Source organism: Robertmurraya sp. DFI.2.37, from assembly GCF_029211245.1.
GTDB classification, from domain to species: Bacteria; Bacillota; Bacilli; order Bacillales; family Cytobacillaceae; genus Robertmurraya; species Robertmurraya methanolica_A.
On record NZ_JARGEJ010000033.1, the window covers coordinates 1 to 50,042 of the forward strand.

At 40.1% G+C, this 50,042-nt stretch carries 47 protein-coding genes, 1 pseudogene and 1 riboswitch; of the genes and pseudogenes, 42 read left to right on the plus strand and 6 right to left on the minus strand.

The window, feature by feature from the left end:
* From PZE06_RS16390 to purD, 15 genes are all read left to right on the plus strand, one after another.
* Nucleotides 1-87 (plus strand): IS3 family transposase (locus tag PZE06_RS16390; protein WP_275791656.1); only part of this gene is annotated, 87 nt, incomplete at its 5' end.
* Between the two features lie 378 nt (nucleotides 88-465).
* Complete coding sequence (locus PZE06_RS16395; RefSeq protein WP_095309158.1) at nucleotides 466-1,008, plus strand: DUF2179 domain-containing protein; 543 nt, start codon at nucleotides 466-468, stop codon at nucleotides 1,006-1,008.
* Nucleotides 1,005-1,205, plus strand: coding sequence for an NETI motif-containing protein (locus PZE06_RS16400; protein ID WP_150948725.1), 201 nt, complete (start codon nucleotides 1,005-1,007; stop codon nucleotides 1,203-1,205). Before PZE06_RS16395 ends, PZE06_RS16400 begins: the two co-directional genes overlap by 4 nt.
* A 98-nt stretch (nucleotides 1,206-1,303) precedes the next feature.
* Nucleotides 1,304-1,404, plus strand: a riboswitch (purine riboswitch).
* Nucleotides 1,405-1,596: 192 nt separating this feature from the next.
* Entirely contained in the window at nucleotides 1,597-2,085 is a 489-nt protein-coding gene (gene purE / locus PZE06_RS16405) for a 5-(carboxyamino)imidazole ribonucleotide mutase (protein ID WP_150948724.1), read from the plus strand.
* Entirely contained in the window at nucleotides 2,069-3,223 is a 1,155-nt protein-coding gene (gene purK / locus PZE06_RS16410) for a 5-(carboxyamino)imidazole ribonucleotide synthase (RefSeq protein WP_150948722.1), read from the plus strand. Before purE ends, purK begins: the two co-directional genes overlap by 17 nt.
* Before the next feature lie 4 nt (nucleotides 3,224-3,227).
* Nucleotides 3,228-4,520, plus strand: coding sequence for an adenylosuccinate lyase (gene purB, locus PZE06_RS16415; RefSeq protein WP_150948719.1), 1,293 nt, complete (start codon nucleotides 3,228-3,230; stop codon nucleotides 4,518-4,520).
* 150 nt (nucleotides 4,521-4,670) lie between these two features.
* Entirely contained in the window at nucleotides 4,671-5,390 is a 720-nt protein-coding gene (purC, locus tag PZE06_RS16420) for a phosphoribosylaminoimidazolesuccinocarboxamide synthase (protein WP_150948717.1), read from the plus strand.
* A complete protein-coding gene (purS, locus tag PZE06_RS16425) occupies nucleotides 5,383-5,637 on the plus strand; it encodes a phosphoribosylformylglycinamidine synthase subunit PurS (RefSeq protein WP_095309146.1) in 255 nt (84 codons plus the stop codon). Before purC ends, purS begins: the two co-directional genes overlap by 8 nt.
* On the plus strand, nucleotides 5,634-6,311 hold the full coding sequence (purQ, locus tag PZE06_RS16430) for a phosphoribosylformylglycinamidine synthase subunit PurQ (RefSeq protein ID WP_150948714.1): 678 nt from the start codon (nucleotides 5,634-5,636) through the stop codon (nucleotides 6,309-6,311). The genes purS and purQ overlap by 4 nt, the downstream gene beginning before the upstream one ends.
* 89 nt (nucleotides 6,312-6,400) lie before the next feature.
* Nucleotides 6,401-8,620, plus strand: coding sequence for a phosphoribosylformylglycinamidine synthase subunit PurL (gene purL / locus PZE06_RS16435; protein WP_150948711.1), 2,220 nt, complete (start codon nucleotides 6,401-6,403; stop codon nucleotides 8,618-8,620).
* Nucleotides 8,605-10,017, plus strand: coding sequence for an amidophosphoribosyltransferase (gene purF, locus PZE06_RS16440; protein WP_150948708.1), 1,413 nt, complete (start codon nucleotides 8,605-8,607; stop codon nucleotides 10,015-10,017). Before purL ends, purF begins: the two co-directional genes overlap by 16 nt.
* A 355-nt stretch (nucleotides 10,018-10,372) precedes the next feature.
* Nucleotides 10,373-11,401: a phosphoribosylformylglycinamidine cyclo-ligase gene (gene purM / locus PZE06_RS16445; RefSeq protein ID WP_150948705.1), complete on the plus strand. Its 1,029-nt coding sequence runs from the start codon at nucleotides 10,373-10,375 to the stop codon at nucleotides 11,399-11,401.
* Between the two features lie 11 nt (nucleotides 11,402-11,412).
* Nucleotides 11,413-11,997, plus strand: coding sequence for a phosphoribosylglycinamide formyltransferase (gene purN / locus PZE06_RS16450; RefSeq protein WP_275791702.1), 585 nt, complete (start codon nucleotides 11,413-11,415; stop codon nucleotides 11,995-11,997).
* A 186-nt stretch (nucleotides 11,998-12,183) separates the two neighbouring features.
* Complete coding sequence (gene purH / locus PZE06_RS16455) at nucleotides 12,184-13,719, plus strand: bifunctional phosphoribosylaminoimidazolecarboxamide formyltransferase/IMP cyclohydrolase (protein WP_150948700.1); 1,536 nt, start codon at nucleotides 12,184-12,186, stop codon at nucleotides 13,717-13,719.
* A gap of 105 nt (nucleotides 13,720-13,824) precedes the next feature.
* The gene (gene purD / locus PZE06_RS16460) at nucleotides 13,825-15,090 is read left to right on the plus strand and encodes a phosphoribosylamine--glycine ligase (protein WP_150948697.1); all 1,266 of its coding nucleotides are present in this window, start codon (nucleotides 13,825-13,827) and stop codon (nucleotides 15,088-15,090) included.
* On the opposite strand, the gene PZE06_RS30120 is transcribed toward purD, so the two are convergent.
* Together PZE06_RS30120 and PZE06_RS16465 are read right to left on the minus strand one after the other, a co-directional pair.
* Nucleotides 15,068-15,181: an EYxxD motif small membrane protein gene (locus PZE06_RS30120; protein ID WP_369011853.1), complete on the minus strand. Its 114-nt coding sequence runs from the start codon at nucleotides 15,179-15,181 to the stop codon at nucleotides 15,068-15,070. The genes purD and PZE06_RS30120 overlap by 23 nt on opposite strands.
* A 79-nt stretch (nucleotides 15,182-15,260) precedes the next feature.
* Nucleotides 15,261-15,536: a YgaP family membrane protein gene (locus PZE06_RS16465; protein ID WP_150948694.1), complete on the minus strand. Its 276-nt coding sequence runs from the start codon at nucleotides 15,534-15,536 to the stop codon at nucleotides 15,261-15,263.
* A 360-nt stretch (nucleotides 15,537-15,896) separates the two neighbouring features.
* On the opposite strand from PZE06_RS16465, the gene PZE06_RS16470 reads away from it, so the two are divergent.
* The 12 genes from PZE06_RS16470 to pruA all read left to right on the plus strand — a co-directional run bounded on the left by PZE06_RS16470 (nucleotide 15,897) and on the right by pruA (nucleotide 30,862).
* A complete protein-coding gene (locus PZE06_RS16470; RefSeq protein WP_191963257.1) occupies nucleotides 15,897-17,639 on the plus strand; it encodes an adenine deaminase C-terminal domain-containing protein in 1,743 nt (580 codons plus the stop codon).
* 40 nt (nucleotides 17,640-17,679) lie between these two features.
* The gene (locus PZE06_RS16475) at nucleotides 17,680-18,720 is read left to right on the plus strand and encodes a DUF3048 domain-containing protein (protein ID WP_150948691.1); all 1,041 of its coding nucleotides are present in this window, start codon (nucleotides 17,680-17,682) and stop codon (nucleotides 18,718-18,720) included.
* A 46-nt stretch (nucleotides 18,721-18,766) separates the two neighbouring features.
* Complete coding sequence (locus PZE06_RS16480; protein ID WP_095309129.1) at nucleotides 18,767-19,063, plus strand: YerC/YecD family TrpR-related protein; 297 nt, start codon at nucleotides 18,767-18,769, stop codon at nucleotides 19,061-19,063.
* Between the two features lie 418 nt (nucleotides 19,064-19,481).
* Nucleotides 19,482-20,159: a heptaprenylglyceryl phosphate synthase gene (gene pcrB / locus PZE06_RS16485; protein WP_150948689.1), complete on the plus strand. Its 678-nt coding sequence runs from the start codon at nucleotides 19,482-19,484 to the stop codon at nucleotides 20,157-20,159.
* Between the two features lie 65 nt (nucleotides 20,160-20,224).
* Nucleotides 20,225-22,432: a DNA helicase PcrA gene (pcrA, locus tag PZE06_RS16490; protein WP_150948686.1), complete on the plus strand. Its 2,208-nt coding sequence runs from the start codon at nucleotides 20,225-20,227 to the stop codon at nucleotides 22,430-22,432.
* Nucleotides 22,433-22,449: 17 nt separating this feature from the next.
* Complete coding sequence (gene ligA, locus PZE06_RS16495) at nucleotides 22,450-24,459, plus strand: NAD-dependent DNA ligase LigA (protein WP_150948683.1); 2,010 nt, start codon at nucleotides 22,450-22,452, stop codon at nucleotides 24,457-24,459.
* A gap of 51 nt (nucleotides 24,460-24,510) precedes the next feature.
* Nucleotides 24,511-25,677 carry a CamS family sex pheromone protein gene (locus PZE06_RS16500; RefSeq protein ID WP_150948680.1) on the plus strand — a complete coding sequence of 389 codons (1,167 nt, stop codon included), beginning with the start codon at nucleotides 24,511-24,513 and terminating at the stop codon, nucleotides 25,675-25,677.
* Between the two features lie 113 nt (nucleotides 25,678-25,790).
* A complete protein-coding gene (locus PZE06_RS16505; protein ID WP_150948677.1) occupies nucleotides 25,791-26,003 on the plus strand; it encodes a hypothetical protein in 213 nt (70 codons plus the stop codon).
* An 88-nt stretch (nucleotides 26,004-26,091) separates the two neighbouring features.
* The gene (locus tag PZE06_RS16510) at nucleotides 26,092-26,571 is read left to right on the plus strand and encodes an 8-oxo-dGTP diphosphatase (RefSeq protein WP_150948675.1); all 480 of its coding nucleotides are present in this window, start codon (nucleotides 26,092-26,094) and stop codon (nucleotides 26,569-26,571) included.
* Nucleotides 26,572-27,062: 491 nt separating this feature from the next.
* Nucleotides 27,063-27,359 carry a hypothetical protein gene (locus PZE06_RS16515; RefSeq protein WP_150948672.1) on the plus strand — a complete coding sequence of 99 codons (297 nt, stop codon included), beginning with the start codon at nucleotides 27,063-27,065 and terminating at the stop codon, nucleotides 27,357-27,359.
* Nucleotides 27,360-27,441: 82 nt separating this feature from the next.
* Nucleotides 27,442-29,079, plus strand: a complete 1,638-nt coding sequence (katX, locus tag PZE06_RS16520; RefSeq protein WP_150948669.1) for a catalase KatX — start codon at nucleotides 27,442-27,444, stop codon at nucleotides 29,077-29,079.
* Between the two features lie 235 nt (nucleotides 29,080-29,314).
* Entirely contained in the window at nucleotides 29,315-30,862 is a 1,548-nt protein-coding gene (pruA, locus tag PZE06_RS16525; RefSeq protein ID WP_150948666.1) for an L-glutamate gamma-semialdehyde dehydrogenase, read from the plus strand.
* Between the two features lie 252 nt (nucleotides 30,863-31,114).
* Here the strand turns inward: pruA and putP are convergent, their stop codons facing one another.
* Nucleotides 31,115-32,584, minus strand: a complete 1,470-nt coding sequence (putP, locus tag PZE06_RS16530; protein ID WP_150948664.1) for a sodium/proline symporter PutP — start codon at nucleotides 32,582-32,584, stop codon at nucleotides 31,115-31,117.
* Between the two features lie 404 nt (nucleotides 32,585-32,988).
* On the minus strand, nucleotides 32,989-33,945 hold the full coding sequence (locus PZE06_RS16535; RefSeq protein WP_150948661.1) for a calcium/sodium antiporter: 957 nt from the start codon (nucleotides 33,943-33,945) through the stop codon (nucleotides 32,989-32,991).
* A gap of 243 nt (nucleotides 33,946-34,188) precedes the next feature.
* Here PZE06_RS16535 and aceA point away from each other — a divergent pair, with 243 nt between their 5' ends.
* From aceA to PZE06_RS16550, 3 genes are all read left to right on the plus strand, one after another.
* Entirely contained in the window at nucleotides 34,189-35,478 is a 1,290-nt protein-coding gene (aceA, locus tag PZE06_RS16540) for an isocitrate lyase (protein WP_150948658.1), read from the plus strand.
* Nucleotides 35,479-35,805: 327 nt separating this feature from the next.
* A complete protein-coding gene (locus PZE06_RS16545; RefSeq protein WP_225310711.1) occupies nucleotides 35,806-35,964 on the plus strand; it encodes a hypothetical protein in 159 nt (52 codons plus the stop codon).
* A gap of 807 nt (nucleotides 35,965-36,771) precedes the next feature.
* Nucleotides 36,772-37,209, plus strand: a complete 438-nt coding sequence (locus PZE06_RS16550; protein ID WP_150948655.1) for a YueI family protein — start codon at nucleotides 36,772-36,774, stop codon at nucleotides 37,207-37,209.
* Nucleotides 37,210-37,553: 344 nt separating this feature from the next.
* Here PZE06_RS16550 and PZE06_RS16555 read toward each other — a convergent pair.
* A pseudogene (locus tag PZE06_RS16555) lies at nucleotides 37,554-37,969 on the minus strand (MerR family transcriptional regulator).
* Nucleotides 37,970-38,170: 201 nt separating this feature from the next.
* On the opposite strand from PZE06_RS16555, the gene PZE06_RS16560 reads away from it, so the two are divergent.
* The 6 genes from PZE06_RS16560 to PZE06_RS16585 all read left to right on the plus strand — a co-directional run bounded on the left by PZE06_RS16560 (nucleotide 38,171) and on the right by PZE06_RS16585 (nucleotide 43,673).
* A complete protein-coding gene (locus PZE06_RS16560) occupies nucleotides 38,171-39,211 on the plus strand; it encodes an NAD(P)-dependent alcohol dehydrogenase (RefSeq protein WP_150948652.1) in 1,041 nt (346 codons plus the stop codon).
* Nucleotides 39,212-39,447: 236 nt separating this feature from the next.
* Nucleotides 39,448-39,738: an Asp-tRNA(Asn)/Glu-tRNA(Gln) amidotransferase subunit GatC gene (gatC, locus tag PZE06_RS16565; protein WP_150948649.1), complete on the plus strand. Its 291-nt coding sequence runs from the start codon at nucleotides 39,448-39,450 to the stop codon at nucleotides 39,736-39,738.
* 14 nt (nucleotides 39,739-39,752) lie between these two features.
* Nucleotides 39,753-41,210 carry an Asp-tRNA(Asn)/Glu-tRNA(Gln) amidotransferase subunit GatA gene (gene gatA, locus PZE06_RS16570; RefSeq protein WP_150948646.1) on the plus strand — a complete coding sequence of 486 codons (1,458 nt, stop codon included), beginning with the start codon at nucleotides 39,753-39,755 and terminating at the stop codon, nucleotides 41,208-41,210.
* A gap of 13 nt (nucleotides 41,211-41,223) precedes the next feature.
* Nucleotides 41,224-42,651: an Asp-tRNA(Asn)/Glu-tRNA(Gln) amidotransferase subunit GatB gene (gatB, locus tag PZE06_RS16575; RefSeq protein WP_150948644.1), complete on the plus strand. Its 1,428-nt coding sequence runs from the start codon at nucleotides 41,224-41,226 to the stop codon at nucleotides 42,649-42,651.
* Between the two features lie 66 nt (nucleotides 42,652-42,717).
* Nucleotides 42,718-43,278, plus strand: a complete 561-nt coding sequence (locus tag PZE06_RS16580; RefSeq protein WP_150948641.1) for a thioredoxin family protein — start codon at nucleotides 42,718-42,720, stop codon at nucleotides 43,276-43,278.
* A gap of 152 nt (nucleotides 43,279-43,430) precedes the next feature.
* On the plus strand, nucleotides 43,431-43,673 hold the full coding sequence (locus tag PZE06_RS16585; protein WP_150948638.1) for a hypothetical protein: 243 nt from the start codon (nucleotides 43,431-43,433) through the stop codon (nucleotides 43,671-43,673).
* Between the two features lie 153 nt (nucleotides 43,674-43,826).
* Here PZE06_RS16585 and plsY read toward each other — a convergent pair whose 3' ends face one another.
* The gene (gene plsY, locus PZE06_RS16590) at nucleotides 43,827-44,432 is read right to left on the minus strand and encodes a glycerol-3-phosphate 1-O-acyltransferase PlsY (protein ID WP_150948635.1); all 606 of its coding nucleotides are present in this window, start codon (nucleotides 44,430-44,432) and stop codon (nucleotides 43,827-43,829) included.
* A gap of 262 nt (nucleotides 44,433-44,694) precedes the next feature.
* Here plsY and PZE06_RS16595 point away from each other — a divergent pair, with 262 nt between their 5' ends.
* The 6 genes from PZE06_RS16595 (at nucleotide 44,695) to PZE06_RS16620 (ending at nucleotide 49,853) form a co-directional block, all read left to right on the plus strand.
* Entirely contained in the window at nucleotides 44,695-45,285 is a 591-nt protein-coding gene (locus PZE06_RS16595; RefSeq protein ID WP_150948632.1) for an RNA polymerase sigma factor, read from the plus strand.
* A complete protein-coding gene (locus PZE06_RS16600) occupies nucleotides 45,282-45,731 on the plus strand; it encodes an anti-sigma factor family protein (protein ID WP_150948627.1) in 450 nt (149 codons plus the stop codon). Before PZE06_RS16595 ends, PZE06_RS16600 begins: the two co-directional genes overlap by 4 nt.
* Nucleotides 45,731-46,813, plus strand: coding sequence for a hypothetical protein (locus PZE06_RS16605; RefSeq protein WP_150948623.1), 1,083 nt, complete (start codon nucleotides 45,731-45,733; stop codon nucleotides 46,811-46,813). The genes PZE06_RS16600 and PZE06_RS16605 overlap by 1 nt, the downstream gene beginning before the upstream one ends.
* Nucleotides 46,810-47,748, plus strand: a complete 939-nt coding sequence (locus PZE06_RS16610; protein ID WP_150948620.1) for a LiaF transmembrane domain-containing protein — start codon at nucleotides 46,810-46,812, stop codon at nucleotides 47,746-47,748. The genes PZE06_RS16605 and PZE06_RS16610 overlap by 4 nt, the downstream gene beginning before the upstream one ends.
* Nucleotides 47,749-47,911: 163 nt before the next feature.
* The gene (locus PZE06_RS16615; protein WP_095309070.1) at nucleotides 47,912-48,826 is read left to right on the plus strand and encodes a diacylglycerol kinase; all 915 of its coding nucleotides are present in this window, start codon (nucleotides 47,912-47,914) and stop codon (nucleotides 48,824-48,826) included.
* Between the two features lie 463 nt (nucleotides 48,827-49,289).
* Nucleotides 49,290-49,853: a tyrosine-type recombinase/integrase gene (locus PZE06_RS16620; protein ID WP_095309068.1), complete on the plus strand. Its 564-nt coding sequence runs from the start codon at nucleotides 49,290-49,292 to the stop codon at nucleotides 49,851-49,853.
* Nucleotides 49,854-50,042: the final 189 nt, after the last annotated feature.

Below are 50,042 nucleotides of genomic sequence, written 5' to 3' on the forward strand. Positions count from 1 at the left end.
ATGGTTTACTATAACAACTATCGATATCAGTGGGACTTAAAAAAGATGACCCCTATTCAATATAGGAATCATCTTCTAGTTGCTTAATCTCTTTTTTTATTGTGTCCTTGACATAGGTGCCAGTTTAGAATGGGTACTCTTTTTTGATCTAAATGTCCGTAAGATTTCGCAATCATAGGTTTTTTCCAAACCGAGAGGGAAAAGATAAAAGCAAATTGAGAAAAGTTTAGCGCAGTATACTTTAAATCGGTGCAAATTCAAAGCAACTGCGTTCAAGTATGTGAAATGTGTGCAATCGTTTAGTCGAGAGCAGTTGGATTTTATCGACAAGACGAGGGGATCAGGCTCAAAGCAATAGGACACAAGTACTCATCTAACAGAAGTAGCTGAAATAGAGTGCAATTAGGTTTCATTTTTAGTAAAATGAGGCATACACGATTTTGCTTTTATTAGGGGGACATTTCCGTGTTACAAAATGGATTGGTAATGGTGCTCATTATCCTTGTCATTAATATTGTCTATGTTTCCTTTTTTACGATTAGAATGATTTTGACGTTAAAGGGACAAAGGTATTTAGCTGCTTTTATAAGTATGATTGAGGTTGTTATTTATGTTATTGGACTTGGCTTAGTACTTGATAATTTGAACCAGATTCAGAACCTGATTGCGTATGCAGTTGGTTACGGGATTGGTGTGATTGTAGGAATGAAAATTGAGGAGAAGCTTGCGTTGGGCTATATTACCGTCAATGTAATTACGAAGGAATATGATCGGGACTTACCGAGACTTCTTCGGGAAAAAGGCTATGGTGTAACGAGCTGGGCTGCGAATGGCCTTGAGGGGGATCGGATGGCGTTGCAAATTTTAACGCCAAGAAAATATGAATTAAAGCTCTATGCAACCATTAAAGAGCTTGACCCGAAAGCATTTATTATCGCGTATGAACCGAAAACGATCTACGGTGGATTTTGGGTTAAATCGGTTAAGAAGGGAAGATTGTTTTCATGAGCAGATTGAAACAAAGATTTGAAGTGCAAGAAAATGAGACGATTGATCAATGTCTGGACCGCATCCAAAAGGCTGGCTACATTCCTGTACGAAGAGAAGAAAAACCAATATTTCAGGAGAAAAAGCAAGGTTCCACGGTGGTCTATGAGCCTATAGGAAGACAAATTATTTTTGAGGCAAAGAGGATAGAGGGTTAAAACACGAACATTAATAGAAGAATATTTTATTATTGTTCGATTATTAGTTGACACACACCGTTAATGTTGTTACTATGGTAGTGCAAATGGAATAATCGATAAAAAAATACAATTTACCTCATATATAATGGGAATATGGCCCATAAGTTTCTACCCGACAACCTTAAATTGTTGGACTATGAGGAAAGTGAATGACGGGATAAAAATTGATCTTTTATTGAAGGGCATAAGCGGACATGGGTGGAGTGGCTGTGCTAACGCAGCCTTAGATGATGTCCTTTTATTTTCTGTGCTTCAATAAATGAACAATGTGCCCGGACAGATTGCTTTCCTTCATAGGATTAAGCAGTTTGTTCCGGGCTTTTATTATGGTTAAAAATGGAGGAGAAAAATGAGCGTGCAGGTTGCAGTAATTATGGGGAGTACATCGGATTGGGAAACAATGAAGCATGCGTGTGATATGTTAGATAAGCTCGAGATTTCCTACGAAAAAAAGGTAGTATCCGCACACAGGACTCCAGACCTTATGTTTCAATATGCAGAGGAAGCAAGAGGACGGGGCTTTAACGTAATTATTGCAGGTGCAGGAGGGGCAGCCCATCTTCCAGGTATGGTGGCTGCTAAAACGACTCTTCCTGTAATCGGTGTGCCAATTCAATCAAAAGCATTAAATGGACTGGATTCCTTATTATCGATCGTACAAATGCCGGGTGGTGTCCCAGTAGCGACAGTTGCTATCGGCAAGGCAGGAGCAACGAACGCTGGATTGCTTGCAGCGCAAATACTTGGTGCGACTGACTCGGCAGTAGCAGAACGACTTGACAAAATGCGTGAAGCAACGAGAGAGGCTGTAATGGAAAGTAGTGATAAGCTTGTTTAAAACCATTTTACCTGGACAAACGATTGGAATTATCGGTGGAGGGCAGCTTGGGAGAATGATGGCTATTGCTGCGAAAGAAAAAGGCTACTTCGTTGCTGTACTAGACCCGACAGATCATTCCCCTTGTGGGCAAATTGCCGATATTGAAATTGTTGGACAATATCATGATTTACAGGCGATTCAAAGGTTGGCTGAAGTTAGCGATGTCATTACGTATGAATTCGAAAATATCGATGCAGCAGCACTTAATTGGCTTTGTGAAAATGCTTATGTGCCACAAGGCAAAGAAGTGCTTGAAATTACCCAAAATAGAGCGAAAGAAAAAGCAGCGATCCAAAAAGCTGGTGCAACAGTGGCTCCTTACAGGGTAATTAATGACATGAATGACATTTATGCTTATATCGATGAAATCGGCTATCCTTGTGTACTAAAAACAGCAACGGGTGGTTACGATGGTAAAGGACAGCTTGTCATTCGTTCAAGAGATGACATTGAAAAAGGAGCACCGCTAGTTGAATCTGGATTATGTGTTCTAGAGCAGTGGATTTCTTTTGAAAAAGAAATCTCCGTTATTGTGGTACGCAACCCAAAAGGGGAGACTTCCGTTTTTCCGGTGGGAGAGAATATTCATAAGGATAATATTTTGCATGAAACAATCGTGCCAGCAAGAATGGCAGAGGATGCGAAGGAAAGAGCAATCTCACTTGCAATAGAGCTTGCCAGAACATTAAATTTAGTCGGTACATTAGCGGTGGAGATGTTTTTAACGGCAGAAGGCGAAATCTATATAAATGAATTGGCGCCTCGGCCGCATAATTCAGGTCATTACTCGATAGAGGCTTGTGAAACATCTCAATTTGAACAGCATATTCGTGCGGTTTGCAATCTACCGCTCGGAAGTACCGAATTATTAAAGCCTGTCGTTATGGTGAATATTCTTGGTGAACATCAAGAACCAATCATTGAAAAAATAAGCGATTACCCAAACTGGAAAATTCACTTATATGGAAAAAAAGAAGCGAAAGTAAAAAGAAAAATGGGGCATGTGACCATTTTAAAACATTCAATAGAGGACGCCCTATCTGAAATTGACAGCAGTGGAATTTGGGAACAGGCGAAGGAAAGAATCGGAGGATAAAGTCATGATTGATCGTTATACAAGACCCGAAATGGGCGCTATTTGGACAGAGGAAAATCGTTTTAAAGCTTGGTTAGAAGTAGAGATCTTAGCATGTGAAGCATGGGTGGAGCTTGGAGAAATTCCAAAGGAAGATGTTCAAAAAATCCGTGAGAAGGCATCGTTTGATATTAACCGCATTAAAGAGATTGAAGAAGAGACACGACATGATGTTGTCGCATTTACTCGTGCTGTATCCGAAACACTTGGTGAGGAAAGAAAATGGGTTCACTATGGACTAACTTCAACGGATGTTGTTGACACGGCTTTATCCTATTTAATAAAACAAGCGAATGCCATTTTGCTAAAGGATATAGAAGGTTTTGTTGAAATCTTAAAAAACAAAGCACAGGAACATAAATATACAGTGATGATGGGACGTACTCACGGAGTTCATGCGGAGCCAACAACATTTGGACTGAAGCTAGCCCTTTGGTATGAAGAAATGAAGCGTAACCTAGAACGCTTTAAGCAAGCTGCTGAGGGGGTTGAATACGGAAAAATATCTGGGGCAGTTGGAACATATGCCAATATTGACCCATTTGTTGAGAAATATGTATGTGAGAAGCTTGGAATTAAACCAGCGCCCATTTCTACGCAAACATTGCAACGTGATCGCCATGCTCACTATATGTCAACAATAGCATTAATCGCTACATCAATCGAAAAAATGGCAGTCGAAATAAGAGGTCTGCAAAAGAGTGAAACCCGAGAGGTAGAAGAATTTTTTGCAAAAGGTCAAAAAGGCTCTTCTGCTATGCCGCATAAACGCAACCCGATCGGTTCTGAAAATATGACTGGACTTGCCCGTGTCATCCGTGGACATATGTTGACTGCATATGAAAATGTCCCGCTTTGGCATGAACGTGATATTTCACATTCTTCAGCAGAGCGAATTATTTTACCAGATGCCACGATTGCTTTGAATTACATGTTAAATCGTTTTGGCAATATCGTGAAAAATTTAACAGTCTTCCCAGAAAACATGAAGCGTAATATGGATCGTACACTTGGTCTTATTTACTCTCAACGTGTCCTACTCGCCTTAATTGATAAAGGCCTACCACGTGAAGAAGCGTATGATACGGTGCAACCAAGAGCAATGGAAGCGTGGGAAAAGCAAGTTCCGTTTAAGAACTTAATTGAAGGAGATGAAATTATAAAAGCAAAGCTTTCGCCAGCAGAAATTGATGATTGTTTTGATTATAATTACCACTTAAAGCATGTCGATACAATCTTTGAGCGTTTAGGACTATAGAAGGATTCATTTTTAAATGAGCGCCTATCGCCTTTCAAACTTCTGATACTGGTTTTACATCCTACGATAAGTCAAAGTTTCTTCAATCGAAAAGTTTGTAAGACGATGACCAAGGCACTTCCACTTTTAGTATAGGAGGCTCTCCTCATCATGGAAAAAAGAGCATTGTTATATGAAGGAAAAGCAAAGAGAGTATATCAAACGGATGATGAAAATCTCGTATGGTTGGAGTACAAGGATTCTGCGACAGCTTTTAATGGTGAAAAGAAGGAACAGATTACGGGTAAAGGAAAATTAAATAACGAGATTACAAGTTTAATATTTTCAAAGTTGAAAAAAGAGGGAATTGCCACTCATTTTGTTAAGAAGCTTTCCGAAACGGAACAGCTTGTAAAGAAGGTAACGATTATTCCTCTTGAAGTTGTCATACGCAATGTGGCAGCAGGCAGCTTTTCTAAAAGACTGGGGATTAATGAAGGAAACCCTCTCTCAAAACCCCTCGTTGAATTTTACTATAAAGATGATGCTCTTGGAGATCCGCTCATTACGGATGACCATATCGAAGAATTACAATTGGCGACGAAGGACGAAGTAGCCCTTTTAAAAGAAAAAGCACAGCAGGTCAATGAAGTGTTATCGAGGTTGTTTCTTGAATTAAATATTCGCCTCATCGACTTTAAGCTGGAATTCGGAAAGGATGCCGAAGGGAACATCGTCCTTGCTGATGAAATTTCACCAGATACCTGTCGCCTATGGGATAGCAACACGAATGAGAAGCTGGATAAAGATGTATTTCGCCGTAATTTAGGAAGCTTAACAGATGCTTATGAAAACATTCTTGCGAGACTGGGAGGTCCATCACATGTATAAAGTAAAGGTTTATGTAACATTAAGAGAAAGTGTACTTGATCCACAAGGGGCTGCGGTAAAGCACTCATTACAGTCATTAAGCTATAACGAAGTATCAGACGTTCGAATTGGAAAATACATGGAGTTAACGGTTGAAAAATCAGAACGCAACGTTGAAGATGTCGTAAAGGAAGTGTGTGAGCGCCTCCTAGCAAACCCTGTGATTGAAGACTATCGCTATGAAATCGAGGAGTGTGTAGCCCAATGAAGTTTGCTGTCATCGTGTTCCCAGGCTCCAACTGTGATGTAGATATGTATCACGCAATTAAAGATGAACTTAGGGAAGAAGTCGAGTATGTTTGGCATGATGCAGATCATTTAGATGAATATGATGGAATCCTTTTACCCGGCGGATTTTCCTATGGAGATTACTTACGCACAGGAGCGATTGCTCGTTTCAGCAGAGTGATGCAAGAGGTTGTGAAAGCAGCCAATGCAGGAAAACCTGTCCTTGGTGTTTGTAATGGCTTTCAGATCCTCCTCGAAAGCGGGCTGTTACCAGGTGCGATGAGACGGAACGAAAGCTTGAGATTTATTTGTAGACCAACAAATTTAAAGGTAGAAAATAACGAGACTATCTTTACTTCTGAGTATAAAAAAGGTGAAATCATTACCGTTCCGATCGCCCATGGTGAAGGGAACTACTATTGTGATGAGGAGACTTTACAAAAATTGAAGGACAATCGTCAAATTGTCTTTACGTATAAAAACAATCCAAACGGATCCTTAGAGGACATCGCTGGAATCATCAATGAAAAGGGAAATGTACTTGGCATGATGCCCCATCCTGAAAGAGCAGTTGATGAATTATTAGGAGGAGCAGATGGCCTGAAACTATTCCGCTCGATTGTGAAAACTTTTCGAAATGCTGTTGTCGTATAAAATCATCCGGTGGCAGTAGGCTAAAGATTCCTGCGCATAAGCTGGTAAAACAAAGCAGTCATCTATCGTGAAATTATGGAGGGAAGCACATGTCGATCATGCTTGAACCAAGTCCACAACAAATAAAAGTAGAAAAAATTTATCGAGAAATGGGTTTAACTGACGAGGAATTCGCAAATGTAGAAAAAATCCTTGGAAGAACTCCTAATTATACAGAAACTGGCCTTTTTTCCGTTATGTGGTCAGAACATTGTAGCTACAAAAATTCAAAGCCAGTATTAAGAAAGTTTCCAACAAAAGGGGAGCGAGTCCTTCAAGGTCCTGGAGAAGGGGCTGGAATTGTTGATATTGGCGATGATCAAGCGGTCGTTTTTAAAATCGAAAGCCACAATCATCCATCTGCAATAGAGCCTTACCAAGGAGCGGCAACAGGTGTCGGTGGAATTATTCGTGATGTTTTTTCCATGGGGGCAAGACCGATTGCTCTATTGAACTCTTTACGTTTTGGAGAGTTAGATGCTTCTTCTCGTGTTCGTTACCTTTTTAAAGAAGTGGTTGCTGGTATAGCTGGCTATGGAAACTGTATTGGTATTCCAACGGTTGGTGGAGAGGTTCAATTTGACCCTTGTTATGAAGGGAACCCTCTTGTCAATGCGATGTGTGTGGGGTTAATTGACCATAAGGATATTAAAAAAGGTCAGGCCCATGGAATCGGCAATACGGTCATGTATGTCGGTGCTAAGACAGGTCGTGATGGGATTCACGGGGCAACCTTCGCATCGGAAGAATTAACAGAGGACTCAGATGAAAAACGTCCAGCAGTTCAGGTTGGAGACCCGTTCATGGAGAAGCTTCTCATCGAGGCTTGCCTTGAATTAATTCAATCAGATGCCCTTGTTGGGATTCAAGACATGGGAGCAGCGGGACTAACAAGTTCTTCTGCGGAAATGGCGAGTAAGGCTGGTTCAGGAATTGAAATGAATCTTGATCTTGTTCCGCAACGAGAAACAGGAATGACGGCTTACGAAATGATGCTATCTGAATCACAAGAGCGTATGCTTATTGTCGTGAAAAAGGGCCGTGAGCAAGAAATCGTTGATTTATTTTCAAAATATGATTTAGAATGTGTCGCAATTGGTCAAGTTACCGACGATAAAATGCTTCGTCTCGTACACAATGGAGAAGTAGTTGCAAATGTACCTGCTGATGCACTAGCTGAGGATGCGCCAGTATATCATAAGCCATCACGTGAGCCCGAATATTTCCGTGAGTTCCAAGCGATGGACAATGATGTTCCAACTGTGGACGATTACAATGAAGCGCTTGTTAATCTTTTGCAACAAGCAACCATTGCGAGCAAAGAGTGGGTTTATGACCAATATGACTATATGGTACGTACCAATACGGTAGTAGCACCAGGATCAGATGCGGCGATTGTCCGAATTCGTGGAACAGAAAAAGCATTGGCGATGACGACGGATTGCAATTCAAGATATCTTTATTTAGACCCCGAAACAGGTGGGAAAATTGCTGTTGCTGAAGCAGCAAGAAATATCGTCGCTTCTGGTGGAGAGCCGTTAGCGATTACAGATTGCCTGAACTTCGGGAATCCAGAAAAACCAGAAATTTTCTGGCAATTTGAGAAAGCTGTAGACGGGATGAGTGCTGCTTGTACGAAGCTAAATGCACCAGTCATTGGCGGTAACGTCTCCCTTTATAATGAAACGAATGGCACTGCAGTATACCCAACACCTGTTGTTGGAATGGTCGGCCTTGTGGAAAACCTTGCACATGTTACGACGCAGAACTTTAAAAGCGCAGGAGACCTTATTTATCTAGTTGGGGAAACAAAACCTGAGTTTGGCGGAAGTGAGTTACAAAAACTCACATATGGACGAATTTTTGGCAAGGCTCCTGAAATCGACCTTGATGTGGAGGAACAAAACCAAAAGAGTGTTCTCACTGCAATCCGTGCGGGAGTTGTAGCATCCGCTCATGATATTGCAGAAGGCGGACTTGCTGTTGCATTAGCAGAAGGATTAATGGGAACGGCTGAGCTTGGTGCAAAAGTGACGGTAAATGGGGATGTAACTTCTGCGCTTTTCAGTGAATCACAATCACGTTTCCTACTATCTGTGAAAAAAGAAAATAAAGCCCAATTTGAAAGCTTAGTAAAGGCGCAATTAATTGGTGAAACGACAAATACATCTAACCTTCAAATCTATGCTGATGATAGGCTTGTTCTTGATCAGAAAGTGGTAGATTTGGAGTCTGCTTGGAAAGGGGCTATCCCATGCTTGCTGAAATAAGGGGATTAAATGAGGAGTGTGGCATCTTTGGTGTATGGGGACATCCTGATGCGGCTCAAATCACTTATTACGGTTTACACACCCTGCAACATCGTGGGCAGGAAGGAACCGGAATGGTTGTCACAGACGGTCAAAAGCTTAAAGGGGTCAAAGGAGAAGGGCTTGTCGCGGAAATTTTCACTGCGGAGGCTATCGAGCAATTAACGGGAACTGGTGCAATTGGTCATGTTCGCTATGCTACTGCTGGGGGCGGTGGCTATGAGAACGTGCAGCCTCTCCTTTTCCACTCGCAGTCTGGAAGTCTGGCACTTGCCCATAATGGAAATTTGGTTAATGCGACAGCGTTAAGACGACAGCTTGAAGGGCAGGGAAGCATTTTTCAAACAAGCTCTGATACAGAGGTGCTTGCCCATTTAATTAGACGTGGCGGTAACGCACCGCTGGTAGAGCAGGTGCAAAATGCATTGACCATGCTGAAAGGGGCTTATGCTTTCTTAATTATGACAGAAACGCAGCTGATGATTGCTCTTGATCCGAATGGCATGCGTCCGCTCTCGATCGGCCGTTTAGGAGATGCATATGTAGTTGCATCCGAAACATGTGCCCTGGACGTAGTTGGCGCAAGCTTTGTTCGTGATGTCGAGGCAGGGGAATTGGTCATCATTGATGACACAGGAATCCACTCTGAAAGATACGCAATGCCTGCTAATCAAGCGATGTGTTCGATGGAATATGTTTATTTTTCCCGTCCAGATAGTGATATTCAAGGGATCAATGTTCATACAGCCCGTAAAAATTTAGGGAAAAAACTAGCGCTTGAGGCTCCAATTGAGGCAGATGTTGTTACAGGTGTTCCTGATTCAAGTATTTCTGCTGCAATCGGTTATGCTGAAGAGTCAGGGATTCCTTATGAGATGGGCTTGATTAAAAATAAATATGTCGGGCGGACATTTATTCAGCCTTCGCAGTCTTTGCGTGAGCAAGGGGTAAAGATGAAGCTCTCGGCTGTTCGCGGTGTAGTGGAAGGAAAAAGGGTAATCATGGTCGACGATTCGATTGTTAGAGGAACGACGAGTCGTAGAATTGTGACGATGCTGAAGGAAGCAGGTGCAACAGAAGTCCATGTTGTCATCAGTTCACCACCGATTAAAAACCCATGCTTTTATGGGATTGATACCTCGTCTAAAGAAGAGTTGATGGCGGCTAGTCATTCTGTTGAAGAAATGCGGGAAATCATCGGTGCAGATACGCTAACCTTTTTAAGTGTAGAAGGTTTATTAGAAGGGATTGGCAAGGTGAGCGCGGACGAAAATTGTGGGCAATGCCTCGCTTGCTTTACAGGCAAATATCCTACGGAGATTTATCCAAGTACAGCGAGAATGTATGAAAAGGTTTAAGTTAAAGTTTTTGAATTTGATTGTATATTAACTTTGTCTACTTTGACTAGCGGCACTAGATGCCGCTTTTCTATTCATCGGGATTGAGTTTTTCTAGGTTTCGGTTTTGGCAATAAAGATGGCACGATTTTTCACTTCTTTTTGCTACGTGCTAAGGGGTTTAGAGGCTGTTGCTTAACAATGGTTATTGTTATATGTCGATGTTGACTTTGTCTCATTTTTTAACCTCATTTGAAAAGCCTGTGAGACGAAGGTTTCCCGTGTTTGAACAGTCATTTTGCTTAACAAAGCCAACCCATTTAAAACGATCATATTTACGCAAATATGTCCGAAAAAATCATTAGGAGGTCTTAACATGGCCAATGCTTATAGGCAAGCAGGTGTTGATATAGAGGCCGGCTATGAGGCAGTCACAAGAATGAAGAAGCATGTGAACCGTACGATTCGCCCAGGAGTTATGGGAGGACTTGGCGGTTTTGGTGGAATGTTTGATTTATCTTCCTTAAATTTGAAAGAACCGGTTCTTGTATCAGGTACTGATGGTGTGGGCACAAAACTGATGCTCGCTTTTCTCATGGATAAGCACGATACGATCGGCATTGATGCAGTTGCTATGTGTGTCAATGATATTGTCGTTCAAGGGGCAGAGCCACTTTACTTTTTAGATTATATTGCTTGCGGAAAGGCTGCACCGGAGAAGATTGAAGCGATAGTTAAAGGGATTGCGGATGGCTGTGAGCAGGCAGGCTGTGCCCTTGTTGGGGGAGAGACTGCTGAAATGCCAGGAATGTATAGTGAGGACGAATATGACTTAGCTGGCTTTTCAGTTGGCGCTTGTGAGAAAAAGAATATAATTACCGGTGAGAATATTAAGCAAGGTGATGTTTTAATCGGTTTAGCTTCAAATGGAATCCATAGCAATGGTTACTCACTTGTTCGAAAAATTTTCCTAGAACAAGCGGGAATGTCACTAGAAGATGAGGTAGAGGATCTGGGCTGCACGCTTGGTGAGGAGCTCCTTCGACCAACAAGAATTTATGTGAAGCCCCTTTTAGAAGCGATGAAGAAATTTGAAATAAAAGGAGTTTCTCATATTACAGGTGGGGGATTTATCGAAAATATCCCGCGCATGCTACCGGATGGATTTGGAGCTGAACTTTTAGAAAGCAATTGGACTGTGCCAGCCATTTTTTTATTAATGGAAAAGCTCGGTAAAATAGAACGTCAAGAAATGTACAACATCTTTAATATGGGGACGGGAATGGTAATGGCAGTTAACAAAGACGATGCCAATGCAGTGATTCAATTGTTTACAGAACTCGGAGAAAAAGCATATGTAATGGGTGTTGTGACAGAGCAAGCAGGGGTATCGATTAAGGAATAGCGGAGGTTACCATGAAAAAGATTTCCATTTTTGTTTCCGGTAGCGGAAGCAATTTTCAAGCCATTGTTGAGGCTGTTAAAAAAGGTGAGCTCGAAGCTGATATTGCTTTGCTTGTTTGTGATAAGTTAGGGGCTTATGCGCTAGAACGAGCAAAGAATGAAGAAATTCCTTCTTTTGTTTTTAATGCGAAAGGGTATGACAGCAAGGAAGCGTATGAACTTGAGATTTTAAAAAATTTACAAAAGCATGAAGTGGACTTCATCGTGCTTGCAGGATACATGCGTTTGATTGGAAAGACCCTTTTGGATCAGTTTGAAGGAAGGATCATTAATATTCATCCATCCCTTCTTCCTGCTTTTCCAGGTAAGGATGCAATTGGTCAAGCATTAAGGGCGAAGGTAAAGGTGAGTGGTGTGACGGTTCATTTTGTTGATGCTGGAATGGATACAGGGCCGATAATTGCCCAAAAGGCGATCGAAATTAGTGAACAAGAAACAAAGGAAAGTCTTCAAACGAAGATTCATAAAGTGGAGCATGAGTTATACCCTAAAGTCATTCAACAACTGATTAAAAAAGGTATTACCACGAAAAAGTGACACTCTTTCGATTTATAGAGGAACGATCAGCATTTTTTTAGCAGTGTTGATTTTTGGTTTATTTTCTCTCAGATTCCATGATGCGATAGAAAAAACTATCGCTTCATGGAATCAGAGGACCTTTTTAGCATACACTAGCTTTTTATAAAACAAGCAGAAAATTTCAATAACTAGGAGGATTTTGTGATGAAGAAGAGAGCGCTCATAAGTGTATCGGATAAAGCAGGAATTACAGATTTTGCCAAGCGATTGCATGAATTGGATTTTGAAATAATTAGTACTGGTGGGACGAAAAAGGCTATTGCAGATGCTGGTATTCCTGTTATGAGTGTTAGTGAGGTGACAGGCTTCCCAGAAATTCTTGAAGGACGGGTTAAAACACTAAATCCAATGATTCACGGTGGATTGTTGGCAAAGTTCTCAGAGGCGAGTCATCAAGAACAGCTCTCCGAGCATCAAATCCAACCTATTCATGTTGTATGTGTGAATTTATATCCGTTTCAACAAACAATTGCTAAGCCAGATGTAACGGTTGAAGCGGCAATTGAAAACATTGATATTGGGGGACCAACGATGCTGCGAGCATCCGCAAAAAATCATGAATATGTTACGGTCGTCGTGGACCCCTCTGATTACTCAACTGTAATTGAGGAGTTAAAAGCTTGTGGCGAAGTCCAAAACGAAACTCGCCGGAAGCTGGCTGCCAAGGTGTTTAGACATACGGCCGCTTACGATGCAATGATCGCTGAATACATGACAGAGCTTGTTCAGGAAGAAACACCTGAAAGCCTAACTGTGACATATGAATTGAAACAATCATTACGTTATGGAGAAAATCCACATCAAAAGGCTGCCTTTTATCGCAAACCTTTGGGCTCTGTGTTTTCGGTTGCCAATGCAACTCAATTACATGGTAAAGAGCTTTCTTACAATAATATTAATGATGCTGATGCCGCTTTACAGATCGTCAAAGAATTTACTGAACCAGCTGCAGTTGCGGTAAAACATATGAATCCTTGTGGTGTCGGGACAGGGAGCGATATCTTTTCTGCCTTTACAAAAGCATTCGCAGCAGATCCTGTGTCCATTTTTGGAGGAATCATCGCATTAAACCGTGAAGTGGATAAGGTGACAGCAGAAAAACTCCATGAAATCTTTTTAGAGATCATCATTGCTCCATCTTTCTCGGATGAAGCTATTGAAATTTTAACAAGTAAGAGAAACTTGCGTCTTTTAACGATTCCATTTGATAAAAAGGCGAAAGATGAAGTGAAATTGACTTCCATAGAAGGCGGATTACTTGTCCAAGAACAGGATCGGTTTGGTTTAAAGGATGCAACAGTAACCGTTCCTACGAAACGCAAACCAACCGATGAGGAAATGAAGGCATTGGAACTCGGTTGGAAAATTGTTAAGCATGTAAAATCAAATGCGATTGTGGTAAATAATCGCGATATGACATTAGGGATTGGCGCAGGACAGATGAACCGAGTTGGTGCAGCAAAAATTGCACTTGAGCAAGCAGGTGCAAAAGCTGATGGAGCGGTCCTTGCTTCAGATGCCTTTTTCCCGATGGATGATACAGTTGAAGCGGCAGCAAAAGCCGGAATTAAAGCAATTATTCAGCCTGGTGGCTCCGTCCGTGATGAGGATTCAATCAAAAAGGCAGATGAGTTTGGAATTGCTATGGTCTTTACGGGCGTTAGACATTTTAAACATTAATGAAGCATTTTTAAACAAGGGACTAGAGCGGCGGCAAAACGAAGCTTTTGCCTACATCATACTCACGATAAGATCAGGAGTAAATAAAAAGCGGAGGTTGACGGAATGAAGGTGTTGGTTATTGGCCGTGGTGGCCGTGAACATGCGATTTGCCAAAAGGTGAGCGAAAGCCCGCAAGTTGAAAAAGTATTTGCTGCACCAGGAAATGATGGAATGGTGGACATAGCTGAGCTTGTGGATATCGCTGAAACTGAACTAGAAAAGCTCGTTCAATTTGCTAAATCAGAAGAAATCGGCCTTTCGATCATTGGCCCTGAAGTCCCCTTGCTGGCAGGGCTTGCTGATAAATTCCGGGAAGCAGGGCTTACGGTATTTGGACCAAATCAGAAGGCTGCTGAAATCGAAGGAAGTAAATCCTTTGCTAAAGACTTAATGAAAAAGTATGCTATTCCAACAGCAGAATACGAAGTTTTTAGCGACTATGAAACTGCTCGACAATATGTCGAAGAGAAAGGCGCCCCAATTGTGATTAAAGCTGATGGACTTGCTGCAGGCAAGGGTGTAACAGTAGCTATGACGCTTGAAGAGGCCCTTGATAGCTTAAAAGAAATGCTTCAAGATTCAAAGTTTGGTGAGGCTTCTTCCACTGTCGTTGTAGAGGAGTTTCTTGCTGGAGAAGAATTTTCACTTATGGCTTTTGTTAACGGAGAAAATGTTGTTCCACTAGAGATCGCTCAAGATCACAAAAGGGCGTTTGAAGGCGATAAAGGACCAAACACAGGAGGAATGGGAGCATATTCACCTGTGCCGCAAATTGGTGAGGAGGATATTCGCTTAGCTGTAGAAACGATTGTTAAACCAGCGGCAAAAGCACTTGTCCAAGAAGAACGCAGCTTCTGTGGGATCTTATATGCTGGATTGATTCAAACGGAAAAAGGGCCAAAAGTGATTGAATTTAACGCAAGATTTGGTGATCCTGAAACGCAGGTTGTCCTCCCGCGCATGCAATCTGATTTAGTTCAAGTCATGCTGGACCTGATCAATGGTAAAACACCAAAAATTGAATGGGATCCTCAATCGATGATCGGTGTGGTTGTTGCTTCAAAAGGGTACCCAGAAGCTTATAGAAAGGGTGCAGAGCTAGAGGGGTTAGATAAGATTGATGGATTTGTGTTCCACGCTGGAACGGAAAAAGGTGAATCAGGCTCATTCTTGACAAATGGTGGCCGTGTTTTACTTGTAGGGGCTAAATCAAATACATTAGTAGAAGCGCAGAAGTTAGTGTATCAAGAGCTAACGAAGCTTAACTGTGAAGGTGTTTTTTACCGCAACGATATCGGTCATAAAGCTATCGCACATGTTTCCCTTTAGATTTCTTAATAAAGGCATAACATAAAGCGACAATGCTACCAATTAAAATAACTATTAAGAAAGACATGTCGGTAATGTATTCCCAAAACATAAGATCAGTACAACTCCTTTATTTATGCTTTTATTTTCATCGGTGCTTTCCCCCTAGTGAGGAAAGCACCGTAAAATTTTTAAGATGGATTAGAAGGGACGATCGTTTCTTGTAAGGAATCTTCTTCGTTTTGCTTTTGGGGATTTTTTTTCATGCCCTCTTCAATGAGTGACGTGACAGGACAATAACGGACAATTCCTTCGCCAACTTTCATAGCTCCAAGGATAGCTGTTATTAAGAATGCATTCTTCCAAGGTTTTTTAACCATTTTCGCGGTGCTCCAAGCTAAAATCGTTAGTCCGCAAGTTATACGGATCAGAGCATTGACAATTCCGATATTTTGTTTAATTTGCATAATCATGTCTCCTTCACAATTTCTTAACATAATTTTTTAAGTCTTTAATGTGTTAAACAACAAAATATGGTAGTATATATAAAAATGATGGAAAGTTTAGTAACTTGCTTTCATATCATTTTATGATCGGGTAATTCAAGTGAATTGATTTCATCATGTACCATCGCTAATTAAAAAACGAACCATATCACGTTTAAACATCATTTATATCCGTGTTTATTCCTTAAAATAATGTAAAAGTCAAATGAACGTTCGTTTTTTAACTTGAAGTGTGCAATGATGAAATGGACTAAAGTGAAAGAATATAAATAATAAGCCAATGTATATACATCATTGAAATTTCAAAGGGGAGGGAACATTGTGCTAGAACAAAGATATCGTTGGAAAAATAAACATATTCGTGAACATGTTTCAGTTATTGATGGAAAACTATCACCGACCATATTATTGCAAAATGCTCGTTATTTAAACCAAGTGTTGCGCAAGTGGATCACAGCAAATATTTGGATTTACGAGGATCGCATTGTGTATGTAGGTGAAAAATTGCCTGAAAATACAGGTAACTGTGAGATTATTGATTGCAAAGGACAGCTTCTTGTTCCGGGTTATATTGAACCTCATGCTCACCCATTTCATTTATATAATCCCCATTCGTTGGCTCGTTATGCATCCCAGTTTGGAACAACTACCTTAATTAATGACAATATGGCGCTTGTTTTGCAGTTAGACAAAAAGAAAGCGTTTTCTTTAATGAGGGAACTCCGTAACATTCCAACAACGATGTATTGGTGGTGCCGTTTCGATTCACAAACAGAGATTTTGGATGAAGTGGACACTTTTTCCCATGCAAATGTAAAGTCATGGTTAGAGCATGACGCCGTTTTACAAGGGGGAGAGTTAACAGGGTGGCCTAAGCTTGTAGATGGCGATGACTTAATGCTTCATTGGATTCAAGAAACGAAAAGGATGAGAAAGAAAATCGAGGGACATTTTCCAGGTGCATCGGAAAAAACATTAGCGAAAATGACGTTATTTGGTGCTGATTGTGATCATGAGGCAATCTCAGGTAAAGAGGTCTACGATCGACTGATGCAAGGTTATATGGTCTCGTTGAGACATTCATCGATTCGACCTGATTTGCCGGTTCTTCTCGACGAAATCCATGAGCTAGGAATTGAACATTATGATCATTTTATTTTCAATACAGATGGCTCTTCGGCATCCTTTTATGAACAAGGGATTATCGACAATATGATTCGAATCGCTATTGAAAAAGGGGTTCCGGTCATTGACGCTTATAATATGGCAACCATTAACGTAGCCCGCTATTATAACCTCGAATACCTCCATGGAAATATTGCAACGGGTAGAGTTGCCAATATTAATTTTCTCAGTGATGAGAAAAACCCGACACCAGTTTCTGTGCTGGCAAAAGGAAAATGGGTGAAACGAGATGGAAGGAATGTCGATGTATATGAGGAGGTAAATTGGGAAACACATGGACTTGAACCATTAAAAATTGATTGGGGTTTAACGAATGACGATATGCAATTCTCGATGCCTTTTGGAATTCAAATGGAGAGTTCGGTTATTACAAAGCCCTATTCGATTTCAATCGATGTGAATCATGAGGAGCTTCCAAATACACATGATGAATGTTTCTTCATGTTAATTGATAAAGAAGGAAATTGGAGAACGAATACAGTGCTGAAAGGATTTGCCAACAATCTTCCAGGGCTGGCAAGCTCTTTCACTAATACTGGCGATATTGTTTTAATTGGAAAGAATAAAAATGAGATGATGAGAGCTTTTAGACGTCTAAAAGAAATTGGTGGCGGCATTGTTTTTAGTGAGAATGAGGAAATCGTTCTTGAAATACCGCTTCCTTTAAATGGAGTTATGTCGGATAAGAAGGTTGAAGAGTTGATTAATGATGAGAAAAAACTATCTGCTTATTTAGTAGAGAGAGGTTATCGATTCAATGATCCGGTTTATTCTCTCTTGTTTTTTACCTCAACGCATCTGCCTTATATTCGTGTAACTCAGCAAGGAATGTATGACGTCATGAACAAAATGGTACTCTTTCCAACGATAATGCGTTAAAATATAAAAGAGTATATGTGCAGGATGTAAGGGGTGCAGAATGAAAAGTAAATGGATCTTTACTACGGCAACAGTATTCTTCTTACTAGCTGGCTGTAGTGGAAATGAAGAAGTGGTACAAGAACATCAAGAAAAGCCCATAAATGAACAAGTTAATAAAGATGAGTTTGCTTATCAATATCCTTTAACAGGAGTAGGTGTGAAAGAAGAGTCCACAAGCCGTGCATACGGTGTCATGATCAATAACGATCCTAAGGCAAGACCGCAATCAGGCTTGCATAAAGCAGATCTTGTTTATGAATTATTGGCAGAGGGAAATGTTACGCGTTTTCTAGCCATTTTCCAAAGCGAGGAAGCTGAGCGGATCGGACCTGTGAGAAGCGCACGCGACTACTATATTGATTTAGCGAAAGGGTATGATGCCTTATACGTTGCTCATGGCTATAGTCCGGAAGCAAGGGCAATGTTAAGCAGTGGCTATATCGATAATATCAATGGAATGCAGCATGATGGTACTTTATTTAAAAGAGATAGCAGTCGAGTTGCTCCCCATAATTCATACATTACGACTGAGGATATTTTAAAAGGTGCAGATGATGCTGGCTATAATATGGAGCAAGCACCTTCCTCATTGTCCTTTTTATCTGAGGATGAAGTAGAGGCGTTAAATGGAACGAAAGCCCATTCTGTTCAAGTGTCTTATTTTTCAAGTGATTTATTTAAAGTGACTTATGAGTATGACGAGAAGACGAAAAAGTATGAGCGCTATAGCAATGGTGAATTAACAGCAGATTTAGATTCCAGAGAACCTGTTTTGTTAGACAATATATTGGTTATCGAAGCAGACCATAAGATCATTGACGACTATGGACGACGCGAGATTGATTTAGCATCGGGCGGTAAAGCGTACTTGCTGCAAAGAGGGCAATGGCGTGAATTGGAATGGAGAAATGTCGCTGGACGCATTCTTCCCTATGATGAAAATGGGAGAGAGGTTGGATTTGTTCCAGGGAAAACGTGGATTAATGTTGTTCCATCTGACAAAGGAATTGAGAATGTAGTTGTTTTTACGGAAGAATAAGTGAACGTTTCATTTAGAAGAGAAAACAGCTTAAAGGGGTAAATATATGCAAATTGAAAAACTTAGAGGAAAAGAACTGGATCAATTATTCAAAGCTGTCTTATCGCTGAAAGATTTAGAAGAATGCTATCGCTTTTTTGATGATCTTTGCACAGTCAATGAAATTCAGTCCTTAGCACAGCGCCTTGAGGTGGCAAGGATGCTTCGTGAAGGGAAAACCTATCACAAAATTGAAACTGAAACGGGTGCGAGCACAGCGACAATTTCTCGCGTAAAACGTTGCTTGAATTACGGTAATGACGCCTATGAACTAGCTCTTGAACGGATAAAAGAAGAAGAGTAACCAGATGAGAAGCCGAGGTGAAATGTAGAGAACCTCGGTTTTTTGTTTGCTGTTTTTTCTAATTAGCTTGTATAGTCGGACAAGGTGCGATGTGAACGACAATACCCGTGCAACGGTACAAGAAAGCTTGGTAATGAACGTTTTATGTCACCCGCTGATTGAGGCTCTGCACAATCGATAGAAAAAAGAGGAAGAAACGGTCGCTCAAAAAATGTATCACCAAAAACTAGCTTTTTTTTAGGACCTTGCTAGTCAATTAAAAACAAAATTGACCGTATAACAAAACCTGTTTTCATTTTTTATTCCTTTGAACAAATGCTATAATGATGGAATGGAATATGGCTTTATCCATTATAAAAACATTAATTTGCGGTGTATCTTCAATCTTTGAAATATACTCAATTGGAGGAAGTAGTAAGTGTACGATATTCGTGACTGGCGCCATGCGTTTAAGCTGGATCCTAATAAAGAAATTTCTGATCAAAACCTTGAAAAATTATGTGAATCGGGAACAGATGCGATCATCGTTGGCGGGACAGACGGTGTGACTCTTGAGAAAGTACTAGACTTGATGGCGAGAGTTCGAAGATACACAGTTCCTTGCGTTCTAGAGGTTTCTAATATTGAATCGATTACTCCAGGCTTTGACTTCTATTTTATTCCTTCTGTATTAAATAGCCCACATTCAAAATGGATAATTGAATTGCATCATGAGGCAGTAAAAGAATACGGAGAAATCATGAATTGGGATGAAATTCTTGTACAAGGATATTGTATTCTTAATGAAGAATGTAAGGTGGCAAAGCTGACAAAGGCAAAGACGAATTTAACGGGTGAGGATGTGGCTGCTTATGCAAGGATTGCAGAGAATATGCTGCATTTGCCGATTTTTTATTTAGAATACAGCGGTTCATATGGCGATGTACAAATCGTTCAAGAAGCAAAGGAAGTGCTTGATAACACCGTCCTTTTTTACGGTGGAGGAATCGGGGATTTAAGTCAGGCAAAAGAGATGGCGGCATATGCAGATGTGATCGTCGTCGGCAATGTTATTTATAGCGACTTAGAAAAAGCTCTTGAAACAGTGAAAATATAAATTGAAGGCTGAACGTAACTCTTATACAATAGAAAAAGAACATATGTTTGTGTGGTGGTGAAGGAATGCAATATTTAACAGATAAATTACTAAGTGGCTTAAACCCAGAGCAGCAAAGAGCCGTTAAAACGACAGAGGGCCCTTTACTACTTATGGCAGGTGCAGGTAGTGGTAAAACAAGAGTGTTGACCCATCGGATCGCTTATTTAATGGTTGAAAAACGCGTTAATCCCTATAACATTTTGGCCATTACCTTTACGAATAAAGCGGCACGAGAAATGAAGGAACGGATTTACAAGATGATGGGTGGAGCGGCGGATGAAATTTGGATTTCGACTTTCCATTCGATGTGTGTGAGGATACTGCGTCGTGATATTGATCGCATCGGCTATAATCGCAACTTTACGATTTTGGATTCAACCGATCAACAATCTGTTATTAAAGGAATTCTTAAAGAAAAAAACATTGATCCGAAGAAGTTTGACCCCCGTGCGATTTTAGGTGCCATTAGCAGTGCAAAAAACGAGCTGAAGGCACCTGAGGAATTCGGCAAAACTGCGGGTGGCTATTATGATCAAGTTGTGGCGGATGTGTACGAGCTTTATCAAAAAAGACTGCGCAAAAATCAAGCGCTTGACTTCGATGATTTGATTATGATTACGATTCAGCTTTTCCAACGGGTTCCAGAAGTTCTTGAATTTTATCAGCGTAAATTTCAATATATTCATGTCGATGAGTATCAAGATACAAACCGTGCTCAATATATGCTTGTGAAATTATTGGCAAGCCGCTTTCAAAATCTTTGTGTTGTCGGAGACTCGGATCAATCAATCTATCGTTGGAGGGGCGCTGACATCGCTAATATTCTTTCCTTTGAAAAGGATTACCCCCGCGCTAGTGTAATTTTGCTGGAGCAAAACTATCGCTCAACAAAGACGATTCTCAATGCAGCTAATGAAGTGATTAAAAACAATCTAAATCGTAAACCGAAAAACCTTTGGACGGAAAATATGGACGGCAATAAAATCTATTATTTTCGTGCGGACAGTGAGCAAACAGAAGCTCAGTTTGTGGCGGGGAAAATGAAAGAGCTAGTGGATAGCGGGAAACGGAAGTACTCGGACTTTGCGGTTCTTTACCGAACGAATGCCCAGTCTCGTGTGATGGAAGAAGTGCTGCTTAAATCAAACATCGGCTATGCTATTGTCGGCGGCATTAAGTTCTATGATCGGAAAGAAATTAAAGATATTTTAGCTTATTTAAGATTGATTGCTAATCCAGATGATGACATCAGCTTGCAGCGGGTTATTAATGTCCCGAAGCGAGGGATTGGCTCAAGCTCAATCGACAAAATCGCCAACTTTGCCAACCTCCATGATATTTCGATGTTTGATGCCCTCGATTCGATTGAACTTATTGGTCTAAGTCCGAAAATTACGAAGGCAGCAACAGAATTTCGTGAGCTTGTTAAAGGCTATACAAATATGCAAGAGTATCTATCAGTTACAGAATTGGTTGAAGAGGTCCTTGATAAAACAGGTTACCGTGAAATGTTAAAAGCGGAGAAATCGCTCGAATCGGAAAGCAGGCTAGAAAATATTGATGAATTTTTGTCTGTAACTAAGAGTTTTGAGGATGGAAGCGACGATAAAAGCCTTGTCGCCTTTTTAACGGATTTAGCTCTTGTGGCTGATATTGATCGGCTTGATGATGAGGGAGAAAAGACGGACCAAGTTGTGCTCATGACATTGCACTCAGCAAAAGGCTTAGAATTTCCAGTTGTCTTTTTAATGGGTTTAGAAGAAGGGGTATTTCCACACAGCCGTTCATTAATGGAAGAGGCGGAAATGGAAGAAGAGCGCCGTCTAGCCTATGTGGGAATTACTCGAGCTGAGGAAGAGCTTTATATTACGAATGCCCAAATGAGAACATTGTTTGGCCGCACGAACATGAATCCTCCTTCACGATTTATTAACGAAATTCCGGAAGAATTATTAGAAGGGGTCAAGCCGCAAGCAAGAGCATCATCTCCATTTGCTTCCGCTTCACGTCCAACGATGAGACCGGCAGTTAAACGTCCTATGCCAGCCTCTACGGGTGGAGAAGGATTAGGCTGGGCAGTTGGTGATAAAGCGCAGCATGGAAAGTGGGGAGTCGGTACGGTAGTTAGTGTCAAAGGAGAAGGCGAAAGCATGGAGCTTGATATTGCATTTCCAAGTCCAGTAGGGATCAAACGACTTCTCGCAAAATTTGCTCCAATTCAAAAAGTGTAAGTGAAAGGGTTGGGAAGATGGATCTTCAAACGGCAGAAAAAGAAGTAAAAGAACTTCATCAAAAATTAAATCAGTATAATTATGAATACCATGTATTAGATAAACCTTCCGTTCCAGATTCAGAATATGATCGATTGATGCAACTGTTAATTCAGATTGAAGAACGATTTCCGCAGCTAAAGACTTCTGATTCACCTACACAACGGGTAGGAGGGCAGGTTCTCGACCTGTTTGAAAAAGTTCAGCATGAAATTCCGATGCTAAGCCTCGGCAATGCCTTTAATGAGCAAGATTTACGCGATTTTGATCGCCGCGTAACCCAGGCTGTTGGCGAGGATCATTCCTATGTTTGTGAGCTAAAGATAGACGGTTTGGCCGTTTCATTGCGCTATGAAAATGGTTTGTTCGTCCGCGGAGCGACCCGTGGAGACGGGACAACAGGAGAAGACATAACGGCCAATTTACGTACGATTCGTTCGATTCCTTTGCGATTGCATGAGCCTGTGTCCATTGAGGTTCGCGGAGAAGTATTCATGCCGAAGCGTTCTTTTGAGGCTTTAAATAAGCTGAAAAAGGAGCGTGAAGAGGAGCCGTTTGCAAATCCGCGCAATGCAGCAGCAGGTTCTTTAAGGCAGTTAGATACAAAAATTGCCGCTTCGCGAAATTTAGATGTTTTTCTTTATAGTATCGCTAACACAGAAGCAGCAGGTGTGACGTCCCATAGTGGAGCGCTTGAACTTTTAGATCGATTAGGGTTTAAAACGAATAGGGAAAGAAAAATGTGCAAAACAATCGAGGAAGTGATTGAGTTTGTTGCAGGGTGGGCTGAAAAAAGACCGCATCTTCCTTATGAAATAGATGGGCTCGTCATTAAGGTCGATTCTTTAGACCAGCAAAGAATTCTAGGATTCACTGCCAAAAGTCCTCGCTGGGCGATTGCGTATAAATTCCCAGCAGAGGAAGTGGTGACGACCCTTAAAGATATTGAGTTAAGTGTGGGGCGAACGGGTGTCGTGACGCCAACGGCGATTTTAGAACCTGTTCGTGTTGCTGGAACAACGGTGCAACGGGCGTCTTTGCACAATGAAGACTTGATTCGGGAAAAAGATATTAAAATTGGCGATCAGGTAGTCATCAAAAAGGCAGGAGATATTATTCCTGAAGTTGTCAACGTCTTAGCAGACAGTCGGACAGGAAAAGAAGTCGATTTTCAAATGCCGACTCATTGTCCAGAGTGTGAAAGTGAGCTTGTACGACTTGAAGGAGAAGTAGCATTGCGCTGTATTAACCCGAAATGTCCAGCGCAAATTCGCGAGGGCTTGATTCATTTCGTATCCAGAGATGCTATGAATATCGATGGAATGGGTGAAAAAGTAATTGGTCAGCTTTTTTCTGCACAGTTGATTAAAGATGTAGCAGATATTTATAAGCTCACAAGAGATCAGCTTTTGGCGTTAGAAAGAATGGGTGAAAAGTCAGTGAGCAACCTGTTGCAAGCAATTGAGGCTTCTAAAAGCAACTCGCTTGAGAGACTGCTCTTTGGTTTAGGAATCAGACATGTAGGAGCAAAAGCAGCAAAGACATTGGCAATGGAGTTTAGTACGATCGATCATCTAGCGGAAGCAACCTCTGACCAACTAACGGCTATTAATGAAATTGGCGATAAAATGGCAGATTCGATTGTTTCTTATTTTGAGCTTGAAGAAGTAAAGGAACTGCTCGAAGAATTAAGGGCAATCGGAGTGAATACGGTATATAAGGGGCCAAGGCCTGTTTCGCTCGAAGAATCCACATCGTTTTTCGCAGGAAAAACAATTGTTTTGACAGGTAAGCTTGAACAGTTATCCCGCAATGAGGCGAAAGAGGAGATTGAAAAACTTGGTGGGAAGGTTTCTGGAAGTGTCAGCAAGAAAACAGATCTCGTTATTGCAGGAGAAGATGCTGGTTCCAAACTGACAAAGGCAGAGGAACTAGGGGTTGAAGTATGGAATGAGGAGAAATTAATAGAAGAATTGAAGAAGTCTTAAGGGTACTAGAGAAAAGATGGACTAACTACGTAATTAAGAGGTGAATGTACCGTGAGAAAGATCTCATTGGTCGTTTTAGCTTTTTTCCTTTTATTAACTGGCTGCGCTCCTAACTTTCAAAAAGAACAGGAGATTGTCCAGGAAAAGGATGATTCGAAAGAGAAAGCGATTATCCCAAAATACAAAATATCTGATCAATATTATCAAACCATTATACCATTTGTACCTTCGGAAGCCCGCGGTTTAACGGTTAGCAAATTAAATACAAGATATGATATTGATGAATTTGAAACAGGGTTGATGAGAATTGCCCAAAACGTCTTTAATCCCGATAAATTTATCTTTCAAGAAGGTCAATATTTGGACAGAAAAACGGTGGGTTTATGGCTGAACCGAAAATATACGGATGAGCAATTAGAGCAAGTGAAGATCAAACCAGAAGAAAATATCGGTCTTAACCCTGCAGATCCGGGCAAAGGCGATGTAAAAACAAGGAATAAAGAAAACCCCATTTATTTGGCTCATATTTTGGAGCATAATTATCTTGTGAGAGAAGGCGAAACGGCCCGTCTCGGAGGAGTTGTCATCGGCTTAGCGTTAAACTCCGTTCACTATTTTCAAGAAATCCAGTATGGGCCAACATTTGAAACAAAGATTGATCATGCCCAACTGGATAGAGAAGGGAAAAAAATTGCGCAAGAGGTTGTAACGCGTTTAAGACAAATTAAAGGGTTGGAAAAAGTACCGATCACCATAGCATTGTTTGAACAGGAAAGCAACTCATCTGTAGTACCAGGAAATTTCTTTGCTTATGCCAATGTATCAGAGGGCAGTTCCAAACTTGGTAGTTGGGAAAGTGTGAAGGAGGACTATGTTCTATTCCCATCAACAGATGCTCAAAATAATTATCGAGATGATTTAACGTCCTTTTTAAATTTCAAACAGGATGTGGAAAAATTCTTCCCAAACTTTAATGGCGTAATTGGAAAAGCCTTTTATAGCGATAATGAACTTCAGGATTTAAGCATCAGTATCCCCATTCAGTTTTATGGAAAAGCGGAGACGATCGGGTTTACTCAGTATGTGGCAGGCATACTATCGGATCATTTTCCAAACTATATTTCGGTTGAAGTGAACATCTCTTCTGTGAATGGACCGGAAGCATTAATCGTTCGCAAAGTCGATCAAAATGACCCATTTGTGCATATTTACAATTAAATAAATGAAAGCCTAAATTGTCGTGCGTCAATTTAGGCTTTTTTTACGTTCGATGCTGGAATTTTATGTTAGAATTAAAATAAAGATGTCATGCAAGCGATCGGAGGGACTAAATGAATAAGAAAAGATATCTCATATTATTGGCTGCAGGGATTTTAACGGGATTATTTCTCCTTCCAGTTCTTGTTCCTTATAGCTTTGCTGATCTATTTCTATTGATTTTTGGGGAACCGAATGGGTTCAATCGCATGATTGTATTGATCATTTGTCTAGTCATCATTTTTAGTGTGATTCGTGGAGTGTTTAGAGCATTTGTCCAAAAATAAAGGAGACTTCGTATATTCGCATAGCAGACCATTCGATTCGGCAATGGTCTGTTTTTCATACATATGCTTAAAAAGGAGAAATATAGCAATGGTCAAAGTTGATATGTTCACCATGTGTTTAGTGCAGGATGGGGATAAAGTGTTATTAATTAATAGACCGAGTGAGCGGGGATTTCCAGGATACATCGCAGCCGGTGGAAAAGTTGATTTTCCAGAAAGTTTGACAGAGGGGGCAATTCGTGAAGTTCGAGAGGAGACGGGATTAAAGGTTAATGAGCTAATCTATAAAGGATTGGCGGAGTTTGTTGATCCACAACAAAAATATCGCTATATGGTCTTTAATTACTTAGCGAAATCATTCGAAGGAGAGTTGCTGGAGCATCCGCCTGAGGGGGAACTGCACTGGGTGCCGATTAAGGACGCATTAAATTTACCGATGCAACCATGGTTTAGAAAAAGATTCCCGCTGTTCTTTGAAAAAGGGACATTTGAAATCTATGAAATTCATGAGCAAACAGCAGAAGGGAAAAGTAATGAAACCGTGAAAATTCTCCACGATTTCGCCTGAGTAAATGAAAATGAGTGATTATTGAACACAAGCAGTGTAATTAAGGAATTGTACAAACGTTTGATTGGACAAAAGACTAAACGATTACGAGAAGAAACCGGCAATAGAGGACTGTTCTTCAAGCAAGAGGCTCCAATAACTATTCTGCTGATATGGCAAAAGGAGTAGAGCGAACAAACACATGAATGAGTTGAAGTCATTTTTGAGGGAAACTTCATTGGATAATTGGAAACTTTGACTGATTACAAACGTACTTGTATCTTGTAGGTTTATTGTCTGTACTATTTGGGTATCTTCAATGCTTGGAAGTGAGGAATCTAGCGGATGAAGAGACTAGCCATGCTGTTAGGAAGCGATCAAATTTGGAGCCGGAAGGATTGAACCAGTTAAAAGTATGGATTCTGGTTACGAAGAAGGTTATTTTGAGCAAAACCAACGGAGAGAAGCAACTTAACAACAGTGAATAACGTATGAAAAGGGGCAAATCATCTATGGGAGAAAATAAAGTAGAAACATCAGGTTGGAATAAAAGTGGAAAGATATTTTTCTTTATTACCTCTGTTTTATTTATGATAATGGGGTATTTTGCAACCGAAAATGGTGAGTTGATTGAGAAAGGAAATTCTCTTTGGCTTCTGTTTATCATGCTTGTTTCCAACGTTATACTCATCATCCAAAATTATCGCAAAAAGCAATTATACTATTTATTTGGTGCGCTCCTCGTTTGTGCAGGGCTTATCTTATTTCTTATCGTTCCTGAGATCATTGGGTTAACAAAATCTCTCTGAAAAAATTACCTTTTTTTCATAAAATGTCCTCTCAATGCGCATATTGATAGTGTTAACTATTAATGAAAAGAGAGGTAGACCTATGGATAAAAAGGAAAATGAATACTTTGGAACAAATGTGGAAGGCTCAGAGGAAGTGTTGAAAAACAAGACAGGTGAGAATGAGACAGAGGATACATTAACCAACCGTCAAGGCCACCCTGTCACGGATAATCAAAATGTTAGAACGGTCGGTAATCGTGGACCGACGACGCTTGAGAATTATGATTTTCTGGAAAAGATCAGCCATTTTGACAGAGAGCGTATTCCAGAGCGGGTCGTCCATGCACGAGGAGCAGGAGCACACGGGTATTTTGAAGCCTATGGAACGGTCGGGGATGAACCAATCTCAAAGTATACAAGGGCAAAGCTTTTTCAGGAAAAGGGGAAAAAGACGCCTGTATTTGTTCGCTTTTCTACTGTCAATCATGGTAAACACTCGCCTGAAACTTTAAGAGATCCGCGCGGGTTTGCTGTCAAATTTTATACAGAGGATGGAAATTGGGATTTAGTTGGTAATAACCTAAAAATCTTCTTTATTCGTGATCCGTTAAAATTTCCAGACTTAGTCCATGCATTTCAACCAGATCCTGTAACGAATATTCAAGACGGGGAAAGAATTTTTGATTTTATTTCGCAATCTCCAGAAGCAATGCATATGATTACGTTTTTATTTTCTCCATGGGGAATACCAGCTAACTATCGTCAAATGCAGGGCTCAGGAGTTCATGCTTATCGTTGGGTCAACGATGAGGGCAAAGCAGTGCTAGTCAAGTATCATTTCGAGCCTTTGCAAGGGATTAAAAATTTAACCCAAGCAGAAGCGGAAGAAATTCAGGGGAAAAATTTCAATCATGCTACACAGGACTTGTATGAAGCCATTGAAAAAGGAGAATATCCTGAGTGGGAGATGTATGTACAAATTATCTCAGATGATGAGCATCCCGAATGGGACTTTGATCCACTTGATCCAACGAAACTTTGGTATAAGGATGATGTACCATGGAGAAAGGTCGGGAAGTTAGTTTTAAACAAAAACCCGCAAAACTTTCATGCGGAAGTTGAACAAGTTGCATTCGGAACAGGGGTTTTAGTAGACGGACTAGACTTCTCTGATGATAAATTACTTCAAGGGAGAACATTCGCCTATTCGGATACGCAGCGTTATCGGGTTGGAGCTAATTATTTACAACTGCCTATCAATGCTCCGAAGAAGCATGTAGCAACAAATCAAAGAGGAGGTCAAATGGAATACCGAGTGGACCAAGGTACCCATCAAAATCCTCATGTCAATTATGAACCTTCGATTATCGGTGGATTAAAAGAAGCGAAGCAGGTAGGCAAGGAGTACACACCACACGTCGAGGGTGAAGTAAAACGAGAGGCGATCGAGCGTCAGAATAACTATGGTCAAGCGGGTGAAACATATCGTAGATTTAATGAGTGGGAGCGTAATGAATTAATTAATAATCTTGTTAATACCCTACACTCCTGCCGGAAGGAAATACAGGATGCAATGGTCGAACATTTAACAAAGTGTGACCCAGATTATGGTAAGCGAGTTGCGGAAGGATTGAAGATGATGCAAGTGGATGCTGGTCATGGACCAATCGGCACTACAAAAACGGAGGAAGCGGTGCAACAGGCGGAACAAATGGGACACCCTTCAGACCCATATTGACCAAGCCAAGGCCTCAATTGAGGCCTTGGCTAATAATCTTAAAATAAAGACTATTCTAAGATTATTGAACGATATAAGTAAAACTGATAGAATGTGAGTGGATACTAGGTTAGTCAATTTCATAAAGGCTTATTTTAAAAATACGAACTATTGTGTCTCTTTATGAAAAAGTTCGTTTTTCTTTAAGTCATTTGTGGAATTTTCTTACATAATCAGTGCTAAGGAGGCGGTTTGATTGGTACAGGCATATAAGCATGAGCCATTTACAGATTTTTCAGTAGAAAAGGAACGTGAAGGCTATTTACAAGCTTTAAAAACAGTTGAAGGGTATTTAGGAAAGGATTATGACCTCGTCATAGGTGGTGAGCGCATTGCCACTGAGGATAAAATTGTTTCTATTAATCCAGCGAACAAGACTGAAGTCATTGGGCGTGTTTCGAAGGCTAATAAGGATCTTGCTGAGCAAGCGATGCAGGCAGCTGTAAAAGCGTTTAAAACATGGAAAAAAGCAAAGCCTGAAATGCGTGCAGATGTGTTATTTAAAGCAGCTGCGATCATTCGTCGACGCAAGCATGAATTTTCAGCTTTATTAACAAAAGAAGCTGGAAAACCGTGGAGAGAAGCTGATGCTGATACAGCAGAAGCGATTGATTTCTTAGAGTTTTACGCTCGTCAAATGTTAAAACTAAAAAACGGTGTTCCAGTACAAAGCCGTCCAAATGAATATAACCGTTATGATTACATTCCACTTGGTGTAGGTGTTATTATTTCACCATGGAATTTCCCGTTAGCCATTATGGCTGGAACGACAGTTGCCGCGATCGTTTCAGGAAATACTGTTCTATTAAAACCAGCTTCTACAACACCAGTTGTTGCAGCTAAATTCGTAGAAGTGATGGAAGAAGCAGGGCTACCTGCAGGGGTATTGAATTTCGTCCCAGGAAGTGGGGCAGAGGTTGGCGATTATTTAGTTGACCATAAGGATACTCGTTTCATCAGCTTTACCGGTTCTCGTGATGTCGGCCTACGAATCTATGAAAGAGCGTCAAAATTGAATGAAGGTCAAATTTGGCTTAAGCGAGTAATTGCTGAAATGGGTGGAAAAGACACCATTGTCGTGGATAAGGAAGCTGATTTAGAGCTTGCTGCTCAATCGATTGTTGCATCTGCCTTCGGTTTTTCTGGACAAAAATGTTCAGCTTGCTCACGTGCAGTAGTCGTAGAGGATGTGTACGATCAAGTACTAAATCGTGTTGTCGAATTAACAAACCAACTGACTCAAGGAAACCCGGAAGATCAAAATAATTATATGGGTCCAGTTATTGATCAAGCAGCTTTTGATAAAATTATGAGTTATATCGAAATTGGAAAAGAGGAAGGTCGCTTAATGGCTGGAGGAGAAGGCGATAGCTCTACAGGCTTCTTCATTAAGCCTACTGTCTTTGCAGATCTTTCACCAACAGCAAGATTGATGCAGGAAGAAATTTTTGGCCCAGTTGTCGGCTTCACAAAAGCAAAAGACTTTGATGAAGCATTAGAAATTGCCAACAATACTGAATATGGTTTAACCGGTGCTGTTATTACAACAAATCGTGAACATATGGAACAAGCGCGTGAAGACTTCCATGTTGGAAACTTATACTTCAACCGCGGATGTACGGGAGCAATTGTTGGTTACCAACCATTTGGTGGCTTCAACATGTCTGGAACAGACTCTAAAGCTGGCGGCCCAGATTACCTACTTCTTCACTTACAAGCTAAGACAACATCTGAAATGTATTAATAAAATCAAGTTAGTTAAACCGCATTCCGAAGTACACGGAATGCGGTTTTTTAGTTTATAATGAAGCCGCAAAAAAATTTAAGTGCATACTATTGCCGCGGCGATTGGATTCCGGAAAAATGATAAGTAATTCCGGAAATTCCTGTGTAATCTGGAAAAATGAGTAACAATTCCGAAAATTTCCGTGTAATTCCGGAAAAACAATCATAATTCCGAAAACGTGCTACTGGTCTTTGCAGGCCCCGTTTTTTATTATTCTTTCAACTTCGTTTTAAACCTTTCAAACTGTTGCTGAACTTTTTTATCTGGTGTTTTATCTAGCAGACTTCCAACGACAATCGCACTCCAGGCAAATAAGAAGCCTGGTGCTAACTCATATAAGTCAAATATGCCACCAGAAATGCTTGCCCAAATAATGACGGTCAGTGCCCCAACTATAATTCCAGCGAGCGCACCATTTCGAGTCATTCGCTTCCAATATAAGCTTAAAATAATGACCGGACCAAATGAAGCGCCGAAGCCAGCCCAAGCATAGCTGACTAGCTCTAATACCTTACTGTTTGGATCATACCCGAGGAGAATGGCAATGACGGCAATTCCTAAAACAGCAATTCTGCCAACAATCATTTCTTCCTTTTTGGAAGCGTTTCTTCGAAAAATAGATTTATAGAAATCTTGTGCAAGTGCACTTGAAGAAACGAGTAACTGCGAATCAACTGTACTCATGATTGCTGAGAGAATGGCTGCCAGCAAGAATCCTGCTACGATGGGATTAAATAATACTTGTGAAAACATAATAAAAACAGTTTCTGCATTTTCAAGTGGTGAATCAGCAAAGTAAGCAATCCCAGCAAGACCGACAAATAATGCTCCAAAAAGAGAAAGAATCATCCAGACCATTCCGATTAGCCGTGCTTTCGGGATTTCTTTTGTTGACTTAATTCCCATAAAGCGAACGACAATATGAGGCTGCCCAAAATAACCTAATCCCCAGGCCAATAATGAAATTATTCCTATTGCAGTAGCACCGCTGTACACATTGAGATATGAGGGGTCAATATTTCTAATTTGCTGGACTGTTTCATGCCAACCACCAAGTTCATAAATTGCCACGCCAGGAATAATGATAAGAGCTAAGAACATTAGTATTCCTTGAATAAAATCAGTCCAGCTCGCAGCTAAGAACCCGCCGAAAAAGGTGTATGAAACGATTACTGCTGCACCAACCCATAACGCGACAAAATAGTCCATTCCAAATGAATTTTCTAATAAAATGGCGCCACCAACAAGGCTGGAGGATGTGTAAAATGTGAAAAATACTAAAATAACGATTGCGGAAACAACGCGAAGTATTTTCGATGAATCATGGAATCGGTTTTCAAAGAAGTCTGGAACGGTAATTGAGTCATTTGCAACTTCCGTATATACTCTGAAACGTTTGGCGATAAACTGCCAATTTAAATAGGCTCCAATGGCGAGCCCGATAGGCAGCCAGATTTCACCAAGTCCACCTAAATAGACAGCCCCTGGCAATCCGAGCATGAGCCAACTGCTCATATCAGAAGCTCCAGCACTTAATGCCGCTACACCAGCTCCAAGCCTGCGTCCACCAAGTACATAATCTGTTAAATCACTTGTTTTACGTGCTGCAATAAATCCAATTAATAACATTCCTGTTAAATAAATAATGATTGAGACGAACGTGGGTAAGTTGATATCCATGCTGTTTTATCCTTCTCCTTTTTCTGTAAAAAATGTGATGATTGATAAGACGATTAACAGTGGCATAGGGACGAGTAACCACAATGCTGTAGCTGTTGAAAGGCCAAAAATCACTCTGCTTCACCTCCCTTTCTATACAAGGAAATGCAAGTTGCTCGTATAATAAAATGAACGAGTTTTCCTAACTCGATTTGAAACACCCTGTAGATCATAACATAGATAGAACGTTAGAATAGGATTAATATTCAGAAAAATTCAGGGATGTGAATAAAAATACGAAAAATATAATGATTAATTCACTATATTGCGATATAGATCATATCTATTCATCTAAATTCATAAAATTAATTTTGCTCATCTTTTCACAAAAATAACGAAATGAGGAAAGACAATTCCTCATCAAGTTAGTTTCTCATAATAATGAACACCATATAGACAACATAGGCTAAGGCCATAACCAACCCTTCGATTTTACCAATTCGATAATTGGAGCGTGAAAAGATGAAAAGAACAATTGTTAAGCCGATCATTAAGATAACGTCCGTAAACAGCTTTCCATCAACTGGAAGTGGGGAAATTGCAGATGATGCTCCAAGTACGAACAATATATTAAAGATGTTACTTCCGACAATATTGCCCAAGGCAATTTCACTAAGCTTTTTATATGCAGCAGTAACAGAGGTGATTAGTTCTGGTAAAGATGTCCCTATAGCAACAATGGTCAGACCGACTAATGTTTCACTCATTCCAAGCGAATAGGCAATGGTTGTACTGCTATCGACGACTAGATTACCGCCTAAAATAATTCCGATAAGTCCGCCAATTGTAAAGATAATGTTTTTACCCCAAGAGCCAGTCTTTTGGTTAGTTTCCTCCTGAAGTTCTTTTTCCCTACTATTAAGTGCAATCTCAATAACGTAGTACATGAAAATGGCAAAAAACAATAGCAGGATGAGTCCATCCCCGCGTGTAAGTGAATTCGCATTAAAAAATTGGAGAGAAATATCACTAATCATAATCAGCAAAGCAACACTTGCTAAAAGTGTGAATGGAATTTCTTTACGGATCGTATCGCTTTCGACCTTTAAAGGATTAAGGAATGCTGTGATTCCAATAACTAAAGTAATATTAAAAATATTGCTCCCGACAACATTTCCAAGGGTCACACCGGCATTTCCGTTAAGCGCCGCGGTAATACTGACAGCAGCTTCAGGTGAGCTCGTTCCAAAGGAAACGATCGTCAGGCCGATAATCATCGGTGGAATTTTGAGCAGGGCAGCGATATTAGAGGAGCCTTCAACAAAAAAATCAGCTCCTTTTATTAACAGGGCAAAGCCGATTATGAGCAAAATATAAGCCATTACCATCATCCTTTAATTGTCGTATATTTATGCTGTCTATTTTTTCCTATCCTAAAAATTATAATCCCTAAAGGGAACTTTCTCAATGTGATTTATATTCAATTTTTTTGTTTAAATTTTCAAAAAAAGGTTACATTTCGGTTAAGTGTGTTATATAATACAAAATGTAAAACACAATACTGTATTATAACAAAGTAAACCAAACGACAAAGGCAGATATTTTAATGTGAGAGGAGAATGGGAATGACTAACGAAAGAGCAGAACAATTACAAATGAGTTGGGAGCAAGATCAGCGATGGTTAGGCATCGAAAGACCTTATTCGGCAGAAGAGGTAATTAAACTAAGGGGTTCAATCGATATTGAACATACGCTTGCTCGCCGAGGAGCGGAGAAGCTGTGGAAGCTTGTAAATACAGAAGATTTTGTCAATGCTCTTGGTGCATTGACCGGGAATCAAGCGGTGCAGCAAGTAAAGGCTGGACTTAAAGCCATTTATTTAAGTGGCTGGCAAGTAGCAGCAGATGCCAATCTCTCAGGGCATATGTACCCTGATCAAAGCCTGTACCCGGCAAACAGTGTACCAAATGTGGTAAAACGGATTAATCAAGCGCTGCAGCGTGCTGACCAAATCCATTACTTAGAAGGTGATCATTCGATTGATTGGTTTGCTCCGATTGTAGCGGATGCTGAAGCAGGCTTCGGAGGACAACTCAATGTGTTCGAGCTTATGAAGGGAATGATTGAAGCGGGAGCAGCCGGCGTTCACTTTGAGGATCAACTTTCATCCGAGAAAAAATGTGGTCATCTAGGTGGGAAGGTCCTATTGCCAACACAAACGGCAGTTAGAAATCTTATTTCTGCACGTTTAGCGGCAGACGTAATGGGGGTTCCAACTGTGCTTGTGGCGAGAACGGATGCCAATGCAGCAGATTTAATCACAAGTGATATCGACCCTTATGATCGAGCGTTTATTACCGGAGAACGCACAGCGGAAGGATTTTTCCGTACAAAGGCAGGGTTAGAGCAGGCAATTGCGCGCGGACTTGCGTATGCACCGTATGCCGATCTAATTTGGTGTGAAACATCTGAACCAAATATCGACGAGGCACGCGCCTTTGCTGAAGCAATCCATAAAGAGTATCCGGGCAAGTTATTGGCCTACAACTGTTCACCATCCTTCAACTGGAAGGCGAAATTAAGTGATGAAGAAATCGCTAATTTCCAAATTGAACTAGGCAAGATGGGTTATAAGTTCCAGTTTGTTACATTAGCCGGTTTTCATGCTTTGAATCATAGTATGTTTAAGCTTGCCTTAGGCTATAAAGAGCGGGGAATGGCAGCATATTCAGAACTTCAGCAAGCAGAGTTTGCAAGTGAACACGATGGTTATACAGCCACTCGTCACCAACGGGAAGTTGGCACAGGCTACTTCGATCAAGTGTCGATGGTTGTCACGGGAGGAACCTCTTCAACAACCGCTTTAAAGGGTTCGACGGAAGAGGAACAGTTTACAGCAAGTAGTACAAAGTGATTGTAAAAGTAAAGCTGGTAACAACGTTGCTAATGTAGCCTTGTTGCCAGCTTTTTTACGAGCCTAAGCCTCATTATAGTGAGTGCTTTCAATAGCAACGATTCGATTTCTTATTGTTTTCTCCCTTTTCTTATGGAAAACAAGTGATGTGTCGCCATTATTCAAAAAATGCGGGTAAAGTATACAGCAAATCGATTTAAATCATTAACTTTGAGTAAAGAATGTACATAATTTGTTCTCAGGCGGAACTCTCTATGATAAACTCTTGTTGTCTGAATTTTGCGATTCATATGATGCGTGAATGAAGAACTTACGGGAGGGTTCTTAGTGAAATATGTACTTAATTTTCTACTTGCAGTGTTTTTGACAGGATGTTCTTATTTTATAGCAAGCCTCATTTTGCAAAAGGGCTTGCCGTTGTGGCAAGCATTAATTATTGGCTTCGCCGTTGTTTCTCTTGGTGCTTTAACGGAGGCGCTTTTGTAGCCCAATGTGGTTGATCGTCTTCATTCCATTTCCAGTCGGAATGTTTTTGCTTTATACATTCTTGGACGTACCCGTCTGGCAATGGTTTTTGACCTATTTATTGACGCTTGCTTTATACACGGCCCTACATATTCCAATGAGTTACTTCTTTAAGTTTCATTCATTAATTCCTGCGTGGAAGCTGTCTTGAAGAAGGAGTAAAGAAAAACAGATTTCATGTTTAAACATGTAACTGTGCCCAGGATAATATAAAAAAGAGTCTAAGTAACTGGAAGATGATTCCCATATTGAATAGGGAGTCATCTTTTTATTTTAGGCTTTGCTGTCCTCATGAGCCTTTCATGAGGACACGCTTTGCTCATTTTTGGTGTTCATTGTCCTCGTGAGCCCTTCATGAGGACACGCTTCACTCTTTTTTGGCGTTCTTTGTCCTCATGAGCCCTTCATGCGGAGTTAAACAGAATGATTGATGGCGTGTTTCGTGTGAACAAAATGTTACACGAAATACGCCATCAATCAAACCGACATATTAAAACTCTTTTCAGGTGGTAAGAAAATATTAAGCTTACTGAGGAAAGGGGGTAACAGGGCGCAGGCAAAGTACTCTTCTGCTGTTTTGATTTGAAAACAGTTCGTACAGGAGAGAGGGCCAAAAAGGAAGGTTGGCTGGTGCCAGAGGTTGTATTCCTTTTTTGTTATGATGAAATTGGGTACACTATAATTATTCAATCAATCGTTTGAACAATCATGAACATTGGCTCTTGATTATACATAGATCATAATAGCCTAAGGTAAGGAGGGGTTACAATGTCAGGTCCTAATTTGGATGATTATCTTCAGCAAGGGATTCATGGTCAAAAGGAAATTAATCCGGATGAAAGGAGAAAGTTCCTAGGGACACTTAGGGAAAGAATCGTTATTGCCCTCACTCAAGCGCAAGTACGGGAGGAAGCCATTTTTTCAGAAGTAGAAGCAGCGATAAAAACAAACCGTAATGCTACATTGTTGCTAAATGGCAATATTGATTATAGTCATTTATCCAAATACATGAAAATTTGTACTGATCATGATGTCAAATATACGATTGTGACAAACAAAGAACATAATTCAGATATTGGATTAGTCCTCGCTCATGACTATGCTATTGATAAGGAGGACATATACGTCTCGAAACCGAAGATCACATATGAAGAAAGCAATGAAAAGAAAGGTTTCTTTTCGAAATTCTTTAAGCGGCGCGGATGAATAGACTCTCTAAGACAAAGAAGCAAGCGGTAAAAGCGCTCGTATTCTTCCCTTGCCTTTTTGTTTCAAGGTTATTGAGAGGGATTTTTTAATAAGTCGCCAAAACTTTGCCAGTTTCCGAGCAATAAAGCCGTTGCAGCTATTGCTCGGAATTTGAGCCTATGCCTATAAAGTTTTGGCTTGGGTAAAAATGGCTTATTTCGTATGTACCTTGGATTCACACGTCTTTCAGTTAGGTGTGGAACTTTATCGCTTCATGGAATCAAAGCAAAAATGAGCAAATTATTGCTGAGATTTAGGTTTAAAAGTGCTAGGAAGGGTTAATATGCTTTTAATAACCTTCTTTATTTAGTAAGGGCTTCAGCTATATGAACGTTTTTATGAATATCCTCTGTACCGGCATCTAACGCTGTTTTGTAGTACGCACATTTATGTTCAATAACATTCATTGTTTTTTTCAGTTCCTCCATCTGTGCTTCAACACAGGTTTCCTTTCCATAAACATGTCATAACGTTTTTGCAAGGTTGAATCACCTTCTCCACACCAATCGATAAAATGCTTAATTTCCTTTATCGGCATCCCTGTTGACTTTAAACACTCAATAATTTTTAAAGCTTCTATATCAGACTGTTTAAATATGCGGGTGCCATTCGCTTTTCGTTCGACAAAAGGGAGCAAGCCTTCTTTATCATAATAACGCAGTGTATAAGTAGTGAGGTTCAACTCTTTTGCTACTTCGCTAATTGAATAAGTTTTCAATTATGTAACCTTCTTTCCTTACATCATATAGACTTTGAGTTAACTCTAATTACACCAGTTCAAATTTTCAAGAAATTTGATTATAAAAATTCAAGTTAAAAGCTTGACCTAGAGTTAACTATAACGATTAACATAATGGTGCAAGAGAAAACAAGGTAAACTCATTATCTTGAAATGCAGCTTTTTAAGGAGGAGTTATTAATGGTAATCGCAAAGGCAAGAGCTGTCGACGGGCCGGACAAACCGTTCCGCGCAGCTGAAATTAAACGACGTGATTTAGATTTGCATGATGTTTTAATTGAAATTAAATATGCCGGAATATGCCATTCTGACATCCATACGGCACATGGAGAATGGGGGCCTGTAAACTATCCGCTTGTACCTGGTCATGAGATAGCAGGGATTGTTGCCGATGTAGGAGCAAAAGTGACCAAATATAAAATCGGCGACCGTGTTGGGGTTGGATGTATGGTGGATTCTTGTGGCGAATGTGAAAACTGCCTTAAAGGTGAAGAACAGTATTGTCTGAAAGGAAATATTCAAACTTATGCGGGTATTGATAAGTATGGTGAACCTACACAAGGTGGCTATTCTACTCATGTTGTTGTACAAGAAAATTTTGTTCTCAAAATTCCCGATAATATTGAGCTTGATCAGGCAGCGCCATTACTTTGCGCAGGAATTACAACCTATTCGCCATTAAATCATTGGAAAGCTGCACAAGGAAAAAGAGTAGCGGTTGTTGGAATGGGTGGTCTTGGACATATGGCTGTGCAAATTGCGCATGCTATGGGGGCTGAGGTGACCGTATTGTCACAAACATTAAAGAAGAAGGAAGATGGTCTGCAATTGGGAGCAGACCATTATTATGCGACAAGCAATCCGGAAACGTTTGAGAAGTTGAATGGAACGTTCGATTTAATAATCAATACCGTCAGCGCAAAAATTAATTTAGATGCTTACTTGAGTTTGCTTACTCTCGATGGCACTTTAGTAAATGTCGGGGCACCAGCAGAGCCGTTGTCTTTAAATGTTTTTAATTTGATTGGTCATCGTCGTTCATTTGCAGGTTCGATGATTGGGGGTATCCGTGAGACTCAAGAAATGCTGGATTTCTGCGCTAAGCATAAAATCGTTCCAAAAATTGAAGTGATTTCGGCAGAACAGATCGATGAAGCTTACAAACGGGTGTTAGCTTCAGATGTGAAATATCGTTTTGTCATTGATGTTAGCACAATGTGAAAATAGTTAAATTCTGCTCTATTGGGATGTCCTTAAAAAAATTAATTTTTTAGGACATCCTTTTTTTGTCATTGTTGAGTATGAAAATAGGCAAAAATCTACTCTCTGTTGCTTTATAGCAGTAAATTTTGATATTATCAAGTTATTGTTGACTTACGAAAAATCAATGAATAATGAAGTTTTTTCACAATGAATGAGGAATGTGAAAAACGCTATAAAATATGGAGGTGACGACGATGTCAAGAATATCAGAGGAAGAAGTTCGACATGTAGCCCATTTAGCTAGATTAGCAGTAACAGATGAAGAAGTGCACCAATTTAAGAAAAGTCTTGATGAGATTATTACATACGCAGAGCTTTTAAATGAAGTAGATACAGAAAATGTGGAGCCCACTTCACATGTATTAGATATGAAAAATGTGATGAGAGAAGATATCCCTTCGAAGGGACTTCCACAAGAAGAAGTTCTCAAAAATGCACCTGAACATGAAAATGGACAAATCAAAGTGCCATCGATTATTGAATAAGGAGGGGAAAAGTCTTGAGTTTATTTGATCAGAAATTAAGTGTACTTCATGAACGATTACAGAAAAAAGAAATTTCTGTTTCCGACCTTGTTGATGAATCTTATCGAAGAATCGAACAAGTGGAGGATAAAGTGGGAGCATTTTTGACATTGGATGAAGAGAGAGCACGCTTAAAAGCACAAGAGCTTGATCAAAAATTAGGTACGGATGAAGCGAAAGGCCTCCTTTTTGGAATGCCAATCGGGATTAAGGATAATATTGTTACGCGTGATTTAAGGACAACTTGTGCGAGTAAGATTCTCGATAATTTTAATCCAATTTATGATGCTACAGTCGTACAAAAGCTGCAAGCGGCTGAATCTATTACAATTGGAAAGCTAAATATGGACGAGTTTGCGATGGGGTCATCAACAGAGAACTCAGGCTTCCAAAAAACAAAAAACCCGTGGGATCTTGAAACAGTGCCAGGTGGATCATCCGGTGGTTCGGCAGCTGCCGTTGCGGCTGGAGAAGTACCATTTTCATTGGGATCTGATACAGGCGGCTCGATTCGCCAGCCAGCTTCCTTTTGTGGTGTCGTAGGACTGAAACCAACCTATGGACGAGTGTCCCGTTTTGGTCTTGTTGCGTTTGCTTCATCATTAGATCAAATTGGACCGGTAACGAAAACGGTAGAGGACAATGCCTATCTGCTCCAAGCAATCGCGGGGATTGATCCGATGGATTCCACTTCTGTGAATGTCGATGTTCCTAATTTTGTGCAATCTTTAACAGGTGATGTAAAGGGGCTTAAAATAGCTGTACCAAAAGAGTATATTGGTGAAGGAGTAAAAGAAGAAGTTAAACAATCTGTGTTAGATGCTCTAAAAATACTTGAAAAATTAGGAGCAACATGGGAGGAAGTGTCGCTACCGCATTCTAAGTATGCGTTAGCAACCTATTATTTACTATCCTCATCAGAGGCGTCTGCAAACCTTGCTCGCTTCGATGGAGTGAGGTACGGATATCGTTCCCCAAATGCGGATACATTGATGAATTTATATAAAAATACGCGAGCAGAAGGCTTTGGGGATGAGGTTAAGAGACGGATTATGCTAGGAACCTTTGCTTTAAGCTCCGGTTATTATGACGCTTATTATAAAAAGGCACAAAAAGTGCGTACGCTTATTAAACAAGATTTTGAAAATATTTTTGAAAAATATGATGTTATTATTGGCCCAACAACGCCGACTCCTGCTTTCAAGATGGGGGAAAATACAGCTGATCCCATGACGATGTATCGAAATGATATTTTAACCATCCCAGTAAACCTTGCAGGCGTTCCAGGAATTTCTGTTCCATGTGGATTTAGCAATGGCCTTCCACTTGGATTGCAAATTATCGGAAAGCATTTTGATGAGCGCACTGTTTATCGGGTCGCACATGCATTTGAACAGGCAACAGATTTCCATAAACAAAAACCACAATTGTAAGGGGTGAGAATAAGTGAAATTCGAAACGGTGATCGGACTTGAAGTCCATGTTGAATTAAAAACAGAATCAAAAATCTTTTCCTCCAGTCCCAATCATTTTGGAGCAGCACCAAATACAAATACAAGCGTTATCGATTTAGGTTATCCAGGTGTACTACCGGTTTTAAATAAAAAGGTCGTTGATTATGGCATGAAGGCAGCAATGGCTCTTAATTGTGAAATTGCCACGGAGACAAAATTTGATCGTAAAAACTATTTTTATCCTGATAATCCGAAGGCGTACCAAATCTCTCAATTTGATAAGCCGATTGGTGAGCATGGCTGGATCGAGATTGAAGTGGATGGCTACAAAAAGAAAATCGGGATTACTCGCATTCATTTAGAAGAGGACGCAGGTAAGCTTAACCATGAGCAAGGTTATTCCCTCTGTGATTACAACAGGCAGGGGACGCCGTTAATTGAAATCGTATCAGAGCCAGATATCCGCACGCCAAATGAAGCCTATGCATATTTGGAAAAACTGAAATCGATAATTCAATACACAGGTGTATCTGATTGTAAAATGGAAGAGGGCTCATTACGCTGTGACGCGAACATCTCGATTCGACCAGTCGGCCAGGAAGAGTTCGGTACGAAAACGGAATTGAAAAACTTAAACTCATTTAACTTTGTCCGTAAAGGCCTGGAATACGAAGAAAAGCGTCAAGAGGAAGTCATTCTTGCAGGTGGCAAAATTGAACAAGAAACACGCCGCTTTGATGAAGCGACAGGAAAGACTGTGCTCATGCGCGTTAAAGAGGGCTCTGATGACTATCGTTACTTCCCGGAGCCTGATTTATTAGATTTGTATATTGATGAAGAATGGAAAGCAAGGGTTCGCGCAGAGATTCCTGAACTTCCGGATGCACGGAAAAAACGCTATGTAGAAGAATTAGGGCTACCGCCATATGATGCGGGTGTCCTTACAATGACAAAGGAAATGGCAGATCTGTTTGAAGCGACTGTCGCAGCCGGAGCTGATGCGAAACAGGCCTCGAACTGGTTGATGGGTGAGCTTTCAGCTTACTTGAATGCGGAACAAAAAGAATTAGCAGATATTGCCCTTACAGCGGAAGGGTTAGCGGGTATGATTCAGCTTATTGAGAACGGAACAATCTCCTCGAAGATTGCGAAAACGGTTTTCAAGGAATTGATCGAAAACGGCGGCGATCCTGAACAAATCGTTAAGGAAAAAGGACTTGTTCAAATTTCCGATGAGGGTGAGCTTCTAAAAGTCGTAACCGAAGTATTGGATAAGAATCCACAATCGATTGAAGATTTTAAAAATGGCAAGAACAAAGCAATTGGATTTCTTGTTGGCCAATTGATGAAAGCGACAAAAGGTCAAGCCAACCCGCAGATCGTTAATAAACTTTTACAACAGGAAATTCAAAAGCGTTAAATTATTAGTAAGTAGGGCTGGTAGGCTATAATAGGCTTACCAGCTTTTTATATGGAGGGAATTGAAATGACTTTACTTGAATGGTTTGATAAAGGGTTCACATATGATGAGTACAAAGAACAAATGAAGGTCAATCTTGCTGAAATGAATTTCGTTTACGAACAATTTGCCCTAAATGAGGCGGCTAGAGCGGAATTACAAGCGTTAAAAGACGTTGCTTCAAAAGCGATCGTCTTGACTGAGGATTGGTGCGGAGATGCATTAATGAACAATCCCATTTTAATGAAAATCGCTAAGGAGCTGGAAATAGAGGTTCACTTTTTGTTACGAGACAGCAATCTTGAACTGATGGATCAATATTTGACCAATGGAACAGCACGCTCAATCCCGATATTTATTTTTATTGATGATAAGGGTAATGAAAAGGCTGTTTGGGGCCCAAGAGCACCTGAAGCACAAAGCTTTGTCGACGATCTCCGCGAGAAATTGCCTTCTAAAGATGCAGTTGATTTCCAAGAAAGACAAAAAGAAATGTACAAGCAAATCAAACAAACCTACTTAGCAGATCAAGAGCTTTGGCACGCAGTAGCGACCAGCATGATTGAAAAACTGAAAAGCAACAGATAACAAAAATCCATAGAAGCAAGTTCGACGGATTATACGATCCGAGTAGTTAAAGTGAGCTTTTTTAAAAGGCCTATTCGTCTGGAACAAGCAAGAAATTGCGGTGATGAGTCCGAATCACAGGTTCATTTGAACGTAACGAGCATCAGCAATGGGTGAAAGTCCGAATCACAGGTCTATTAGACGTGCCCGAGCATCAATTAGCGGGATTAAGTTCGAATAGAAGACTGATTAGACCAGCCGGGCAGCAAACCATCGGGAATAAGTTCGAATCCAAGCTTGATTCGACTAAAACGAAGGAAACAAGTAAGCGTGACTCAGCAGGTGGTTCAGTTAAACAATGGTGTGAGCGCCATTTTCAAGCAATCTTCCCTTTAAGAGGAAGGGTACGTATATGAGCACCGTCAACATCCACATCAGTTATAATGACAATGAAAAGCCGATGAGATTTTACGACGCGTAAAATTCCACCGGCTTTGATTGTTTCGGCTTTATTTCTTTTTTCTCTGTTGCAACGCTGTTTATAAATTGACAATGTTCTTACAAGGAGTCTATTTCTTTATGCGATCGTCTTTAACCTTTTTGTCATTGATTTTTGGCTCTTTATGGGCGATGAAATTGCGAATGTTCGATCGGTGCAGGAAAAGCAAAAATATTATAAATAAGAAAAAGATAAGTTCATATCCCATTCCTGGTTGAAAGAAGGAATAGATCAATAGAGCAACACCAACGGATATTGAGCCAAGAAAAACATATTTTGTGATGAAGATGACTCCAAAAAAGGTGACATAGGCGATTAAGAGCATCCATGGATTGACGATAAGCAAGGCGCCAGCGGTAGTGGCAATCGCTTTCCCTCCTCGGAAGTGGGCGAAGATCGGAAAACAATGCCCGACGACAGCGATTAATCCAAGTGTAAGTGGCTCCATATCTAAATGAAATAGAAGCGGTAGTGCTGCGGCTAAAGCTCCTTTTCCAATATCGACAATTAAGACAATGAGGCCAGCTCGTTTTCCCAACACTCTAATCGTGTTTGTTGCTCCAGGATTATTGCTCCCATGCTCACGAATGTCTATTTTGAAAAACAGCTTTCCAACAATTAATGCTGTTGGAATCGAACCGATCAAATAGGCCGCAAGCAAGAAAATAACGTTCATAATACACCCCCAGTTTTATAGTTATAGTGTTTCCAATAATAATTGATAGCGTGCATTTCACGCTCTGTAGTTAAAATATAGGAGATGCCGATCGAAAAAGCACAGCATAAAAAGCTGTACATAAATCTTACCATATCTTGAGAGTCTTTTATGAGATAATTATTTCATTCTATATGGTTTAGAAAACGATGTTTGGCTCATTTTAACAACAATTCTATTTAATAAAGCCTTTTTAAAAATAGTGTAGGGGTTCTATCAACGGATGTCGTCTATTTGTTTAGAAGCTGCTCGAAAGGGGGAGAGAGAGATTGACGATCAGGTTCTAATTAAGAAAATATTAAGCGGCAATGATCATGCATTCAGGCTACTTGTTGAAAAGTACCGGACGGAGTTGTTTAAAACAGTTTATGCGGTGCTGCGGAATCAAAAGGATGCTGAAGATGCTACTCAAGAAGTGTTTATAAAGATCTACCATTCTCTCCCCCAATATGAGAATCAGGGCTTTAAAACATGGATGAAAAGAATTGCTGTCAATCATTCGATTGATCTAAAACGAAAAAAAGCAAGAAAGCCAGAAGAAATGGTCGAATCGCTTGAATATGACTCTCTCGCAACAACTCGTGATCGGATTGAGGAGGAAGTCATTCATAAGGAAAGACGAGAATTAGTACGAAAGAGGCTGGAAGAGCTTCCGGAAAACTATCGGGAAGTGATCTACGATTTTTATATCGCTGAAAAAAGCTATCAGCAAATGGCAGAAGAACAGCAAGTCCAAGTGAAGACGATTGAAACAAAGTTATATCGGGCACGTCTCTGGATGAAAAAGCATTGGAAGGAGGACGATTTTTCATGACCCATATTTCATATGATGAGTGGAAACGCTACGTGGAAAATGAATTAAATGAAAGAGACCGAGAAAGGTATGAAGATCATTTATACACCTGTGACCAATGTTTGGAGCTTTATCTTGAGGCAATAACAGAACTCGAACCGACACTACCTGTTTTATCGAATACGGATGATTTTACAAATGCTATTATGGCTCAAGTGATAGACTCAAAGGAAAAGGAGATTGATAAAAAAGTTCCTTTTTATCAAAAGACCTTATTCCATTATACAATTGCAGCTGCGATGACACTGTTATTCATGGCTTCAGGCATCTTTCAATCAATTACGAATTACGTTGATGCTGTAGAAGGTTCAGAGCTTAAGCAAAGTACGCCTTCTGTAACAGAAGAGCTTGTCAATAAAACCTTTGCGTGGATGGATCAACTGAAAAATAAGGGGGCGGACAATTAATGAAAAACCCAATTGTGGCGTTTTTACTATCTTTTTTTCCGGGTGGCGGTTTGCTGTACTTAAGGCAAACTCTTCGGGGATTAGCTTATATGTTTGGAGAATTTGCGTTAATTCTTTTGTTTATTGTCCTCATGTCAGCAACGGAAGATGGATTGGCGGTCATTATTTTTATCTTGGGCGTGATTCTCTATATAGTCAATATTATTGATACTGCCATAACGGCGCCGAAAACAGTTTATAAAGCCGGATTAATACAAGCAGACGCTCAGCAGCCATCCAAGGTGCAAACGAATGAACAGGAGCGATTTTTTACGATTGTCCTTTCTTTCATTCCAGGGGTTGGGCATTTTCAATTAGGATTGATGAATCGCGGTATGACGCTGTTAACGGCATTTTTAGGAACCATTATCATGGTGATTTTTGTGACGGTATTGTCGTCAAGAATGGAGTTTCTTCTTTTCTTAGCATTGCTCCCAGTTATTTGGGTGTACGGCTTTTTTGATACGATGCAGCAATTGAACAAAAAGCAATTAGGAGAAGAACTTGTCGATCGTTCAATTTTAGAAGATTTAGAAATGAAAAGAGATGTCGGGAAAAAGAGCAAATCAATTGCGACGTTCCTCTCCATTTTCCCGGGTGCGGGTCATTTATACCTTGGCTTACAAAAGCGCGGGATTCAGCTAATGGCAGCATTTCTTTTTTCCATTTATATTTTAGATGTTTTAAGATTAGGGATCTTCTTATTTCTCATCCCAATTATTTGGTTTTACAGTTTCTTTGACGGCTTACAAAAAGCTTCAAGATATGGTAGGGAAGAGTTGGAGGATGTTCCGATTATCTCCCATTTTATTAATCATCAAAAATGGGTTGGAATTGGACTCGTTTTATTAGGATTGTACTATTTAACGAGCAATATTGTACTGCCAGCTTTCTCTCCGATGATTAGTGAACTGATCAATATTGATGTACGTTATTGGTTCGATCGCTATTTTCAAACAGGCATTGTTTGCATTCTTATGATTGGTGGCGGAATTAAGTTATTGATGGGAAGTAAACGAAGGAAAGGAGGGAACGTAGAATGACGGAGGAGAAACAGATTAGAACATGGCGAGTTGGGACGATTTCAATGGGAGCTTCTCTACTTTTTCTCGGAATCTTTCTACTACTTTCACAGTTTTTCGATTTGAGTATGATGAGCATTATGATTTCGTGGTGGCCAATTATTCTCATTATTTTAGGGATTGAAATCCTTCTTTATCTTTTTGTTTCAAGAAAAGAAAAGCCATTTTTAAGATATGATTTCTTAAGCATTTTCTTTGTTGGAATGATAGGAACAATCGGAATTGCATTTGCGATTGTAAGTTCAATGGGGATTACGAATGCTGTCGGAGAATTGATGACCCGTGAGGAACGAACAGTAGAGCTTCCGCCATTTTCTCAAACGATTGATCAGAATATAAAAAGGATTGTGTTAAAGACGGAACATGAGATTGCTATAGAAGGAACGAATAGTCAAGAAATATCAATGTTTGGGACATATACAGCAACCTTTCCAACTGGAGAAAAGAAACTTCTATCGAAAGTGGAAGATTATATGTCCATCAACACAAAGGGGGATACATTATACCTCGAAATGAAAAATTTACCAAACGGAAATGGACCGTTTTACCACTACTATGGCAATATGGAAGCGACAATATTAGTGCCTAAGGATGTTAAATTTGAAATAACGGGGCAAAATAATCGTATCACTTTAAAACCGCGGGAGCTTAGCAATAATTGGTTAATCGAAAATGCCGGAGAGGTTTCACTGCTCATTCAGGAAAATAGCGATGTTGAAATCTCTGCCCAACAAGTTCAAGACTTACTCAGTGAGACTAGCGAGTGGACGGTAACTTCAAAACCGGAATTTGATGGCGATTTAAACCAAAATGGTAGGATGAAAATAGGCGCAGGTACACATAGTATTGATATAAAAAGAGCCTATCAGGTAAATGTGTCAACGGTGAGTCCTTAAAGTAGATATTCTCAGTTTAGGCTGGGAATTCTCTTTTTTATGAAGAAAGAAAAAGGTCTATAAGTGGAAGTCAGACTTCTTTTGCGATATGATAGGTATGGAATTATTTACTAATGTAAAAGCACTTGGAGCGATTTAAATATTATGTTTAGGATGGATAGATATGAAACGAGCAAGAGTTATTTATAATCCAACTTCAGGCCGTGAAGCATTCAAAAAGCATTTGCCTGAAGTTCTACAAAAACTAGAGAAGGCAGGTTATGAGACTTCATGTCATGCAACAACTGGTGCTGGTGATGCTACTACAGCAGCAAGAGTTGCGGTTGAGCGTAAGCATGATCTTGTTGTCGCGGTTGGAGGAGATGGGACGATCAACGAGGTCGTCAACGGTTTAGCTGAACAAAAATACATCCCGAAGCTTGGAATTATTCCTGCTGGCACAACGAACGACTTTGCCAGGGCATTGCATATTCCGCGAGATATTGATGCGGCAACAGAGATCATTGTTAAGGGTGACACAATCCCGGTTGATCTCGGTCGGATGAATGATAAATATTTTATCAATATAAGTGGCGGTGGTCGTATTACAGAGCTTACTTATGAGGTGCCAAGTAAGCTTAAGACGATGCTCGGACAACTAGCTTATTATTTGAAAGGGATTGAGATGCTCCCTTCCTTCAAAGCGACGGAAGTTCGAATCGAGTATGATGGAAAACTGTTCGAAGGAGAGGTCATGCTATTTTTAGTCGGCCTCACAAACTCAGTGGGTGGCTTCGAGAAGCTCGCACCGAATTCCTCGATTAATGATGGTTTATTTTCACTTCTCATTTTGAAAAAAACTAATCTAGCTGACTTTATCCGTGTCGCCACCCTTGCTCTTCGCGGTGAACATATTCATGATCCATCTGTTATTTATACACAGGCAAACCGCATTAAAGTCCATTCTGATGATAAAGTTCAACTGAACTTAGATGGGGAATTCGGAGGAATACTTCCGGCAGAATTCGTCAATTTATACCGTCACCTAGAGGTATTCGTTCCGATTGATCAAATACGGGATGAAGACCGGCCAGATTAGAAGGATTGCCAAATAAAACATTTGACAGTAAGAGAAAAAACGGTTCGTTTTTCTCTTGATGAGTCCTCTGAGGATGCGGTTGGTGAATGCTGCAATTTTCGAACTAAGACATGTCGTTTATTAATAACCCGCAGTAAAAATACATGGAAAAATTGATTGCCCTTGATGTGACAGAACACTTTCTATTTCGATTTTGTGTCGAGCTGTAGATGGTGGCTTTCTTCTCACATTCAAGGGCTTTTTTGCCCCCGCTTTTATTTCCTCAGAATTTCAATAAATCCCGCATCTAAATTCAATCAACCGGAAAATCCTCGCAATTCTATGCAAAGGTTGAACTTTTAAAGATGAACATTACTGTTTTCGGTTTTCAAAAGGTTTCTAGTGAAAAGGGATACTAAGGAATTGTCATGTAACTTAGTATATGTTAGGATATAATTATGTAACATAAGCGGAGGGCGATTCTGTGGAGTACGTCGAGCCAATCAGGGATATCGAAAAAATTAATGCGATTAAACGTATTTTAAAAAAGAGTTCTCAAAGGGATTTGCTATTGTTTATTTTTGGAATTAATACAGGAATAAGAGTAAGTGAACTGCTTTCATTAAGGATCACAGATGTATGGGATGGAGAGAAGGTTAAGGAGTTCCTTTATTTAAAGGATTCAAATGGAGAGGAAGAACGGGCGTTTTATCTCAACGATCGTGTAAAGTGGGCATTGAGTATTTACTTTAGCCAATATGATTTTAAAGAAACAGATTATTTATTTAAATCAAAGAAAAATGACAAGCCCATTTCTCGTCAGCAAGCGTATCGAATCATCAATGCCGCCGCAAAGGAAGTTGGAATTAAAGGGAAAATTGGGATGCATACCTTAAGAAAGACGTTCGGCTATCATGCTTATCGGAAAGGTATTGCCATATCGATTTTAATGAAAATTTACAGCCATCAATCTGCGTCAGAAACTTTAAGGTATTTGGGAATTGATAAAAATGAAAAAAGGCTGATAAAGGTAGATGTGAATTTATAAATGATTCATTTTTATAGAGGAAAGTCTCGCCATTTATAAAATCTAAGTCCCATTTTTTAAAAAGGTTCAACGTCAATTGTTGGGGTGAAGTAACTCTTACTTCGCCCTTACCCAATATGAACACCCACTTTTTTATACTTATGTGTTAATAAGATTTTAGCTCTAAAACGCTTAAAGCTTCGGAAGCCA

Excerpts from the sequence above, each read along its gene's own strand:
- gatC (WP_150948649.1), top strand. The coding sequence starts at position 39,448 with ATGTCAAGAATATCAGAGGAAGAAGTTCGACATGTAGCCCATTTAGCT.
- PZE06_RS16580 (WP_150948641.1), top strand. The coding sequence starts at position 42,718 with ATGACTTTACTTGAATGGTTTGATAAAGGGTTCACATATGATGAGTAC.
- PZE06_RS16560 (WP_150948652.1), top strand. The coding sequence starts at position 38,171 with ATGGTAATCGCAAAGGCAAGAGCTGTCGACGGGCCGGACAAACCGTTC.
- aceA (WP_150948658.1), top strand. The coding sequence starts at position 34,189 with ATGACTAACGAAAGAGCAGAACAATTACAAATGAGTTGGGAGCAAGAT.
- PZE06_RS16610 (WP_150948620.1), top strand. The coding sequence starts at position 46,810 with ATGACGGAGGAGAAACAGATTAGAACATGGCGAGTTGGGACGATTTCA.
- ligA (WP_150948683.1), top strand. The coding sequence starts at position 22,450 with ATGGATCTTCAAACGGCAGAAAAAGAAGTAAAAGAACTTCATCAAAAA.
- PZE06_RS16510 (WP_150948675.1), top strand. The coding sequence starts at position 26,092 with ATGGTCAAAGTTGATATGTTCACCATGTGTTTAGTGCAGGATGGGGAT.
- PZE06_RS16515 (WP_150948672.1), top strand. The coding sequence starts at position 27,063 with ATGGGAGAAAATAAAGTAGAAACATCAGGTTGGAATAAAAGTGGAAAG.
- purH (WP_150948700.1), top strand. The coding sequence starts at position 12,184 with ATGAAGAAGAGAGCGCTCATAAGTGTATCGGATAAAGCAGGAATTACA.
- purF (WP_150948708.1), top strand. The coding sequence starts at position 8,605 with ATGCTTGCTGAAATAAGGGGATTAAATGAGGAGTGTGGCATCTTTGGT.
- PZE06_RS16505 (WP_150948677.1), top strand. The coding sequence starts at position 25,791 with ATGAATAAGAAAAGATATCTCATATTATTGGCTGCAGGGATTTTAACG.
- pcrA (WP_150948686.1), top strand. The coding sequence starts at position 20,225 with ATGCAATATTTAACAGATAAATTACTAAGTGGCTTAAACCCAGAGCAG.
- PZE06_RS16475 (WP_150948691.1), top strand. The coding sequence starts at position 17,680 with ATGAAAAGTAAATGGATCTTTACTACGGCAACAGTATTCTTCTTACTA.
- purE (WP_150948724.1), top strand. The coding sequence starts at position 1,597 with ATGAGCGTGCAGGTTGCAGTAATTATGGGGAGTACATCGGATTGGGAA.
- purC (WP_150948717.1), top strand. The coding sequence starts at position 4,671 with ATGGAAAAAAGAGCATTGTTATATGAAGGAAAAGCAAAGAGAGTATAT.
- putP (WP_150948664.1), bottom strand. The coding sequence starts at position 32,584 with ATGGATATCAACTTACCCACGTTCGTCTCAATCATTATTTATTTAACA.
- PZE06_RS16595 (WP_150948632.1), top strand. The coding sequence starts at position 44,695 with ATGTCGTCTATTTGTTTAGAAGCTGCTCGAAAGGGGGAGAGAGAGATT.
- PZE06_RS16550 (WP_150948655.1), top strand. The coding sequence starts at position 36,772 with ATGTCAGGTCCTAATTTGGATGATTATCTTCAGCAAGGGATTCATGGT.
- PZE06_RS16605 (WP_150948623.1), top strand. The coding sequence starts at position 45,731 with ATGAAAAACCCAATTGTGGCGTTTTTACTATCTTTTTTTCCGGGTGGC.
- PZE06_RS16600 (WP_150948627.1), top strand. The coding sequence starts at position 45,282 with ATGACCCATATTTCATATGATGAGTGGAAACGCTACGTGGAAAATGAA.
- PZE06_RS16615 (WP_095309070.1), top strand. The coding sequence starts at position 47,912 with ATGAAACGAGCAAGAGTTATTTATAATCCAACTTCAGGCCGTGAAGCA.
- purD (WP_150948697.1), top strand. The coding sequence starts at position 13,825 with ATGAAGGTGTTGGTTATTGGCCGTGGTGGCCGTGAACATGCGATTTGC.
- PZE06_RS16535 (WP_150948661.1), bottom strand. The coding sequence starts at position 33,945 with ATGGCTTATATTTTGCTCATAATCGGCTTTGCCCTGTTAATAAAAGGA.
- PZE06_RS16480 (WP_095309129.1), top strand. The coding sequence starts at position 18,767 with ATGCAAATTGAAAAACTTAGAGGAAAAGAACTGGATCAATTATTCAAA.
- purQ (WP_150948714.1), top strand. The coding sequence starts at position 5,634 with ATGAAGTTTGCTGTCATCGTGTTCCCAGGCTCCAACTGTGATGTAGAT.
- PZE06_RS16400 (WP_150948725.1), top strand. The coding sequence starts at position 1,005 with ATGAGCAGATTGAAACAAAGATTTGAAGTGCAAGAAAATGAGACGATT.
- purM (WP_150948705.1), top strand. The coding sequence starts at position 10,373 with ATGGCCAATGCTTATAGGCAAGCAGGTGTTGATATAGAGGCCGGCTAT.
- PZE06_RS16465 (WP_150948694.1), bottom strand. The coding sequence starts at position 15,536 with ATGCAAATTAAACAAAATATCGGAATTGTCAATGCTCTGATCCGTATA.
- purS (WP_095309146.1), top strand. The coding sequence starts at position 5,383 with ATGTATAAAGTAAAGGTTTATGTAACATTAAGAGAAAGTGTACTTGAT.
- katX (WP_150948669.1), top strand. The coding sequence starts at position 27,442 with ATGGATAAAAAGGAAAATGAATACTTTGGAACAAATGTGGAAGGCTCA.
- purB (WP_150948719.1), top strand. The coding sequence starts at position 3,228 with ATGATTGATCGTTATACAAGACCCGAAATGGGCGCTATTTGGACAGAG.
- purN (WP_275791702.1), top strand. The coding sequence starts at position 11,413 with ATGAAAAAGATTTCCATTTTTGTTTCCGGTAGCGGAAGCAATTTTCAA.
- plsY (WP_150948635.1), bottom strand. The coding sequence starts at position 44,432 with ATGAACGTTATTTTCTTGCTTGCGGCCTATTTGATCGGTTCGATTCCA.
- purL (WP_150948711.1), top strand. The coding sequence starts at position 6,401 with ATGTCGATCATGCTTGAACCAAGTCCACAACAAATAAAAGTAGAAAAA.
- PZE06_RS30120 (WP_369011853.1), bottom strand. The coding sequence starts at position 15,181 with ATGTTTTGGGAATACATTACCGACATGTCTTTCTTAATAGTTATTTTA.